Here is a 55,161-nt window from a genome sequence, read left to right on the forward strand (position 1 = left end):
TCAAGCCTTGGATGATTTGGCTGGCGGTGTTGGCGGATTGCGGCTTTCTGCTTTTGAATACCTTTCTGTCGCTGGTGAATACCGGAGTCCCCGGCGGCGCGGTCTTTGCGATGCCAGCTGTGTGGATGGCCCCGGTCGTGCTTGCCTTTGGAGTGCTGAGACTCAGCCCCTTGCGGCTTGCAGTGATGCTGGTGCTGATTGCAGCCGGGTTTGGCTGGATGATCCTGTGGCAGCCGCCTGACGCCGCGCCGGATCTGGTTGAACGGATCAGGCTGACCATGGATTCACCTCCGAATTTCATGCGGCTGGTGATGCTGTGCCTGGCCGGCGTCGTTCTGCTGGTGGCGGCGGTCCGGATGCGCGGCCTGTTGCACCGCTCCCTGGAAGAGGCGCGCCAAAAGGCAAACCTGACCCGCTACCTGCCGGCCCAGCTGGCGGGACGCCTGGCGGGAGGCGGGCTGGAAACGCTGCAGGAAGGCCGCCAGCAGCAGATGGCCATTTTGTTCATCGACATCCGCGGCTTTACGAGCTGGTGCGAAGGCCGTGAGCCGCAGGAGGTCAGCAGCCTGATTACGGAATTCCGCGCCCGCGTGGAGGAAGTGGCAGGCCGGAACAGCGGATTGATCGACAAGTATATCGGTGACGCGGCGATGATCCTGTTCGAGGGAGAGCGGGCGGCGGTGCGGGCGCTGGACTGCGCCGAAGGTCTGCTGGCGGAAGTGGCCGCATGGTGCCGGCTGCGGGAGCAGGCGGGCGACGCTGGGCTGGCAGCAGGGATCGGAGTGCATTGGGGCGAGGTGTTTTCCGGCGTGACCGGCACGCCGCAGCGGCTGGAATACTCCGTCTTTGGTGATACCGTGAACACCGCGGCGCGGCTTGAGCAGCTGACCAAGGTACATGACGTGGCGCTGATTGCCTCTGAAACGCTTTTGCAAGAGGCCGGGGCCGAGCCCGCGCGCAACGGCTGGTCTGCGCTGCCGACGGAGGTCTTGCGCGGGCGCAGCGAGGGGCTCGCGCTCTTCGGCAAGGCGCAGGGCTGACCGCGGGTCCGTTTGCCCCAGATCAAAGACTTAGGCGTTTCGCCCGCTGTTTGATATGCTGAGGCAGCGAACAGAAGGAGTGAAGCAATGCTGGAGATCTCAGTCCGCAAGGTGGCACAGGTGGCGATGATGGCCCGGGAACTGGGCCGCGCGGAGGGCGAGCTGCGCGCCTTCATAGACCGGATGAGTGAAGACCAGCAGGCGGAGCTGGTCGGCATCATGTGGGTCGGCCGCGGCAGTTTTGAACCCGAAGAACTCGGTGATGCGATCTATACCGCCCGGCAGGAAGCGACCACGCCAACCGCGGATTACCTGCTCGGCACTCCGCATCTGGCTGACAATCTGGAAGCTGGTCTGGAGGCGCTGGGCATTGATGTGCATGACGTCGAGGACGACGTAATCGGCCGTTAAGGCCGGGATGCCACGCTGTCAGGCTTCTCTTGTGTTCGCACAGCAGAAGGGCGCCGCAGTCACGGCGCCCATTTCCTTTGAAGCGGGGTCCGGGGCGCTGCCCCGGACCCCTGGATATTTGAGGCCAGGTTAATGAAGGACCTTGGAGGTCGCCCGCAGGTTTTCGCTTGCGGGCACTCAGGGCTTTTAGCCCTTGCTGTCAACAATTTCGAGGTGCTGAGCCAGCCTGCCGATTTCACCCATCCATTTCTCCACCAAAGCCGGATCGCTGGGCGCGGCGTGTACCCCGGCGGCGATCTTGCCGTTCATGGCGGCTTCGATGGCGAAGGAGACCGGATAGGACACCAGACGCGCCATCGCTGATCCGCGCTCGTCGCCCCAGGCATCCATCACATAGGTCTTGTGCCAGACCTCGGCGCCGCCTTTCTCGGCCTTCAGGCCCACGCATAGGACAACCCGGTCCGGCTCGCCCTCGTCATAGGCGTTCTCGGCCCAGAATTGGTCCGACATTTCCTTGAGGCGGGCGTCGCCCTCGGGGCCGGACAGGGTCTCGACCTCCTTGAACACGTCCGCCCAGGCGTCTGCCCAACCGTTGAGGCGCAGGGTGCCGCGGACGAACTCCTTCACCTTCCAGTCCTCGCCGAACTCATACTGCGCCATGAAGGGGATCGAGTCGCGGTTCGGGTAGACTTCGAAGCTTTCCGGGGAGGGCAGCGGCGCCTCGTAGGAGGAGATCGCATCCCAGGGGCGGGCAACGTCCAGCTCTTTGAAATCGCGGATCGATTTGGAGGGCGACCGCAGCGCTTTCAGCACGCCCAGCGGCGACCAGCTGAACTTGTAGCGGAACGGGTTCGGGGTCTTGGGGATGCCGCCGCAGTAGGAGATGAAGCTGATCTCGTTTTCGGGGTCAAAGGCATCGGAGGCCTTGTAGTCCGCCACCAGAGCATGCGCCATCAGGTGGTCGATGCCGGGATCCAAACCAACCTCGTTGATCAGGCAGACGCCGGCGTCCTTGGCCTTCTGGTCCAGCGCGCGCATTTCCTGCGCGATGTAGGAAGAGGATACGAAATGCGCGCCGTGCTCAATCGCCAGCTCCGCCAGCGGAACGTGCCAGTCCCCGGGCAGCATGGAGACGATCACGTCCTTGGGGCTCAGCATCTGGCCCAGGTTGGCGATGCTGAAGGCGTGGATATTGGTGGTCAGATCGCCGACCGCCTCGCGCGCCTTGTCGGTGGTCCGGTTCCAGACCGCCACGTCGTGGCCCGCTTCCAGCAGGCGGCGCAGGCCGGGGATTGCCGACAGGCCGGTGCCGCACCAGTGAATAGTCATGAGAGTTCTCCCTTATCCGAATTTCAGTTTGGCCGCGACGATCACCAGAACGGCACTCACGGCGCAGATATTTGCCAGGATCAAAGGCCAGTCGCCGACCATCACCCCATAAGCCAGCCACAGCGAGACGGTCGCCAGGAACATCAGGTTCGACGGCAGCGACAGGCCGGAGGTGTCGCGGGAGGCCCAGGCCTTCCAGGCCTGGGGGATCCAGCAGACGGTGCCCAGAAAGGCTGCCAGATAGCCGACGTAAGGCGCCATCATTCGGGCAGATGCTCCAGGAAGGTGGCCTTGGCCCGGCCCCAGACACCGCTCTCCAGATCCGTCAGCGCCTGCAGCGAGGGCAGCAGCTGGGCGGCATAATCCTCAGAGCTTTCCACCGGCAGCATCGACGGCAGGTTGTCGATCGCCATCACGTCAAGGACCGGGTTTTCGGCGACGCGCAGCGCAGGGGCCTCCCAAGTAGTGGCCTGGGTATAGACCGGCACCGGGTTGTAGTCGCTGTCCGGGTCGCAGGCGACATCGCCGATGGCAGTCAGCTTGCGGCCCGCGCTCAATGCTTCACGGGGAACAAAGACCGGAGTGCCGGGCCGCGCGAATATGCAGTTCAGGAACAGGTCATGGTCCAGGATCTCCGGGAAGGGGCCGCCGCTGGCGGTCTCGGCCATGTCCCATTTGGTGACCTGCACGCCTATTGCCTCGCAAAGGTCGGCAGCGCCGGTGCCGACACGGCCAAGCGCGCCGATCACGATTGCGGTGGGGCGGTCCTTGTTCAGCGCGTCAAGCTCTGCGCCTAGATCTGACAGCAGCGCGTCCTTGCCGCCATAGACGCCAACCGGCCCGCACAGTTCGCCGCGCTGCTGGGCGGCCCAGGCTTTCAGTGTCACCGCCGCGCCGGCGTAGCCCGCCCAATAGCCAAAGGCGGCAACCCGGCGGCCGGTCTCATCGACCAGATATTCCAGATCATAAAGTGTGCCGCCGCCGGCCTTGAACCGCTCCAGAAGTGCCTTGCCGGAATGCTGGCCCTTGAAGGCATGGCCGAACATGATGTGGCGGTGCGGCAGCGGGGTGCCGTCTTCGGGCAGTTCCTTGAGGCCGAAGATAATCGCATCCGCAGGCGCCTGGGGCCAGGAGTTCTCAGACACAATCTCGCAGCCCGCGTCAATGTAGCCCTGTAGCGGGATCGCGCGTACCGAGCTCTCCTCCACCGTGACCTTGATGCCGCCCGCCAGCAGTGCCTTGGCGCCTTCAGGGGTCAGGCCGACCCGCTCTTCGTTGGGGCGCTGTTCGGCCCGTACCCACAGATGCGTCATTGTCATGTCCTTCAAAGCATTCCCTTGGCATACACTGCGCGAACGGACTCGCGCTGTTCCATTGCCGTCATGAAGTTCCGGATTTTGGGGAAGTCCGCCACGTTCACCCCGTCGCCTTCCAGCCAGGTGCAGACCACATAGAGGTAGCAATCGGCGAGGCTGATTTCCTCCCCTAGCACAAAGGGCCCGCGCAGCCCGGCCTGGCTGATGTACTCGCAGGAGGCCGCCATGGTCTGGGGCACCATCTTCTGCATGTCTTTCCAGCTGGAGCGTTCCTTGGCCCAGCGGGCGCCCCGCAGCCTGTGGGCGTGGTTCACATGCATGGTGGAAGCCAGGTAGAACATCACTTCGCGCATCCGGGCCAGCTGCACCGGTTCTTGCGGGCGCAGACCTGCGTCCGGCGCCATATCGGCGATGTATTCCAGGAGCGCTCCGGTCTCGGTCAGGATGCCGCCCTCGACCGCCAGCGCGGGCACCCGGCCCTTGGGATTGACCTGGGCATAGGCCGCGCCGGTTTGTTCCTTGGCGGCAAAGTCGATTTTCACCGTCTCATAGTCGATCCCGGCCTCTTCCAATGCGATGGCCACGGCCACCGAAATTGTGTTGGGCGCGTAATAGAGCTGCATGGTCTTCCTCCCCTTCGGACGTCACAGATGTGTCTGGGCAAAGTGCCGGTCCGGCGCTTCCAGGTGCGGCACCGCGTTGAACAGAACCGGGCTCCAGTGGCCGCCGATGGGGAACAGCCGGTGCATGGATGTGTTCATGACCGCAAGCGCAATGCGTGCCATCCCCGCGGTATCCAGCCCCATCGCCTGCCGCAGCGCCATCGAGATCAGCCCGCCCGAGGTGACCACAAGCGCCGGGCCGTCACCTGCGGAGATTTCCTCCAGTGCCTGCCGGGTGCGGGTCTCGAATTGCGACCAGCTTTCGTAGGGCTCGGAAATCTCCCCGCCGGCCCAAGCGGCAAAGACCCTGGGAAGGTGTTCGACAAAACCCTCGCGTTCTTCCGGTATCGGCAGCCCGTGTTGATCACGCATCGCCTCGGCCAGGGTAAAATACTCCATCTCGTTGAGGCGGGCGTCCTGCACTGCATCCGCATATCCCATCGAGGCGGCGGTTTCGATATGCCGGGTCAGGGTGCCGCAGTAGACGCGCGGATGATGATTACCGCTGTTGCGCAGATGCTCCCCCAGCCAGACCGCCTGCTGGTGGCCCAGGTCGCTCAACCGGTCATAACTTGCCTCGTCACGGGCGCTGGTATTGGCCTGGCCGTGGCGGATCAGCGTGATGTGGGACATAGGCGGGCGGCTCCGTTGTTACCGGGGAAGTCTTAGGGGAGGTTCCGGGCAGAGGGAAGAGAGGGTTTGGGCGCAGGTCCCTTCAATTCCGTTGAGAGCGCCAAGATATTGGAGCACAGTGGGCCTGTCAGCCTGGAGACCTATCATGCCTCTCGACCCTCAGCGATTTCTCGATGATCTGCATACCCTGCGCAGCTTTGGCGCCTCGGGCGCGGGCAAGGGGGTGGTGCGGCAGGCCTATTCCGGGGCCGACATTGCCGCGCGGAAATGGCTGGCGGAACGGATAAAAGAGGCTAGCTTAGAGCCGCATTTCGATCCGCTCGGCAACTTGTTCGGGCTGGCTGGGGAAAGGAGCCTGCTGCTGGGATCGCACAGTGACACCCAGCCCGAAGGCGGCTGGCTGGACGGGGCGCTCGGGGTGTTGGCCGGGCTGGAGGTTGCCCGGGCGGCCAGGGAAGCAGGCGGGCCGCCCATCTCCTGCGTCAGCTTCCAGGATGAGGAGGGGCGGTTCGGGGTGCTGACCGGCTCAGATGTCTGGACCGGCAAGCTGGCGCTGGAGGCGGCGGACGGGTTCACCGACAATGCTGGCAATTCCCTGGCGGACATGCGGGCGCAGATGGCGGATCTGGCAGGGGATTTCCTGCCGCATGGCCGGTTCAGCGGCTTTCTGGAAATGCATATCGAACAGGGTCCTTATCTGGAGGAAACCGGGCTTGGTATTGGAGTGGTGACGGATATCGTCGGCATCCGCGACATGCGGATCAGTTTCGAGGGCCGCCAGAACCACGCAGGCACCACGCCGATGCACCTGCGACGGGACGCGTTTCAGGCGCTGTCTGCCTTCAATGCGGCTCTAAACAGCCGGCTTGCCGATGTGGTGACACCTGCCACGGTCTGGACCATCGGCCATGTGGCGCTGCATCCCAATGCCGCCTCGGTGGTGCCGGGGCGGGTGGAGTTCTCGATGCAATGGCGTGATGCGGATGCCGGCCGGCTGGCGCGGATGGAAACGGTTATCAAGGAGACCGCGCAGGAAATTTCTGCCGGCCACGGCGTCGCGGTGGCGCTTGGCCCGGTCATGGGGATCGAACCGGCAGCGATGGATGCACGGTTTCAGGCAGAGCTGGCAGCCGCGGCGGAGGGGCTGGCGCCCGGGAAGTGGCAGAAGATGCCCTCTGGCGCGCTGCATGATGCGGCCAATCTCGCCACGGTGATGCCCGCGGGGATGCTGTTCGTGCCCTCCATCGGCGGCATCAGCCATGCCTTTGACGAGGATACGGACGAGGCGGATCTGGTGCTGGGCTTGCAGGTGCTGGACCGGGCAGCCCGGGCGCTGGCGGTTTGAACCTGGCGGCGCGTAAGAGGGGCAGGGCGCTCCCGCCTGTTCCCGGACATTCAAAGAATACCCGTCACAGTTGGGCCTGGCGCCGCTAGCGCGGCGCGGGTCAGGCCCGGCCGTAGCCGCGTTTGAGCATCCGCTTGCGGTGCTTGTCGGCGGCCAGGGATGCCTCGCGCAGGTTGCCGTAGATGTTGATGACGCTTTGCCCGTTGCTGCCGGCCACACCCCATTCGCGCAGCACGGAGACCTCGGAAAACAGGTTCATCGCCAGCTCGATGCGGTAGAACCGCGACGGGCGCGAGGGGGCTTGGCGGTAGAGCAGACAGGTGGCCATAGAACGATTCTACGCGCAGCGATTCGGCCGGGCAAGAGGCCAGTACCAGACTGCGCTAGGCCGCGCCCAGAAGTGTCAGCCCCAAGAGGAGTGACGAGAGCGCGGCGACCGCAAAGGCGGCGGTGCGCAGGACCGGGAGGCCAACGGAATAGATCACGTAATGCGCTACCATGCCGAAAAAGAATGTAACACCCAAGGTGCCGGGCTGGTCTTCGGCGGGTATCACCAGCGTGGCGATGATGGCGAGCGGCGCAAAGGCGGCAAACAGCTCCACTCCGACAATATGCGCCCGGTGCGCGCGCTGGGCCCAGGGCGACTGAGGTTTGTCGTCGGGGCTGGGGTTGGCGAGCGCCCCCATCAGGCCGCGGACAAAGATCCGGTCGAGGATATAGGGCACCCAGGCCACCGCCACCCATAGCCCGGACAGGGCGGTGAAATACTGCAGCTGCGTCATTGCGCGTTCCTCCATCTGACAAGAGGAAGCGTAGTGTTTTCAGGCTGCTTTTCTACTTTTGCGCGGTCAAACCCAGTCCACATCGCCCAAGAAGATATAACCCGCGCCATAGATCGTCTTGATCAGCCGCGGGTTCTTGGGGTCCTCGCGCAGCTTGGTGCGCAGACGCGAGATGCGCACATCCATCGCCCGGTCGAAGCTTTCCCCGGCTGCACCGCCAAGCGCCTCCTGCATCTGGGCGCGGGAGATCAGCCGCTTGGGACTGTCCAGGAACAGCCGCAGAACCTCGCCTTCGGCATGGGAGAAGGGGGTCTCGGCGCCTGTGTCATCCTCCAGCACGTAGCGGTCGAAATGTGCGGTCCAGCCGGAAAACCGGGCGGTCTCGCTGGCTGGGGCCGCAGTGCGCGGGCCGCTGCGCAACCTGGCCCGGACCCGCGCCACGACCTCGGCCGGGTCAAAAGGTTTGGTGATATAGTCGTCCGCGCCGAGCTCCAGCCCGGTCACCCGGTCCTGCACCTGGGCCCGGCCGGAGATGATGATGACCGCCGCCCCCTGCTCCAGCGCCAGCCTATGCACCAGCGCCAGCCCATCGGTGTCGGGCAGCGACAGATCCACCAGGCAGACATCAGGCGTCACGCGGTTCAGCGCCGCCTCGAATTCGCGTGCGCGGGCGAAGCTTTGAGTGCGGAAGCCCGCGTCCTCCAGCGTTTCGGTCAGGATCCGGCGGATTTCCGGCTCGTCATCCAGTATGGTGACCAGGGGGGATGTCATACGGCGGGCTCCGGTGCGATCAATTCGGACAGCTGGTGAGTGGTGAAAGGTTTGCGCAAAACCGGCCCGCATTTCAATGCCTTGCGGAACAGCGGGTCGCTGGTCGGCAGCGAGGTCATCAGAATGCAGGGCAGGCCGGAACCGTCGAGCCGGGCGGCCAGGTCGATGCCGGTGGCGCTGCCTTCCAGCTTGATGTCGGACAGCACCAGCGCGATGTCCGGCAGGTCGGCGGTGAGCGCGCTGGCCTCGTCCACGCTGGCCGCTTCGATGACCGAATAGCCAAGGTCGATCAGCATGTCGCGGAAGGCAGCGCGCAATTCCTCGCTGTCCTCGACCAGCAGCGCCATGCCACCCTTGGCATCGGGGGCCTGGCGGTAGGGCAGCCGCAGGGTGACCGAGGCGCCGGTCTGGGTGTTGCCAAGCCGCATGTCGCCGCCTGCAAGCTTGGCCATGTCATAGACCATCGGCAGGCCCAGGCCGGAGCCTTCGCTGCCCTTGGTGGTGAAGAACGGGTTCAGGGCCTTTTCCAGTGCCTCGGCAGAGAAGCCGGGGCCGGTGTCGGTGACGGTGATCTCCACCCAGGTCTGCCCGACCGCATGGGCGCTGACGGTGATCTGGCCGAAGGTGCCGCAGGCGTCGCGGGCATTCAGGATCAGGTTCAGCAGCGCATCCTGCAGTTTGCCGCTGTCCAGCAGCAGCACTTGATCCGGCATATTGTCGAGGATGCTGAGGCCTACCCCCTGCGGCAGCGACGGAGAGGCGAGGATCTTCAGCTCGCTCAGCAGGTCGTGCATGTTGGTGGCCTGCGGGCGCAGGGTGCGCTGGCCGGTCATTTCAGCTATCCGGTTTAGCAGCCGTCCGCCGCGCCGTGCAGCGGACAGTGTGCCCTGGACCATTTCCGCGGCCTCACCGCCCAATCCCATCTTTTCCAGCTTGCCCTGCATCCCCAGGATGATGGTCAGCAGGTTGGAGAAATCATGCGCCAGGCCGCTGGTCATCTGAGCCGCCATTTCGCGGCGGCGGGCCTGCTGCAGGGCAACACGTGCCTGGGTTTCCTCGGTTACGTCCATCGAAAGGATATAGACGCCGCCCTGCTGGTCGGGGGTAAAGGCCACCCTGATCCGGCGGCTGCCGTGGCTTTCGGTGAACTCGAACACCGGGCTGCCGCCCTTGTAGGCGGCCAGCAGATGCGGCTCGATCCGGTCAAAGGCGTCAGGCCCCAGCGCGTCCGAGATATGCATGCCCAGAATGTCCGAAGGGCGGCTGGGAAAGACCGAGCTGAGGCGGCGGTTGGTGTAGGTGTAATAGCCGTCCGCATCCACATGGGCGATATGGGCAGGCATCATCTCGGTCGTCAGCCGGGTGCGGCCTTCGATCTCGGTCAGTTGCCGCTTGGCCTCTTCCAGAGCGGTATTGGTGGCCTCCAGCTGACGGTTGGCGGCAGAGAGCTCCTCGGTATAGGCGATCAGCTTTTCGGAAAGCTCCTCCGAGCGCGCCCGCAATAGCTGCTCCGCCCGCTTGGTGCGGGTAATATCTGTATAGACGGTGACCCATCCGCCTTGCGGCAGCGGCGAGCCTTCGATTGAAATCATTTGCCCGTTGGGGCGTTCGCGCTCCAAATAATGGGCCACGAAGTCCAGCGCCTGCTCGACCCGGGTCCGCACGATCTCTTCGATGTCTGTTTCCGGGGCATATTCTCCGTTTTCCGCAAGAAACCGGATGGTCTCGGCAAAGGACGCGCCCGGCTGCGTCAGGCGGTCCGGCAGATTGAACATTTCCTGAAAGCGGCGGTTGCACACGGCCAGCCGCAAATCGTTGTCATAGATCGACAGCGCCTGGGCGATCAGGTTCAGCCCGGCGGTGGTCATGGCGGCGTGCTGCTTATTCGTACGGTTCATGGCTCTCCCCGGCCCACGGCTAGCACCGCTGCCCAACGGGGGCAAATTGCCATTCGGCCGCGGGGGGGGGATGGTGCCGCCTCCGAAAGGCTCAATCGTCTCCTGGTTGCCGTGGGGGTAGGAGCGGCTGGCGTCCCTTTAGATTCGCATTTGAGAAAGAATCATCTGGCGGTCAATTCGGTCATTTGCCGATCCGTGCGCATCCCGCGCAGTTTCGGCCGCGGCCTCCGCGCGGTAAGAAACGTTCGCCCCGATTGGAGTTGGCTTGCCTTGCGTAACAATCTGTAAAACAAAGGGAAGATGCCTGTTACAATTCGTAAGAATTAGGAAAACTTCAGGAAAAAGTTGACGGGCTAATCTGTCGCTGTCCCTAATCGGGGCCAGAACCGCGGACGGCGGTCGGTCCGGCAGCAACGCCGGAAAGGGAGGAAAGAAAGTTGGCTCAGATGCAGATGGGCGCCGAAGGGATGAAATCCCTGCCGGCGCTGCTTCAACGCAATGCGGCGCAATTCGCAGACGCGCCGGCCTACCGGGAAAAGGAATTCGGCATTTGGCAATGCTGGACCTGGTCCGAGGCGGCAAAGGAAATAGAAGCTTTGGCGCTGGGTTTGATCAACCTTGGCGTGAACGAGGGTGATTTTGTTGCCATTATCGGCCGCAACCGCCCCTATCTCTACTGGTCGATGGTCGCCGCGCAGGCGGTGGGTGCCGTGCCGGTGCCGCTGTACCAGGATGCGGTCGCCGAGGAGATGGCCTATGTGCTGGGTCACTGCGGCGCGCGCTTCGTGATCGTTGGCGATCAGGAGCAGGCTGACAAGGTGATCGAGATCCAGGATCAGCTGCATCAGTTCGAGCACATGATCTATCTCGACCCGCGCGGCATGCGGAAATACGACCACACTCAGCTGCACCAGTTCAGCCATATCCAGGATCAGGGGCGGGCGGCCCATGACGAGCTGATCGGGGAGCTGAACAAGCGGCAGGGCAAGCTGGATTATGACAGCACCTGCGTGATGCTCTACACCTCCGGCACCACCGGCAAGCCCAAGGGCGTGGTGCTGTCGAACCGCAACGTAATCGAAAGCGCCAAGAACTCTGCTGAGTTCGACAAGCTGACCCAGAACGAGAATATCCTCTCCTACTTGCCGATGGCCTGGGTTGGCGACTTCATCTTCTCGGTCGGACAGGCCTACTGGTGCGGCTTCTGTGTGAACTGCCCGGAAAGCGCCGACACCATGATGACCGACCTGCGCGAGATCGGTCCGACGTATTTCTTTGCGCCGCCGCGGGTGTTCGAGGGTCAACTGACCAACGTCATGATCCGGATGGAGGATGCAGGCGCCCTGAAGCGAAAGATGTTCCATCATTTCCTGGCACACGCCAAGAAGGTCGGGGGCGACATTCTGGACGGCAAGCCCGTCGGCGTGATGGACCGCCTGAAATACGCGCTGGGCAACCTTCTGGTCTATGGCCCGCTGAAGGATACGCTGGGTTATGGCCGCATTCGCGTCGGTTACACCGCGGGCGAGGCGATCGGGCCGGAGATCTTTGATTTCTACCGCTCGCTGGGCATCAACCTGAAACAGCTCTATGGCCAGACCGAAGCCACCGTGTTCATCACCGTGCAGCCGGATGGCGAAGTGCGTGCTGATACCGTTGGTGTGCCGGCGCCGGAGGTCGAGATCAAGATCGGCGACAACGGCGAGATCTATTACCGTTCGCCAGGCACCTTCGTCGAGTATTTCAACAACCCGGAATCCACTGCTTCTACCAAGGACCCCGAAGGCTGGGTAGCCACCGGCGATGCTGGCTTCTTCGAGGAAGGCTCAGGCCATCTGCGGATCATCGACCGTGCCAAGGACGTGGGCAAGATGGCCGACGGCAGCATGTTTGCGCCCAAGTATGTGGAAAACAAGCTGAAATTCTACCCGGACATCTTGGAAGCGGTTCTGTTCGGCAATGGCCGCGACCGCTGTGTTGCCTTCATCAACATCGACCTGACGGCAGTGGGCAACTGGGCGGAACGCAACAATATCGCCTACGCCTCCTACCAGGAACTGGCGGGCCATCCGAAGGTTCTGGAAACCATCCGCTCGCATGTGACGGCAGTCAACAAGTCGGTCGCGGAAGACCCGATGCTGTCAGGCTGCCAGATCCATCGCTTTGTGGTTCTGCACAAGGAACTGGATGCGGATGATGGCGAGATGACCCGTACCCGCAAGGTGCGCCGCCGTATCGTGGAAGAGAAGTTCGACGATATTATCACCGCGCTTTACGACGGCTCGGAGAAGGTCTCGACCGTCACGGAGGTGACCTATGAGGACGGCCGCAAGGGTTCAATCAAAGCGACATTGACCATCGTTGATGCCGAAGTGAAACCGGCAGCGCCGCACAAGGTGGCCGCGGAATGATGCAGGTATCGCCGGAAATGACCCCGCCCCGTGCCGGGCAGGCCGGACCGGTCTCAGATCAGGTCGGGGTTCAGGCCAGGATTGAAGGCCGTGTTGACCACCTGCTGGATCTTGAAGCGGGAGCTGAACCCGTGTGTCTGCTCGATAATCGAGGCCAGGCTTTCGGATTGGCTGAGGCCCATCTGCTTGCATTCGATGGCCATCTTCAGAAGGCAGGAATGCTCAAGTTCGCCGAACATAACGTCGATCTCCTTGCTGCTCGTTACCCACAAGTATCGCACGGAAATCTTAAAATTTCTATGCGGCAAAATAATGGAGGCCGTTGTTATGCTTGACAATTCCTTAAGCTATGTGACTGACGACGGCCGCACCATTGGCGGCGTGGTGATGGAAATGAAGAACATCACCCTGCGGTTCGGCGGCGTGGTGGCGATCAAGGATATCTCCTTTGACATCCGCGAAGGCGAGATCCGCGCGATCATCGGCCCCAACGGTGCCGGCAAGTCGTCGATGCTGAACGTGATCTCCGGCTTCTATGTGCCGCAGGAAGGCGAAGTCCTGTTCCACGGCAAGAAACGCCCGCCGATGCGCCCCTACGAGGTGGCGCGCCAGGGCATCGCCCGGACCTTCCAGAACATCGCACTGTTCGAAGGCATGAGCGTGTTGGACAACGTAATGACCGGGCGGCTCAACTATATGAAAACAGGCCTGTTTTCGCAGGCCCTGTGGAAGGGGAAGGCGGAGGCCGAAGAGACCGAGAACCGTGAGGTTGTGGAGCGGATCATCGACTTCCTGGAGATCCAGCACATTCGCAAGACACCTGTTGCGCGGCTGCCTTACGGCCTAAAGAAACGGGTCGAACTGGCGCGGGCGCTGGCGGCGGAACCGAAGCTGTTGCTGCTGGACGAACCGATGGCCGGCATGAACGTCGAGGAGAAGGAGGACATGTCCCGCTTCATCCTGGATGTGAACGACGAATTCGGCACCACCATTGCCCTGATCGAGCACGACATGGGCGTTGTGATGGACCTCAGCGACCGGGTCGTGGTGATGGACTACGGCAAAAAGATCGGTGACGGCACCCCGGATGAGGTGCGCAATAACCAGGATGTGATCGACGCATATCTGGGGGTCAGCCATGACTGAGTTGCAACACAGCAACACCCGGCCCCGGCGGGGTGACTTCCGTACACCCCCTGTGCACCCCCTGTGCACCGCCGCAGTGCAGAATTCCGAGGAGAGCCTCTAATGCCCGAACAACTCGTCTTTGCGATGGAAGTGACGCTGAACGGCCTGATGGCGGGCGTGCTTTATGCGCTGGTCGCGCTGGGGTTCGTTCTAATCTACAAGGCGTCCGGCATCTTCAACTATGCCCAAGGCGTGATGGCGCTGTTTGCGGCGATGACGCTGGTGGGGATCATGCAGGGGCAGGTGCCCTTCTCGCATGTGATCAACGCGGTCTTTGGCGGCCATGTCACTCATTTCGGCTGGAACGTGCCCGGGGTGCTGGCGATTGCCCTGACGGTGGCGGTGATGGTGCTGCTGGCCTGGCTGGTGCAGGTGCTGGTGATGAAGCATCTGGTGGGCCAGGAGCCGATCATCCTGTTCATGGCCACCATTGGTCTGGCCTACTTCCTGGAAGGCGTCGCCGACCTGATGTGGGGCTCCGAAATCAAGACGTTGGACGTGGGCCTGCCGCAGGGCATCAACCTGTGGATCGACGAAACCACCTTCAACATTTTCGGCTACGGCTTCTTTATCGACAACCTGGATATCGTGGCGACGGTGATTGCGGCGCTGCTGGTGGCGGGGCTGGTCTGCTTTGCCCAGTACACCAAGCAGGGCCGGGCCATGCGTGCGGTGGCGGATGATCACCAGGCGGCCCTGTCGGTCGGCATCTCGCTGAACTTCATCTGGGTTCTGGTCTGGTCGGTCGCAGGCTTTGTGGCGCTGGTTGCCGGCATCGTCTGGGGCACCAAGTCCGGCGTGCAGTTCTCGCTGTCGCTGATCGCGCTGAAAGCGCTGCCGGTGCTGATGCTGGGCGGCTTCACCTCGATCCCCGGCGCCATCGTTGGCGGCCTGATCATCGGCGTGGGCGAGAAACTGTTTGAGTTCGCCATTGGCCCGATGGTCGGCGGCGCCACCGAGAACTGGTTTGCCTATGTGCTGGCGCTGCTGTTCCTGGTGTTCCGTCCGCAGGGGCTGTTCGGGGAGAAGATCATTGAACGGGTCTGACGCTCATATGATCTGCTCCCTGCATCCTCAGCCCTCAAGCCGGCGGAAAGCAGCGATGACGACGGCGGCAAAGACGCTGGCCACCAGGGTGAAGGCGATTGTCAGATCGCCGATCACCTGCCCGGCGAGGAAGGTCAGCAACCCCGCCCCGCACAGCCCGATCAGCATCAGCCCCCAGGGGCCGGGCGCGTCTCTCGAAACCACACGCCGCTGCGGCTGTGCCTCGAAAGATGGCAGCACGGTTGCGTCCTCGACAGTTTCCAGCAGCCGGCCCTTGGCCACTGCATATTCGGATGCTGATATCCAACCCTTCTTCCGCGCGGCCTCCAGCCGCCGGATTTCCTCGAAAATCGCGGTCATTGATCCCACTCACTTTACCCGCAAACAGGGTGGCAAAGAGATTTGGGCGAAATGTGGCGAAGTCCGGATTTCTGAAGAAGTGGTTAACGGCGGAGCCGCGGCATGAACAAGATGATTGCCATCGTCAACGTGATCGCCTGGGCTGGTTTCTGGGCCTTCGGCTACCTGGCGCTGACGGCGGAAAGCTACAGCGAAACCCAGGTGGTGACCGCAGCGCTGCTGGCTTCTGCGGGGCTGATTACCGGCATCATCGCCTATCTGCGGCTGGTGCGCGGCAGCGAGCGCAGCGGCTATGCCAGACCTTCGGCGCGGATGACCCGCGAACAGCGTGACGCCGCACAGGCGCAGTGGGGGCAGGTCAAATGAGTGCCGCCGCTGAAACAATCAAGACAGACACCCGGACCGGGTCCCGTTTGCAAGAGAAAGGGAGCATCTGAGACATGTTCTACCGTGAAGCCGGGGATTTCAAAGTCTCCTATGCAGATGACAGCCAGACCTTCCCGATCAAGTTCGACCGCATCCGCTATTACGTGGTGCTGGCGGTGGCTTTCGGGATCATCCCCTTCCTGATCAACGACTATTGGGCGAACGCGATCCTGCTGCCGTTCCTGATCTATTCGATCGCGGCCATCGGGCTGAACATCCTGGTCGGCTATTGCGGCCAGGTGTCCCTGGGCACCGGCGGTTTCATGGCGGTGGGGGCCTATGCCTGCTACAAGCTGATGACGGCTTTCCCAGAAGTCAGCATGTTCATCCATGTGCTGCTGGCGGGCGGTATCACCGCGCTGGTTTGCGTGCTGTTCGGCCTTCCCAGCTTGCGCATCAAGGGCTTCTACCTCGCGGTGGCGACGCTGGCGGCGCAGTTCTTCCTGGTGTGGTTGTTCAACCGGGTTCCGTGGTTCTACAACTACTCGGCCTCGGGCCAGATCAACGCGCCGGAGCGCGATACCTTCGGCATCGTCATCACCGGCCCCAACGCATCGGCCTGGGCGACCTACCTGTTCTGCCTGATCTTCCTGACCGTCTGCGCCCTGGTTGCCCGCAACCTGACCCGCGGCACCGTGGGCCGCAGCTGGATGGCGATCCGTGACATGGACATCGCGGCCGAGATCATCGGGGTGAACCCGCTGAAGGCCAAGCTGACGGCCTTTGCGGTCTCCGGCTTCTTCATCGGCATCTCAGGCGCGCTGTTCTTTGCGGTCTATCTGGGCGCGGTCGAGGTCGGCGAAGCCTTTGGCATCCAGAAGTCGTTCCTGGTGCTGTTCATGGTGATCCTCGGCGGGTTGGGCTCGATCTTCGGCTCCTTTGCCGGCGCTGCCTTCCTGGTGCTGCTGCCGGTGGTGCTGAAGGTGGTGGGCGTCGACTTGCTGGGCTGGCCGACGGACATCGTGGCGCATTTCCAGCTGGTGATTGTCGGCGCGCTGATCATCGTCTTCCTGATCGCGGAGCCGCACGGCATGGCGCAGCTGTGGCGCGTTGCCAAGGAAAAACTGAGACTCTGGCCCTTCCCGCACTGACGCGGGGCGGCAGACACGCTGGCGGGGAGAAGACCAAGACCACCCCCGTCGTAAGAAACCATCGGATAAGACCAAAGGGAGGATTTAAGCCGATGAAAAAGACACTGACCACACTGGCGCTTGGCGCCGCGATGGCAGCCGGTCCGGCAATGGCGGATCTGGTGTTCCCGGACCTCAGCTACCGGACCGGGCCTTATGCGGCGGGCGGCATTCCCTTCTCGGACGGCTACAACGACTATTTCACCCTGCTGAACGAGCGCGATGGCGGCATCGGCGGTGTTCCGGCCCGGGTGATCGAATGCGAGACCGGCTATAACACCGAGAAGGGTGTAGAGTGCTATGAGGCCACCAAGGGCGAAGGCGCGCTGGTGTATCAGCCGCTGTCCACCGGCATCACCTATCAGCTGATCCCCAAAGTGACCGCCGACGGCATCCCGCTGCACACCATGGGCTATGGCCGCACCTCGGCGGCAAACGGCAAAGTGTTCAGCAACGTCTTCAACTACCCGGCCAACTATTGGAACGGTGCCTCTGGTGCGGTGAACCATCTGCTGGAAATCAACGACGGCGACATCAACGGCAAGAAGGTTGCGCTGGTCTATCACAACTCTGCCTATGGCAAGGAACCGATCCGCACTCTGGAAGAGCTTTCGGCCAAGCATGGCTTTGAGCTGACGCTTCTGCCGGTGGACCACCCGGGCCAGGAGCAGAAATCGCAGTGGCTGCAGATCCGCCGTGAGAAGCCTGACTACGTTGTGATGTGGGGCTGGGGCGTGATGAACCAGGTTGCAATTCAGGAAGCCGCCAACATCCGGTTCCCGATGGAAAACTTCATCGGTGTCTGGTGGTCCGGTGCCGAATTTGACGTGGAGCCTGCAGGTGCCAAAGCCACGGGCTACAAGGCGCTGACGTTCACCGGGCTTGGCATGGATTACCCGGTTTACGACGACCTGAAGAAATATGTCGTGGACTCGGGCAAGGCAGCCGGTGCCGGCGATCAGCTGGGGTCGGTGCAGTACAACCGCGGCCTTTATGCAGCGATGCTGGCAGCCGAGGCCGCCAAGACCGCGCAGGAAATGCATGGCACCGGTGATATCACCGCGGCGATGATGCGCGATGGCATGGAAGCGCTGGAAATAACCAACGCCAAAATGGAAGCGCTGGGCATGGCGGGCTTCGGTCCTGAGTTCAAAGTCAGCTGCGAAAACCATGGCGGCCCCGGCTTGGTCGGTGTGGTGCAGTGGGATGCCGGCGCCAAGACCTGGAACGCTATCTCCGACTTCAAAGCGACCGACGGTGAAGTGATCGGCAAGCTGATCGACGAAGACTCGGCTGCTTACGCGGCTGAAAACAACATCGAGCCTGGCTGCAAGTAACGCGCACCACGGCCCCCGCGTCAGGGGGCCGGAACCAAACCGGCGCGGCGGGGAGCTGCCGCGCCACTCAACGGGATCCCGGCTCTGGTCCGGGACAGGCATGAGGACACGCTTTGATGCTGGATGCAGCAAACACCGCCGCCGACACTGCAGATGTGCAGGCCGAGACCTTGCTGGAGGTCAACAATATCGAGGTGATCTACAATCACGTGATCCTCGTCCTTAAGGGCGTGAGCCTGAATGTGCCCAAGGGCGGCATAACTGCGCTGCTGGGCGGCAACGGGGCCGGTAAGACCACCACGCTGAAGGCTGTGTCGAACCTGCTGCACTCGGAACGCGGCGAGGTCACCAAGGGGTCGATCAAATACCGCGGCGAGCATGTGCATGAGCAGGACCCGGCGGAGCTGGTCAAGAAGGGCGTCATCCAGGTGATGGAAGGCCGCCACTGCTTTGAGCACCTGACGGTGGAAGAGAACCTGCTGACCGGCGCCTATACACGCTCGGACGGCGGCGCAAATATCCAGAAAGACCTGGAGATGGTCTACAGCTATTTCCCGCGCCTGAAGGAGCGCCGCAAGTCGCAGGCGGGCTATACCTCGGGCGGCGAGCAGCAGATGGTGGCAATGGGCCGCGCGCTGATGTCGCGGCCGGAGACGATCCTTCTGGACGAGCCGTCGATGGGCCTGGCGCCGCAGCTGGTGGAGCAGATCTTCGAGATCGTGAAGTCGATCAATGAAAACGAGGGTGTGACCTTCCTGCTGGCCGAGCAGAACACCAACGTTGCCCTGCGGTATGCCCACTATGGCTACATTCTTGAATCTGGCCGGGTGGTGATGGACGGGCCTGCGGCAGAGCTGCGGGAGAACCCGGACGTGAAGGAATTCTACCTCGGGATGTCGGATGAGGGGCGCAAGAGCTTCCGCGACGTGCGGTCCTACCGCCGCCGCAAGAGGTGGCTGAGCTGATGCGGGGAGATGACGTGATGAGCTTTTTTGACACGCTTGAAACCCGCAGCGCAGACGAACGCGCCGCAGACCTGGCCCAGGCGCTGCCGGAGCAGATCGCCCGCGCCAAGGGCGCGGCGGGCTACGCCAGGCTGCTGGACGGGGTGGACCCGGCGGCGGTGACCTCGGCCGAGGCATTGGCCAAGCTGCCGGTGCTGCGCAAATCGGAGTTGAGCCGGGCGCAGGCGGAGAACCCGCCCTTTGGCGGCTTTACCGTGAAGCCCGCGCATGGCTTTGCCCATATCTTCCAGAGCCCCGGCCCGATTTACGAGCCGGGCGGGGTGGACGGCGACTGGTGGCGGATGGGGCGGTTCCTGAACGCCGCCGGGATCGGCCAGGGCGATGTGGTGCAGAACTGTTTCGGCTACCACCTGACGCCCGCCGGCATGATCTTTGAAAACGGCGCGCGGGCGGTTGGCGCCGCGGTGCTGCCGGCCGGCACTGGCCAGACCGAGCTGCAGGTGACTGCCGCACGCGACGTGGGCGCCACCGCCTATGCCGGCACGCCGGATTACCTGAAGGTGATCTTGGACAAGGCCGATGCGATGGGTGTGGAGCTGGCATTCTCCAAGGCGGCGGTGGGCGGCGGCGCGCTGTTCCCGTCCCTGCGCCAGGAATATGCCGACCGCGGGATCTCTTGCCTGCAGAGCTATGCCACTGCGGATTTGGGCAACATCGCCTATGAAAGCCCGGCGATGGAGGGGATGATCGTCGACGAGCATGTCATCGTCGAGATCGTCACCCCCGGCACAGGCACTCCGGTGGCGCCGGGCGAGGTGGGCGAGGTTGTGGTGACCACGCTGAACCCCGATTACCCGCTGATCCGCTTTGCCACTGGCGATCTGTCGGCGGTGATGCCGGGTGTCTCGCCCTGCGGCCGCACCAACATGCGGATCAAAGGCTGGATGGGCCGCGCCGATCAGACCACCAAGATCAAGGGCATGTTTGTGCGCCCCGAACAAGTGGCGGCGCTGGTCGACAAGCATGACGAGATCGTCAAGGCCCGCGTGATTGCAAGCCGCGAAGGCGAGATGGACGCGATGACCGTGCAGATCGAAGCCGCAGGCGGCGACGAGGCGGCCTATGCGCGGTCGGTGATCGAGGTGCTGAAGCTGAAGGGCAAGGTCGAGGTGGTCGCGCCCGGGGCGCTGCCCAAGGACGGGCTGGTGATCGAGGATCAGCGGACCTACGACTGAGGTCGGCTGACCTGATGAGACCAACGGGCGCCCGAAGCAGGCGCCCGTTTGCTGTTCTGGCGGCGGCTTGGCCCGGGCTGCGCTTTCCGGCTGGAATTTCTGACTGGAATGGTCGAAATAGGGCGGTGTAAACCTTCAGCCGGACTCTGACTGCTGCAAATGACTGCTGCCAATGATCCCATAGAGTATGCCCCGCATGGGCGCCGCCGTGGCGGCAAGGGCGGCGGCAGGCTGTTTGCCGTGATGGCCTGGGCGGTGGCGCTGTCTTGCCTGCTGCCAATGGTGGCGGTGGCGCTGGCCGCGTCGTTTGGGGGAACGGAGACGATCCGCCATCTGGCTGAAACCGTGCTTCCGGGCTATACGCTGACGACGCTGGCGCTGGTGGCGTTGGTCGGGCTTGGCACCTTTGCCATCGGCACCGGGGCTGCCTGGCTTGTGACAATGACGCGGTTCCCCGGGGCGCGCTTCCTTGAGGTTGCGCTGGTTCTGCCGCTGGCCTTCCCGGCCTATGTTCTTGCCTATGCCTATACCCATATCCTGGACCACCCCGGCATTGTGCAGGCCACCCTGCGCGAGGTGACGGGCTGGGGCCCGCGGGATTACTGGTTCCCCGAAATCCGCTCCACCGGCGGGGCGGCGGCGATGCTGGTGCTGGTGCTGTACCCCTATGTCTATCTGCTGGCGCGGGCGGCCTTCATGCAGCAGAGCGCCGGTGCCTTTCTGGCGGCACGCGCCCTGGGCAAGAATTCCTGGCAGGCATTCTGGATGGTCAGCCTGCCGATGGCGCGCCCGGCGATAGCCTCGGGCGTCTTGCTGGCGGTGATGGAGACGATCGCGGATTTCGGCACGGTGTCCTATTTCGGGGTGCAGACCTTTGCCACCGGGATCTACACCAGCTGGTTCTCGCTGGGCGACCGGGGCGGGGCGGCGCAACTGGCGCTGTGCCTTCTGGGTTTTGCCCTGACGCTGGCGGTGGTGGAACGCTCCACCCGCGGGCGGGCGAAGTACCACCATGCCGGCAAGCACCACACCCAGATGCCGCCGGCGGAGCTGGGCGGCGTCAAGGCGGCGGTGGCCGTGTTCTTCTGCGCGGTGCCGGTTGTGCTGGGCTTCCTGCTGCCGGTGGCGGTGCTGTTCCTGATGAGCTTCGACTCCGAGCAGAATTTTTTCAGCCGCCGCTACATCGGTTTCACCACCAATTCGATCACCCTGGCGGCTGCCGCGGCGGTGCTGACGGTGGCGGCCGCAGTCTGCCTCGGCTTTTACCAGCGCTTGCGTCCCGGGCGGCTGTCCTCTGCGGCGGCCTATTTCGCCCGGCTGGGCTATGCGGTGCCCGGCGGGGTGATCGCGGTGGGGCTGATCGTGCCCTTCGCGGCGTTCGACAATGCGCTGGATGCCTGGATGCGGGAGACCTTCGGCATCCGGACCGGGCTGTTGGTGACCGGCTCGATCTGGCTGCTGGTCGCCGCCTATGGTGTGCGCTTCATGGCGGCGGCGCTGGGGGCTTATGAGGGCGGACAGGCGACCATGCATTCCAACATGGATGCGGCAGCGCGCTCCTTGGGGCAGGGGCCGTTGGGAATGCTGCGCCGGGTGCATCTGCCGATCCTGACGCCCAGCCTGCTGACGGCGCTGCTGATCGTCTTTGTCGATGTGATGAAGGAACTGCCTGCTACCCTGATCATGCGGCCCTTCAATTTCGACACGCTGGCGGTGCAGGCGCACCGGCTGGCGGCGGATGAGCGGCTGGAGGGCGCTGCGGTGCCCTCGCTGGTGATCATGGCGGTGGGGTTGCTGCCGGTGATCCTGATCTGCCGCCAGGTGGGACGGCGGCGCTAGGCGCAAGAATCTTGGAAAATTCTTGCCAAGAAAATTTGAATTTTCTTGGACCAGGGTGCGGCTTATGCCGCCCACCAGGCCTCGATCTCGTCGCGGGAAATCCGGTCTGCCGGCCCCAAGCCCACCAGAAGGGTTTCCTCCGCCTCGCAGCGTTTGGCCTCGACATGGCGGCCCACCACATGCAGCTCATAGGCGCCGCCGGTGGTCAGCACGAACCCCTTCATCCGGTAAAGCCCGGCGGGCCGGTCTGCCAGCTTGTCCCCTAGCGCGCGGCGGTCCAGCGCGGTGCTGCTGCGGTGCTGCCAGGTGGTGTAGGCGGGATGCGCCGCCACCGCGCGGCCCTTGGGCAGCGGCACCACGTCAAACAGCAGCTCCGCCACGGGAGAGCCGTTCAGCACCGTCGGGGTGCGGGCGCCGGCCGATTTCAGGGTGGCGCCGAGCGCATCAGAGAGTTCATCGCATTTGGTCGCGATCACCAGATCTGCGGCGCGGATCTGCTGTTCTGCCTGCGGGGCAACCAGCGGGTCGCTCAGCAGCGTTTCCGCATTGCCGGCGTCCACCAGCGTGACGATGCCGCCGTAGCTGAGGCCGTTCTCATTGAGAACGGAATTAGCGATGGCAACCGGGTCGGAAATGCCGCTGGCCTCGATCACCACATGGTCCGGGTGTTCGGGGCGGTTCAGCACCTCCCGCAGCGCCGCGGCCAGGTCGTCGCCCATCGTGCAGCACACGCAGCCGTTGGTGAGGGCGATCTTGCCGCCGTCGGTGTCCTGGATCAGCGCATCGTCGATATTGACCGCGCCGAAGTCATTCACGATCACGGCCAGTTTCAGCCCGTGATCCTCGGCCAGCAAGCGGTTGATCAGGGTGGTTTTGCCCGCGCCCAGATAACCGCTGATAATCGTTACTGGCAACCGGTTCATAAGCGCTGGTCCCCCAGAGCGCGGCGTGCTCCCGACTGCATGTTTCCCCCCGAGAATAATGATGCGCGAACGTATAGGGATCTCGCGCAATCGGGTCTAGGAAAAGCTGGCGGTGCTTTAAAATTTCGGTGCTTGACGGGCTGGGGCAGGCACAGAAGCAAAAAAGCGCGGCCGGGGCCGCGCTTTTCCGGGTCTTTGCGGGCTGGGGTTACTTCCAGCCGGCGTCGTTGAAGATCTTCTGTGCCTCGGGCAGGTTCTTGGCGACCTCCGACAGGTTCACGTCATCCGGCTTGAAATGGCCAAGCGCGGCAATCGACGGGGCCAGGCCAACGCCCGGAACCGCCGGGTATTCGTCATTGCCGGCCGAGAAATAGGCTTGGGCGGAATCGCTGGCGAGGTACTCCAGGAACTTGACGGCGTTGTCCTTGTTCGGCGCGTGCAGCGCAACGCCGCCGCCGGACAGGTTCATATGCGCGCCTTCGGTGTTCTGCGAGGGGAACAGCCAGCCGATCTGGTCGCGGTTTTCCGACACGCCCTTTACATCCTTGCGGATCGAGCGGGCGAAGTAATAGCTGTTGGCCACCGAGATATCGCACTCGCCGGAGACCAGGCCGCGAATCTGGTCGGTGTCGCCGCCCTGCGGGTCGCGCGCCATGTTGGCGACCACGCCTTCGGCCCAGCTGCGGGCTGCGTCAGTGCCGTGATGGGTCACGATCGAGGCCAGCAGGGTCTGGTTGTAGGTGTTCTTGGAGGAGCGGATGCAGACCTTGCCCTTATAGGCGGGGTCGGCCAGGTCGAGGTAGGTCAGCGGCGGATTGGCGACCTCGTCCTTGTCGTAGAAGATAATGCGCGAGCGCTGGCTGAAGCCGAACCACTGGTTGTCCTCGTCTTGCAAATAGGCGGGCACGCGGGATTCCAGCACATCACTGTCAATGCTTTGCAGCACGCCTGCGTCCTTGGCCCGGGTCAGGCGGGAGGTGTCGACGGTGATCAGAATGTCGGCGGGGGAGTTCTCGCCTTCGGCCTTCATCCGGGCAATCAGCTCATCGGCGTTGCCTTCGATCCGGTTGATGGTGATGCCGGTGGCCTTTTCGAAGTCCGAATAGAGCTGCTCGTCGGTGTCATAGTGGCGCGAGGAGTAGATGTTCAGCTCGCCTTCGGCAGCAGCGGTGGTGGCAATGGCTGCGGTCAGCGCGCCGGCCAGTACGGTTGTGGCTTTCAGCATTGGATGTCCCGTTCTTGGTTAGATCAGATTTCCGACTGAAAGAGTCGATTAAAGCATCTGGCGGCAGATGCAATAAATTTCCGACTGAAACAGTCAGAAAGTCGCAGCCTGCTGTTGGCTGGCCAGACTGGGCAGGCGCCTCCCGCCCGTCGCTGGATCTTTGGAAAGGCCCGCTCCCTTTGGGCATGGCAGGTCTCATCCGGCCGCAGCCCGGAGAAACCGCGGGAGCGGGAGTGCCGCCTTGGCCTGGTTTAAAAAGAAAGCAGCCCCAAAACGCAAAAAAACCGCATCGGATGATGCGGTTTTCTGCATGTCGCTCTGGCGGATCTTAGCCCTGGCGCGCTTTGAACTTGCGCTGGGTCTTGTTGATCACGTACACGCGGCCTTTGCGGCGCACAACCCGGCAGTCGCGGTGCCGGTTCTTCAGCGAACGGAGCGAGTTCTTGACCTTCATGGTCTCTCTCCTTGTCTGCGGCGCGAACCAGCGCCTGGGTTAGCGGGTGCCTTGGCCGTGACCAGGGCAGTGAATTGAATGGTGGGCGATACAAGGATCGAACTTGTGACCCCTTCGATGTCAACGAAGTGCTCTACCGCTGAGCTAATCGCCCACTCTGGCCTGCGCTGCGTCCTGCCCCTCAGAAGTGAAAGGGGCGCGGGGTGCCGCGCCGGTGAGGGGGTCTATAAATAGAGTCGCGCAGAGGTGCAAGAGCTTTTGACCGCAGAAATTTCCGCGATATGCTGTTTCTTGCACAAGAAGCACCGGAGCAAGGATGCCTGATACAGCGTTTTCCGTGATTTCCCCGCAGAAACTGGCCTCTGCGGTGGTTTTTGCCTCTCCCCACAGCGGTACCGATTACAGCGATTCCTTTCTGGAGCAGTCAATTCTGGGGCGGAAAACCATCCGCAGTTCGGAGGACGCCTTTGTCGACCTGCTGTTTCAGGCGGCGCCGGAGTTCGGTGCGCCGCTGCTGACCGCGGTCAAGCCGCGGGCCTATCTGGACCTGAACCGCTCGCCCGAAGAGCTGGACCCGGCGGTGATCGACGGGGCGCAGCGGCGCGGGCAGAACCCGCGCGTGGCCTCGGGCCTGGGGGTAATTCCTCGGGTTGTGGCCAATGGCCGGGCGATTTATCGCGGCAAGCTGCCTATGTCTGAGGCCGAGGAGCGGATCCGGTGTTACTGGCATCCCTATCACCAGGCGCTGAAGGGGCTGCTGGAGCAGGCGCACAAGTGTTTCGGGCAGGCGATTCTGGTGGATTGCCACTCCATGCCGCACGAGGCGATCGACACCATGGCACCGCAGAGCGGCCGCAAGCCGGAAGTGGTTCTGGGCGACAGGTTCGGCGCTGCGGCGGACAGCAGCGTGGTGGACCGGATCGAGGCGGCCTTTGCCGCGGCGGGACTGAAGGTGGCCCGCAACACGCCGTTTGCCGGGGCCTATATCGCCCAGACCTATGGCCGCCCGTCGCGGCGCCAGCATGCGGTCCAGATCGAGATCGACCGGGCGCTTTACATGGATGAGGCCAGCATCCGCCCGAATGCAAATTTCGAACCGTTGCAGAAACTGCTGCGCCGGGTGATTGCCGAGATTGCGGAGATCGGACAGGGTGAGATGCCGCTGGCTGCGGAATAGACTGCTGCCGCATATTCAGCGCAGGGCGCGGCCTTTCAGAATAGCGCTGTCCCCGAATCTTTTGCGAATAGCGTCGGTGGCGCGTTCGGCCTCTGCCCGCTTGCCAGCATTCGGATCCAGCAGGTCACCGCTGTCGTCCGCCTGTGATTCGGGCACAAGGTCTGAAATCCCGCAGCCTAAGAGCCGGTAGGGGCCCTCATTTCCCACCTGATCCAGCAGACTGCGGGCGGTGCGGTAGATCCGGTCAGCGATCTGGGTGGGGCTGCGCAAGGTGACCCGCCGGGTCAGCGCCGAATGATTGGCGCGTTTCAGCTTGAGCGTCACGACCCGGCCTGCCAGCTCCCGCGCCTTGGCCCGGTCCGAAACCTTTTCAGCCAGCCGCCACAGGTGGCCGTCGAGCACCTCCAGGCTGGCGGTATCCTCAAAGAATGTGGTTTCATTGGAGATCGACTTGATAGGCGCATGGGCCGAGACCCGCCGCCGGTCCTGGCCGCGGGCCAGGTGCCACAGCCGGTCGCCCATCGAGCCGAAACGGCTGTGCAGAGCCTCGCGGTCCCAGCGCAGGAGGTCCGAGAAGGTGCGGATGCCTGCCTTGTCAAGGCTGGCCTGGGCGGCGGGGCCGATGCCCCAGATCAGCCGCACCGGTTTTTCGCGCAGGAAGTCATCGGTCTCGGCCTTGCCGATCACCGAGAACCCGCGCGGCTTGTCGAAGTCGGAGGCGACCTTGGCCAGGAACTTGTTGTGGCTGAGGCCGATGGAGCCGGTGACGCCGAGCTCGTCCTTCATCCGCTTGACCAGCCGCGCCAGCATCACTGCGGGCGGGGCGCCATGCAGCTTTTCGGTGCCGGTCAGATCCATGAAGGCCTCGTCTAGCGACAGCGGTTCCACATCCGGGGTCAGCTCATTCATCATTTTGCGGATTTCGCGGCTGACCTCTACGTAGACGTTCATCCGCGGCTTGATCACCACCGCGTCCGGACAAAGTTTCAGCGCCTGGAACATAGGCATGGCGGAGCGCACCCCGCGGATTCGGGCGACGTAGCAGGCGGTGGAGACCACGCCGCGCTTGCCGCCGCCGATGATCACCGGCTTGGTTGCGAGTTCCGGATTGTCGCGTTTTTCGACGCTGGCATAAAAGGCGTCGCAATCCATATGGGCAATGGTGAGGGAGAACAGCTCCTCATGCGCCTTGATCCTCGGGCTGCCGCAATGGGGGCAGCGCCGGGCAGGTGCGATCTGGCTCAGGCAGTCTCGGCAAAGGGCGTGCATGGGCGGCGGCGGGCTGTGTTGTTGGAGCGGCAAGTCTAACGTGCGGCGGAGGGCTTGTCTTTAGCGCGGCTGGCGGGCAAGGGACAGATCATGGCATCAGCAGGCAGTGAATTTTCCGGCGCGAAGGTCGCGGTGTTTCTGGGGCAGGAATTGCTGGTCATCCTGCGGGATGACACACCGGATATTCCCTATCCCGGCCACTGGGACCTGCCGGGCGGCGGCCGCGAGGGGGACGAAAGCCCCGAGGCCTGCGTGCTGCGCGAGACCCGGGAGGAACTCGGGCTGGTGCTGCAGCCGGACGCGCTGGTCTGGCCGCAGTCCTATCTGCGCCCGCACGGGCGGGTCTGGTTCTTTGCCGCGCATCTGCCCTCCTCCTCCGCCGGGCTGATCCGGTTCGGCAATGAAGGGCAGGGCTGGGCGCTGATGGCGCCTGAGGCTTATTGCGTGCATCCTTTGGCGGTGCCGCATTTTGCCGGTCAGCTGCGGCTGTATCTGGAGGCAAGGGCCGGGTAGCAGAGGCTGAAAAGAAAGATCCCCCGCTGGAATGCGGGGGGAAGGTGACGGACCTCAGGAAGAAAAGCCCGTCTGGGGAGTGTCTCAAGCTCAGAATCGCCCACCCGCTGGTGTTTCGCAAAGAATGCAGCCTAGGCAGGGTGGCAGGGTGAGACCGGGTGTGCTTTTTCGGGCACAGGACGATTTGGCGCAGAATTTAGCGGCGCGGCGTGTTTCACCAGCAAAAAGAGAGGGTTGACGTAGCGTCACCCTATAACCTGTGCGCCGCGGAACAGGAAATGATGTATCCGCGGCACTTTTTTATTTCCGCCTAATTTTTGAGCAGGCAGCGTTTGCGCCGGGTGGAGAGCGCGCAAATCCGCCGCGAGTGGCTGCCTGTGCGGCGGCTGGGCCTTTACGCGTTTGCGCTGGCCAGTTCTGCCAGAATGGCCTCGGCTGCGGCACGGGGGCTGTCCGCTTTCCAGATCGGGCGGCCCACGACGATATGGTCGGCGCCGTCTGCAATGGCGCTGGCCGGAGTAGCGACGCGCTTCTGGTCGCCAAGGTCTGCACCGGCGGGGCGCACGCCCGGGGTGACGATCAGCTTGCCTTCAGCCTCGGGCAGGGCGCGGATCAGCGCGGCCTCCTGCGGGCTGGCGATTACCCCGTCGGCGCCGGCGGCAAAGGCGTTGCCTGCGCGCTCCAGCACCAGGTCCTGCACCGCGCCCTCTTTGATCAGCGCCCCGTCCAGGTCCTGGCGGTCGAGCGAGGTTAGGATGGTGACGGCGAGGATCTTGAGGTCCTTGCCTGCCGCGCCTTCCTTGGCGGAGCGCACCACGTAAGGGTCGCCGTGCACGGTGAGGAAGTCGAGATCGAACTGCGCCAGGCCGCGCACCGCGCTTTCCACGGTGGCGCCGATATCAAAGAGTTTCATATCGAGGAAGATGCGCTTGCCGTGCTCCTGCTTCAGCTCATTGGCGAGCGCCAGCCCGCCGCCGGTGAGCATGCCAAGGCCGATCTTGTAGAAGGAGACCGCATCGCCCAGCTGTTCGGCGAGCTTCAGGCCCGCCAGTGCATTGGGGACATCCATGGCAACAATCAGGCGGTCGTCGGCGCGCGGGGCTTGGGTCATGGCAGGGTCCTTTGTGGCAGGTTCGGCGTGAAACTGGCGTTTCATACGCAAGGGGCGGCGGTTGGGCAAGGCGCAGCGGGGTGCTCCCGCATCTGAAGAGGTCCCTGGCGGGGCCTGTTGCAGATTTTGGGTCCGGCGCCGCGCTGCCGCGCGGCGCGGTTGCGCCCGGGACGGCGGGCAGGGCGCAAAGTTGACGCAGGTCAGGGATTTCCTCACCTTTTGCGGGCAAGATGATCTTGAAGCGGCGGCATCGCTTCCCACATCTAATGCCGAGGCCCGGACCGGGGCGTGCCGCAAAGCGGGCGCTGCCAGCAACGCGGGCGCTTGAAAAAGGAGAGCAAGATGGACTTGAACAAGTTCACGGAGCGTGCACGGGGGTTCGTGCAGGCGGCGCAGACCATTGCGATGCGCGAGGGGCACCAGCGGCTGGTGCCGGAGCATATTCTGAAAGCTTTGATGGACGACGATCAGGGGCTGGCAAGCAACCTGATCTCCCGCGCGGGCGGCGCACCGGCGCGCGTGGCGGAGGCCGTTGATGCGGCCGTTGCCAAGCAGCCCAAGGTGAGCGGCGATGCGGCACAGATCTATCTGGACGGGCAGACCGCCAAGGTGCTGGATGAGGCCGCCAAGATCGCCGAGAAGGCAGGCGACAGCTTTGTGCCAGTGGAGCGCCTTCTGATGGCGCTGTGCATGGTGAAGTCGAAGGCCAAGGAGGCGCTGGAGGCGGGCGAGGTTTCCGCTCAGAAGCTGAACGAGGCGATCAACGACATCCGCAAGGGGCGCACTGCCGACTCGGCCACGGCCGAGGAAGGCTATGACGCCCTGAAGAAATACGCCCGCGATCTGACCGAGGCGGCGCGCGAGGGCAAGATCGACCCGATCATCGGCCGCGATGAGGAAATCCGCCGCTCGATGCAGGTGCTGTCGCGCCGGACCAAGAACAACCCGGTGCTGATCGGTGAGCCGGGCGTGGGTAAGACCGCGATTGCCGAGGGCATGGCGCTGCGCATCATCAATGGCGATGTGCCGGAATCCCTGCGCGACAAGAAACTGCTGTCGCTGGACATGGGCGCGCTGATTGCCGGTGCGAAATACCGCGGCGAGTTCGAGGAGCGCCTGAAGGCGGTGCTGACCGAAGTGACCGAGGCTGCGGGTGAGATCATTCTGTTCATCGACGAGATGCACACCCTGGTGGGCGCGGGCAAATCCGATGGCGCCATGGATGCGGCGAACCTGATCAAGCCGGCGTTGGCGCGCGGTGAGCTGCACTGTGTGGGTGCCACAACCTTGGACGAATACCGCAAGTACGTGGAGAAGGACGCGGCCCTGGCCCGCCGGTTCCAGCCGGTGATGGTGACCGAGCCGACGGTGGAGGACACCGTCTCGATCCTGCGCGGCATCAAAGAGAAGTATGAGCTGCACCACGGCGTGCGCATTGCCGATGCGGCGCTGGTGGCGGCGGCGACGCTGTCGAACCGCTATATCACCGACCGGTTCCTGCCGGACAAGGCGATCGACCTGATGGACGAGGCGGCCTCCCGCCTGCGGATGCAGGTGGATTCGAAACCGGAGGAGCTGGATGCGCTGGACCGGCAGATCCTGCAGATGCAGATCGAGGAAGAGGCGCTGAAGCTGGAGGATGATGCCGCGTCCAAGGACCGGCTCGAGAAGCTGCAGAAGGAACTGGCCGAGCTGCAGGAGCAGTCCGCCCAGATGACAGCGCAGTGGCAGTCGGAGCGGGACAAGCTGGCCTCGGCCCGCGACCTGAAGGAGCAGCTTGACCGCGCCCGTGCGGAGCTCGACATCGCCAAGCGGGAGGGCAACCTGGCTAAAGCCGGTGAGCTGTCCTATGGCGTCATTCCGGGGCTGGAGAAACAGCTGGCGGATGCTGAACAGAAGGAAGAGCAGGGGCTGATGGTTGAGGAGGCCGTGCGCCCCGAGCAGATCGCCGCTGTTGTCGAGCGCTGGACCGGCATTCCGACCTCCAAGATGCTGGAGGGCGAGCGCGAGAAGCTGTTGCGCATGGAAGATGAGCTGCACCGCCGGGTGATCGGCCAGAACGCCGCCGTCACCGCTGTTGCCAATTCGGTGCGCCGGGCGCGTGCGGGTCTGAATGACGAGAACCGGCCGCTGGGGTCGTTCCTGTTCCTGGGCCCGACCGGCGTGGGTAAGACGGAGCTGACCAAGGCGGTTGCCGGGTTCCTATTCGATGATGAGCACGCGATGGTGCGTATCGACATGTCGGAGTACATGGAGAAGCACTCGGTCGCCCGCCTGATCGGCGCGCCTCCGGGCTATGTCGGGTATGACGAGGGCGGGGCGCTGACCGAGGCTGTCCGCCGCCGCCCCTATCAGGTGGTGCTGTTCGACGAGGTCGAGAAGGCGCATCCGGACGTGTTCAACGTGCTGCTGCAGGTGCTGGATGACGGTATGCTGACCGACGGCCAGGGCCGCACCGTCGATTTCAAGCAGACGCTGATCGTACTGACCTCGAACCTTGGCGCGCAGGCGCTGAGCCAGCTGCCGGACGGCGCCGATGCGTCGGAGGCCAAGCGCGACGTGATGGATGCGGTGCGGGCCCACTTCCGGCCCGAGTTCCTGAACCGTCTGGATGAGACCATCATCTTCGACCGCCTGAACCGCGGGGATATGGACGGGATCGTCGAGATCCAGCTGGCGCGGCTGCTCAAGCGGCTGGCAGGGCGCAAGATCACGCTGGAGCTGGACGAGGCGGCCAAGACCTGGCTGGCGGACGAGGGCTATGACCCGGTGTTCGGCGCCCGGCCGCTGAAGCGGGTGATCCAGCGCGCGCTGCAAAATCCGCTGGCCGAGGCCTTGCTGGGCGGCGAGATCAAGGATGGCGATACTGTCCCGGTCACGGCCGGCAGCGAGGGGCTGATCATCGGTGAGCGGCTGGGCACCAGCGGCAGGCCGCGCCCCGATGATGCCGTGGTGCATTAAGCCGTGCATGGAACGGCCGCGCATTAAGCGCAGGATGTGAACCGGAAAGACCCGCCCGTTGCGGCGGGTCTTTTCACGTCTTCCCGGCCGCGCGTTTTGCGGCGGTGGCGGAAAGCGTTAGACTAGCGGCTATCCCTAGCACAGGCGCCGGTTCCATGATCCGCATCAGGCGCAGAACGGCCTTTGCCGCATTTCTCCTCGTGCTGCTGTGCGGCGCGCTGGCGGCCTATGTGCTGGACGGGCAGGCGCGCCCGATGGAGGACATGGTTGCCTGGCTGCGCAGTACAGGGGCTTGGGCGCCGCTGGCGGTGATTGTTTTGATGGTGGTGCATTCATTCGTGCCGTTCCCGGCGGAAATCCTGGCGCTGTGTGCGGGGGCGGTCTTTGGCACGCTGCTGGGGGCTGCGCTGATCTGGACCGGTGCGATGCTTGGGGCGCTGGTCGCCTTTTGGCTGGCGCGCCGGCTGGGGCAGGAGACGGTGCGGGCCTGGATGAACGAGGCGCAGGCGCGGCAGCTGGATGTCTGGACCGATGAGCGGGGGGCGCTGGCGCTTCTGGCCGCGCGCCTGATCCCGGTGATCGCCTTTAACCTGATCAACTATGCCGCTGGGCTGACCCGGGTTCGGCTTTGGACCTTTGTGTGGACCACGGCGCTGGGCATCCTGCCGGCGACGCTTCTGTGCACCTGGTTTGGGGCGCGGATGCTGGGTATGGACTGGCCGGTGCTGGCCGCGGTTTCAGCCGTGTTGCTGATTGTCCTGTTGGTCATGCACAGGCTGGCGCGGCCCAGGATCTGATGCCGGACCGGGCGTTGCGGAAGAGCGCGGATTAACTGGCCGCCGCTGCTTCCTTGGCCATCCGGCGTTCCTGCTTCCGGCGCAGGACCTCCAGGCGCGGCTCCCAGTCATAACGGGGGTCCGCGGTGGTCTGCGACCAGTAGAGCTTGCCGCCGTAGCGCCAGGGGTCGAGCACGATCCCCTCGTAAATGCCGTCGCCCTTGGCGGCGATCACCGCGGTCGAGTGGTCGATGCGGAAATCGCTTTTCGGCTCGGCGATGGCGCGCAGCATCGAAAGCGTCCTGAAGTTCTCCTGATTGAGACGGGCCTGCATGTCCTCGGCGTAATGCACGCAAACGCCGCGCTCCTTGACGCCGCTGTTTACCAGCGTGTTGTGGATGATCGGTGAGGTGGTGACATTATACTGCTCGGCCAGCTGGGCGGAGTAGCTGTAGGCGATTTCCGCCGCCCGGCGCGCCTCGCCCGGGTCGACCTTCGGGTCCATCGACTGCAGAGCAAGGGAAAGCTCCTCGACGTTGTTCTTGGATGCTGTGGGAGCTGAGGCACAGCCTGCCAGCGTGGCGGCGGCCAGTGTCATCAGGGAAACAAGGAAGGATTTCATCAAGGTCTGCCCGTGCCGGAAAGTCTGTTTCGGGCCAGCATAATGAAATCCGGCAGCCTGTGCAGCGGGGAAAATGCCCGGCCGGCGGCTTATTCCTCGATCGCTTCCTGCACGATGCCGTCCAGCAGGTCCTGGATCACCTGCATCTCTCCTTCGGGGAAGGAGCGGAACCCGATGCTGACCTCTTCCGTGTCCGGGAGCTGCGCCACGAAGATGTTATAGGGGCAGTAGGAGATATTCATCGGGTCCGCCTCCATCACCTCGCGCGACAGCTGGGCGGAGCAGAAGGAAAACACCTGCGCGCTTTGAAACAGCACAACGTCAGAGCCGACATCGGCGCGGGTGCGCTCCAGCATATCGCCCACATGGCTGACATGATCAATCACCAGCCCGCGGTTGGTGATGGCGCTTTCAAGGCCAAACACCACATCATCATAGGCCAGCGATGTCGTGTAGAGCGCGGCCTCCTGCGCTGCGGCGGTCTGAGCGGCGAGGGCAAGGGCGGCTGCGGCGATGTGCTTTTTCACGGTTCGTCTCCCTGTACGGCCGCTGGGCTGGAACACCGGCCCGGACGGTTGCGTCAAACATATGTAGATGTTTGCATGGGAGAGGCCGCCTTGCCACCGGGAAAATTGCCGCGGGCCACGATTCCTGCGTTCCGCTTTCACACCCGGTGAAGGATTTGAGGTTACGTTACAACCCTCTCGCGCAGTCGTGACCGGATATGTTTTGGGTTTTGCGCACGGCGCCTTTACCTCTGATGTGACGCGTTAAACAGGAGACCTTGATGGCCCGCCGCTGGACCAATGATCTGACCTATGCTGATGCAACCCCGGAAGCTGTGTTCTTGAACCGCCGCCGGATCATGGCAGGGCTGGCGGGCACCGGCCTGGCGGCGGCCTTGGGCACACAGGCCCGGGCGGAAGCAGAACAGCTGGAAGCGGAGCTGAAGCCCAACACTTGGGAAGAGGTGACCAGTTATTGCAACTTCTATGAGTTCGGCACCGGTAAGGGCGATCCGTCCAAATATGCGGAGCGGATGACCATCGAACCCTGGAGCGTCACCATTGATGGCCTGGTGGACAAGCCGGGCGATTATTCGTTTGAGCAGATCCTGGGGGAGATGACGCTGGAGGAGCGCATCTACCGGTTCCGCTGTGTCGAGGCCTGGTCGATGGTGGTGCCCTGGCAGGGGTTTGAGCTGGCCGACCTGCTGAACCTGGCTGGCGTGCAGGAGGGCGCGAAATACGTTGCCTTCGAGACCCTCTACCGCCCGTCCGAGATGCCGGGCACCGTCTACAAGGTGCTGGACTGGCCCTACCGCGAGGGGCTGCGCCTGGATGAGGCGATGCACCCGCTGACGATCATGGCGACCGGCATCTTCGGCAAGCCGCTGCCCAATCAAAATGGCGCGCCGCTGCGGCTGGTGGTGCCGTGGAAATACGGCTTTAAGTCGATCAAATCGGTGGTGCGCATCACCCTGACCGAGGAGGAGCCGCCGGCCAGCTGGAACATGGCCAACCCGCGCGAATACGGTTTCTATAGTAATGTGAACCCGAATGTCTCGCATCCGCGCTGGAGCCAGGCCAGCGAGCGCCGCATCGGCGGCGGTCTGTTCGCGCGCCGCCAGCCGACGCTGATGTTCAATGGGTACGAGGCCGAGGTCGCCGCCCTGTATGACGACTTGGACCTGGGTAAGTACTTTTGAGGGGGCCGCGCATGGATATGGCAAATCAGCTTCTCCGGCGCCTGCCCGTCTGGACAGTCTATCTGCTTGGTGCCCTGCCGGCGCCCTGGCTGTTCTATCTTGGCTTGACGGGCGGCCTCGGCGTAGAGCCGATCAAGGCGCTGGAGCGTGAATATGGCGAACTGGCCTTGCAGCTTCTGATCCTGACGCTGGCCATCTCCCCGCTGCGCCGCCTGCTGGGCCTCAACCTTATGAAGTTCCGAAGGGCAATCGGGCTGCTGTGCTTCTTTTACGTCCTGTGCCATCTGCTGGTCTGGCTTGTGCTGGATGTCCAGATCCTGAGTCAGATCCTCACCGACATTGCCAAGCGTCCTTATATCACCATCGGCATGGGCGCCTTTTTCCTGATGCTGCCGCTGGCGCTGACATCCAACAATTTTTCGGTCCGCAAACTTGGCCGCGCCTGGTCCCGGCTGCACCGGCTGACCTATGCTGCTGCTGTGCTGGGCGCAGTGCACTTTGTGATGGTGGCAAAGGGCTTTCAGATCGAGCCGCTGATCTACCTGGGTCTGGTGCTATTCCTGCTGGCGCTGCGCATCGCTGGCTTCCGCTGGCTGAGACAGGCATCGGGGGCGCTGGTTTCGAGCAGGACCTAGAGCCGGAGCTATCGGAATGCGTCTGAAGGGCGGCCCTTTGGTCGTCCTTATTTCTTTTGTGGCTCTGCCCCCTTTGTCCTTTGGCCAAATTTCCCCCGGGGTATTTCGGGCAGGAGGAAGGGGGCGGTTTGCGATTCCTGTGCGGTTGAGTTTGTGGATAAGGTCGGTGAGTCTGGGGGTAAGCTGCCTGGGGCGCGGATTTGCGGTGTCCGGGGCGGTTTGCGGTGCGGGGAGGAGGGGTGAGACAGGTCAGGGGTGCTGACTTTGTTTTATCGTAAGCCATTGATTTTGTTGTGACTGTCATTTTTCTGAGCGGATTTTGGTGATTTTCTGAATTTTGGGGTTGCGGGTTCTGGGGGCTATCCGTAAAAGCCCCCTCACCGGCGGCGCTGAGGCGCTGACGGTCACCACCGAGGGTTAGCTGGAACGGCGGCGCAGCAAGAGATTGGAGCGCAGCCGGGATTGTTGTCTCTCAGAGGTGATGCTCTTTGACATTGATGGATGACTGAAGAGATATGCGGGCGGTCACGGTTCATTTCGATGGATCAGACCGATGCATATCGCGCTCTTAGGCTTTCGGGCCGATGATGGAGTGTCAGCTTCACTGTCTTGTACGGTACTTTGGTTTCTTTTGAAGCTGAAGCACATACAGACAGAGACTATTGCCGATCCTAGCCGGATCGGCAGTGATGTGCAGAGGTTCGAACGTCAAGGATAAGCTGGCAACAGCTTTTCAACTTGAGAGTTTGATCCTGGCTCAGAACGAACGCTGGCGGCAGGCCTAACACATGCAAGTCGAGCGCGCCCTTCGGGGTGAGCGGCGGACGGGTTAGTAACGCGTGGGAACGTGCCCTTCTCTAAGGAATAGCCACTGGAAACGGTGAGTAATACCTTATACGCCCTTCGGGGGAAAGATTTATCGGAGAAGGATCGGCCCGCGTTAGATTAGATAGTTGGTGGGGTAACGGCCTACCAAGTCTACGATCTATAGCTGGTTTTAGAGGATGATCAGCAACACTGGGACTGAGACACGGCCCAGACTCCTACGGGAGGCAGCAGTGGGGAATCTTGGACAATGGGGGCAACCCTGATCCAGCCATGCCGCGTGAGTGATGAAGGCCTTAGGGTCGTAAAGCTCTTTCGCCTGTGATGATAATGACAGTAGCAGGTAAAGAAACCCCGGCTAACTCCGTGCCAGCAGCCGCGGTAATACGGAGGGGGTTAGCGTTGTTCGGAATTACTGGGCGTAAAGCGCGCGTAGGCGGACCAGAAAGTTGGGGGTGAAATCCCGGGGCTCAACCCCGGAACTGCCTCCAAAACTCCTGGTCTTGAGTTCGAGAGAGGTGAGTGGAATTCCGAGTGTAGAGGTGAAATTCGTAGATATTCGGAGGAACACCAGTGGCGAAGGCGGCTCACTGGCTCGATACTGACGCTGAGGTGCGAAAGTGTGGGGAGCAAACAGGATTAGATACCCTGGTAGTCCACACCGTAAACGATGAATGCCAGACGTCGGCTAGCATGCTAGTCGGTGTCACACCTAACGGATTAAGCATTCCGCCTGGGGAGTACGGCCGCAAGGTTAAAACTCAAAGGAATTGACGGGGGCCCGCACAAGCGGTGGAGCATGTGGTTTAATTCGAAGCAACGCGCAGAACCTTACCAACCCTTGACATCCCAGGACCGGCCCAGAGATGGGTCTTCCACTTCGGTGGCCTGGTGACAGGTGCTGCATGGCTGTCGTCAGCTCGTGTCGTGAGATGTTCGGTTAAGTCCGGCAACGAGCGCAACCCACATCCTTAGTTGCCAGCAGTTCGGCTGGGCACTCTAAGGAAACTGCCCGTGATAAGCGGGAGGAAGGTGTGGATGACGTCAAGTCCTCATGGCCCTTACGGGTTGGGCTACACACGTGCTACAATGGCAGTGACAATGGGTTAATCCCAAAAAACTGTCTCAGTTCGGATTGTCGTCTGCAACTCGGCGGCATGAAGTCGGAATCGCTAGTAATCGCGTAACAGCATGACGCGGTGAATACGTTCCCGGGCCTTGTACACACCGCCCGTCACACCATGGGAGTTGGGTTTACCCGAAGGCCGTGCGCCAACCTTTTGGAGGCAGCGGACCACGGTGAGCTCAGCGACTGGGGTGAAGTCGTAACAAGGTAGCCGTAGGGGAACCTGCGGCTGGATCACCTCCTTTCTAAGGATGATGCTAGTCAGATAAGCTTGCTTATCTCGTGCATCACTTAGCAACGGACAGCAAACAAAGCTGTCCAACATCAGGACCGGACCGTCCTCATATCTCTTCAGAAAACATCGGATCCTGCCCCGGCAGGGTACAAAGCAAGGGGCCTTAGCTCAGCTGGGAGAGCGCCTGATTTGCATTCAGGAGGTCAGGAGTTCGATCCTCCTAGGCTCCACCACTCATGCAAACGGCCCGAACGGATACGGGTCGGTAGCTCAGGTGGTTAGAGCGCACGCCTGATAAGCGTGAGGTCGGAGGTTCAAGTCCTCCTCGACCCACCATCCCCCAAGGAAACAAGCCTGGGGATGGCCGTATCGATTAGATCGCTAAGCACTGTTTGAGTGTTTAGCCGTCCAATCGGACGACACATTGACATCGTTAAGAGAGATACAATCAACAATACTGTTGGCATCCCGAGTGTGGGACATGCCTCAGTCAGGTGCCCTTCCTTCGGGATCGGCGAGCCCTGGACCGCGTCACTTTCCTCAGACGCCCCTGGGTCTGCCTGGTTGAAAAGACAGTGTTGTCCAAGTCAAGTACACTAACCCGCGCGGTCGCAAGACTGCGCAACAAGTTCCTGGTCACCGACATGACCGGGAGCGGGATAGTTTGCTTTTTGGTCCGGAATAAGGATGCGGTTTCTTACCAGCTTCCGCATCGTGGCAGATACACTGTCTTTTTCTGGATCAAATCAAGCGCGAGAAGGGCGTTTGGCGGATGCCTTGGCAGTAAGAGGCGATGAAAGACGTGATACCCTGCGATAAGCTTGGGGGAGCCGGGAATAGGCTTTGATCCCAAGATCTCTGAATGGGGGAACCCACCTGACAGATCGTTATTGTTACCTTCGGTAATCAATAATGGTTTGAACCAGGTACTTAAGGACTGAATACATAGGTCTTTAAGAGCAAACCCGGGGAACTGAAACATCTAAGTACCCGGAGGAAAGGACATCAATAGAGACTCCGTTAGTAGCGGCGAGCGAACGCGGACCAGCCGAGCCTGATAAGTGACCAGAATGCGTTGGGAAACGCAGCCAGAGCGGGTGACAGCCCCGTATGGGAAGCTTTGAGGGACGTATTAAGTAGGGCGGGACACGTGAAATCCTGTTCGAAGACCGGAGGACCACCTCCGAAGGCTAAGTACTCCTTACTGACCGATAGCGAACCAGTACCGTGAGGGAAAGGTGAAAAGCACCCCGGCGAGGGGAGTGAAACAGTACCTGAAACCGAACGCCTACAATCAGTTGGAGGCCCCTTGAGGGCTGACAGCGTACCTTTTGTATAATGGGTCATCGACTTGGTCTCACGAGCAAGCTTAAGCCGTTAGGCGGAGGCGCAGCGAAAGCAAGTCTTAATAGGGCGCATGAGTTCGTGGGATCAGACCCGAAACCGAGTGATCTAGGCATGGCCAGGTTGAAGGTGCGGTAACACGCACTGGAGGACCGAACCCACATCCGTTGAAAAGGATCGGGATGAGCTGTGCCTAGGGGTGAAAGGCCAATCAAACTCGGAGATAGCTGGTTCTCTGCGAAATCTATTTAGGTAGAGCGTCATCCGAATACCCCGGGGGGTAGAGCACTGGATGGGTAATGGGGCCCCACAGGCTTACTGATCCTAACCAAACTCCGAATACCCGGGAGTACTGGATGGCAGACACACGGCGGATGCTAACGTCCGTCGTGGAGAGGGAAACAACCCTGACCTCCGGCTAAGGCCCCCAATTCATGGCTAAGTGGGAAAGCAGGTGAGACGTCCAAAACAACCAGGAGGTTGGCTTAGAAGCAGCCATCCTTTAAAGATAGCGTAACAGCTCACTGGTCTAATCAAGATGTCTTGCGGCGAAGATGTAACGGGGCTCAAGCCATGAGCCGAAGCCGAGGATGCACATAGTGCATGGTAGCAGAGCGTAGTGTGACATAGTCTCATTCCTCCTTAGTATCTTCGGATACATTGGAGGAGAGAGGCTTTCGATGAAGCCGGGGCGTGAGCCATCCGGTGGAGAGATCACTAGCGAGAATGATGACATGAGTAGCGACAAAGAGTGTGAGAGACACTCTCGCCGAAAGTCCAAGGGTTCCTGCTTAAAGCTAATCTGAGCAGGGTAAGCCGGCCCCTAAGCCGAGGCCGAAAGGCGTAGGCGATGGGAATCAGGTTAATATTCCTGAGCCAGGAGGATGTGACGGATCATGAAGGTTGTTCGCCCTTATCGGATTGGGCGGGCCGCTGATTGGTCCCTGGAAATAGCCCTCCATCAGACCGTACCCTAAACCGACACAGGTGGACTGGTAGAGCATACCAAGGCGCTTGAGAGAACGATGTTGAAGGAACTCGGCAAAATACCTCCGTAAGTTCGCGAGAAGGAGGCCCGGGTTCAAGGCAACTTGGATCCGGGGGCACAAACCAGGGGGTGGCGACTGTTTATTAAAAACACAGGGCTCTGCGAAGCCGCAAGGCGACGTATAGGGTCTGACGCCTGCCCGGTGCCTGAAGGTTAAAAGGAGGGGTGAGAGCTCCGAATTGAAGCCCAGGTAAACGGCGGCCGTAACTATAACGGTCCTAAGGTAGCGAAATTCCTTGTCGGGTAAGTTCCGACCTGCACGAATGGCGTAACGACTTCCCCGCTGTCTCCAACATCAACTCAGCGAAATTGAATTGCCTGTCAAGATGCAGGCTTCCCGCGGTTAGACGGAAAGACCCCGTGCACCTTTACTACAGCTTCGCACTGGCATCAGGATTGTGATGTGCAGGATAGGTGGTAGGCATCGAAGCCGGGACGCAAGTCCCGGTGGAGCCTCCCTTGAGATACCACCCTTCGCACTCTTGATGTCTAACCGCGGTCCGTTATCCGGATCCGGGACCCTGCGTGGCGGGTAGTTTGACTGGGGCGGTCGCCTCCTAAAGAGTAACGGAGGCGCGCGAAGGTTGGCTCAGAGCGGTCGGAAATCGCTCGTTGAGTGCAATGGCAGAAGCCAGCCTGACTGCAAGACTGACAAGTCGAGCAGAGACGAAAGTCGGCCATAGTGATCCGGTGGTCCCGCGTGGAAGGGCCATCGCTCAACGGATAAAAGGTACGCCGGGGATAACAGGCTGATACTGCCCAAGAGTCCATATCGACGGCAGTGTTTGGCACCTCGATGTCGGCTCATCTCATCCTGGGGCTGGAGCAGGTCCCAAGGGTACGGCTGTTCGCCGTTTAAAGAGGTACGTGAGCTGGGTTTAGAACGTCGTGAGACAGTTCGGTCCCTATCTGCCGTGGGTGCAGGATACTTGAGAGGAGTTGCCCCTAGTACGAGAGGACCGGGGTGAACGATCCACTGGTGGACCAGTTGTAATGCCAATTGCAGTGCTGGGTAGCTATGATCGGACAGGATAACCGCTGAAGGCATCTAAGCGGGAAGCCCCCCTCAAAACAAGGTATCCCTGAGGGCCGTGGAAGACCACCACGCCGATAGGCCGGAGGTGTAAGCGCAGCAATGCGTTCAGCTGACCGGTACTAATCGCCCGACAGGCTTGATTTGATCCAGTAACAGACAGTGTTACAAAACCAAACAAGCAAACCATCCCTTTGACTGGACATGTTGATTGTACGCCGGACGCATTTGGAAATGTCATCGTGACATAACTCAGCTGCGGTCTCTCGCGCATTTGCTTCGCAAACACGCTGCCGACCGCCAACCGAGAAAAGCCAACCGCCTCCGGCGCTTGGATTTTCCTCGGTTTGGTGGCCACAGCACAAGTGAAACACCCGGTCCCATCCCGAACCCGGAAGTTAAGCACTGTCGCGCCGATGGTACTTGGGCTCAAGCCCTGGGAGAGTAGGTCACCGCCAAACCTAGTAAAATCCAATATACTCTCTAAACGATGACACAAACAAAACCGCCGCTGCGATAGCCGCTAGCGGCGGTTTTGCGTTTCCAAGGCAAAAAGAACCGGCGCCACGCAACAAACCCGGACCGCTGAGACGCCGCAAGGGGGCAGCTGCTCAGTCGTTCTGATCCGGATTCGCGGCTGCAAACGCGGGGTGTTCGGAGCAGGCGGCCTCTACCGCGCAGATGCGCGGCAGGTCCGAAAAATCCGCCTCCCAGCGGCGCGCGTTGTAGAGCTGCGGCATCAGGCAGATGTCTGCGAGCCCCGGTGTATCTCCGGTGCAGAAAGGCGTCTGTTCGAAGCCGCAAAGAAGCGCCTCGAACGCTTGCAGGCCGGGGCGGATGAAATGCTGCATCCAGGCCTTGGGCATATCCGGCGCGCCGCCGCTGAGGGCAGTGGCGTGTTTGGCCACTTGCAGGTTGCAAACCGGATGCACGTCGATCGCCACGGAATGCGCCAGTGCCCGCGCAAGGGCGCGCTGCCCGGGATCGCGGGGCAGAAGGCCGAGATTCCGGGTTTCGTCCAGGTAGTCGAGGATCGCCAGCGACTGGGTCAGGCGCAGACCGTCGATGTCCAGCACAGGCACGAAGCCCTGCGGGTTGCGGGACAGATGTTCCGGGCTCTTGTGCTCACCTTTGACCAGATCAACCCGGACAGCGGTGTAGCTGATACCCGCGAGATTCAGCGCGATGCGCAGCCGGTAGCTGGCCGACGACCGCCAGTAATCATAAAGAACCGTGCCGCCCATCGGCATCCTCCCCGTATTGAGAAGGCAGCCCGGGGGCTGCCTTTGGCTGTTCCAACGGGATCAGCCTTTGTTCAGTTCCTTGGCGTGCAGCCAGTCCGCGTGTTTCGGCGCCTTCTTTGTCTTTGACCATTCCTCCAGCATCTCCCACTTCACCGCGTCCAGCTTTTCAAGCAGAGCCTCTTCTGCCGGATCAGGGCAGGCAAGCTCCACCCGGTGGCCGTTCGGGTCAAAGAAGTAGATCGAATGGAAGATCGAGTGGTCGGTAACGCCCAGCACCTCGACGCCATTGGCCTCCAGATGCTCCTTGAACTGGATCAGCGTATCGCGGTCTTTCACCTTGAAGGCGATGTGCTGCACCCAGACCGGCGTGTTGCGGTCGCGGTCCATCTCCGGCTTGGTCGGCAGCTCGAAGAAGGCCAGGACATTGCCGTTGCCCGCATCCATGAAGATATGCATGTAGGGGTCGGGCTCATGCGTTGATGGCACGTGGTCCTCGGCAATTGCCAGGACAAAGTCCATCTTCAGCATCTTGTTGTACCACTCCACCGTCTCTTTGGCGTCTTTGCAGCGGTAGGCGACGTGGTGAATCTGTTCGATTTTCAAGCGGTGTCCTCCCTAGGTTTCAGCGCGGCCGCGGCCAGCGCCTGTTTCAGGATCGCGCGTTTTCCAATGTGGTTGGCCAGCACCAGCACCAGGCGGGCATTCAGCGCATCGCTTTCGGACCTGCTGAGGCCCTCATGCGCGGCCAGGAGATCTGCATAGAAGTCGTCGGCGCGCTCGGTGTTGGCGGTCAGGATCAGCTGATCGGTCTCGGTCATGGCGGTTACTCCTTGCCGATGGCCCGGCGGATTGCGTGCCGGAACTGGTTTTCGTCAAAGCTGGGGCGGCGGGCGGCCACATGCTGGTCCGGGCGGATCAGGTAGACGCCGCTTTCAAGCTTGCCCAGGTAACGCTCATGCAGCGCCAGCGTCTTGTCATCCTTGATCGACAGGGCCATCCGGGTGACCTCGATGCCTTCCTCCTCGATCACATCGGGGGCGTCGGCGTCGATGGTCAGCAGCACGAACTTGCCGCCCAGCTTGTCCAGCAGGAAGCCGTCGCCCAGCGGGGCGTCGGGGCAGGAGGAGCCGGGGCGGGTGCGCTCCGGCCCGTCCAGCGCATCTGCCGAGTTCAGCGGCGAGCCGTCGTAGGTGCAGGGCACCGACAGGCGGCCGGAGTTCACTAGGGGACGCGCGAACTCATACTGTTCCGACAGGTCCAGAACCGCGTCACGCAGCACCCGGCTGATCTCCGATTTCGGGGTGATGAAATCGGTGGAGCGGGACGAGTTCAGGATGTTCTCATCGGCGCCGTGGATGCGTTCCACGTCATAGCTGTCGAGCAGGCTTTCCGGCGCCTTGCCGTCCATCACCAGCTTCAGCTTCCAGCACAAGTTATCGGTGTCCTGCAGGCCGGAGTTGGCACCGCGGGCACCGAAGGGAGAGACCTGATGCGCAGCGTCGCCTGCAAAGATCACCCGCCCGTGGCGGAATTGCTCCATCCGGCGGCACTGGAAGGTGTAGATCGACACCCACTCCAGCTCAAATTGCACGTCTTCGCCCAGCATTGCCTTAAGGCGCGGGATAACGTTCTCGGGGCGTTTCTCGCGCTCCTTGTCGATATCCCAGCCGAGCTGCAGGTCGATGCGCCAAACGCCATCGGGCTGCTTGTGCAGCAGCGCGGACTGACCCTTGTTGAAGGGCGGGTCGAACCAGAACCAGCGCTCGGTCGGAAAGTCTGCCTCCATGATCACATCGGCAATCAGGAAGTTGTCCTCAAATACCCGGCCGACGAAATCCAGGCCCAGCATCTGCCGGGTGGGGGAGCCGGCGCCGTCGCAGGCAATCAGCCAGTCCGCTTCTAGGTTGTAGGCGCCCTCAGGGGTGTCGATTTCCAGAACCACATGGGTGGGATGGGTGCCGATGGCGGAAACCTTGTTGCGGCCGCGGATTTCTATCGGTGCGCCCTGCTCCTGCAGTTCGCGGACCCGGTTCACCAGGTATTCCTCAAAATAGTACTGCTGCAGATTGATGAAGGCAGGGCGCTTGTGGCCCTCTTCGGGCAGCAGGTTGAACTCGTAGACCTGGCGGTCGTCAAAGAACACCTTGCCGGTGTTCCACTGCACGCCCTTGTCGACCATGGGCTGGCCGCAGCCCAGCCTGTCGAGGATTTCCAGCGGCCGCTTGGCAAAGCAAATCGCGCGGGAGCCAAAGCTCACCTTGTCGTTGTCGTCCAGCACCACCACTTCGGTGCCCTGCTGGGCCAGGTCGATGGCCGCAGCCAGGCCCACCGGGCCCGCCCCGATCACCACCACCTTGCGGCGCACGGGCGAAGAGGCATCTTGGTCCGCATGGCGCGTGTAGGGGTACAAAGGGACTTCAAAGATCTTGTTCATCAGGTCTCCTCCCAAATTCCGGGTGCCGTCAGGCACAGCACAACCCTTTCCCGGCGGGGGTCAGCCGGGAGCATGGTCTAGCGTCTCACAGGTTCTGCCGGGGCGACACGATCTGAATCAAACCGCCCCGGTTGTACATTCTGCCCGGGGCTCAGCCCTGCAGGGCCTCCCACATCTCCAGATCGCGCTGCGCGGTCCAGATACGCGGGGTGTCGATGCCGCGGGCCTCGTCAAAGGCGCGGGCGACGTTGAAGGGCAGGCAGTGCTCATAGATCGCGTAGTCTGCGAACTTCGGATCGCACTCGGCGCGCACCGCGTCCCAGGCTTCCTTCAGGGTGCCGTTGCGGGCAGCCACTTTGGCCGCCGGGCGGTAAGTGCTTTCGACGAAATCGCGGGTGTTTTCGATGGCGGCGTTGACCATCTCTTTGCCGACTAGCGCATCGCCGCGGCCCGGGGCAATGGCGTCAACGTCAAAGGCCTTGATGTTGTCGAGGGTGCTGCCCCAGTCGCCGAAATGGCCATCGCCGCAATAGCAGGCGGAGTGGTATTCGACGATGTCGCCAGTGAACATCACGTTCTGGTCCGGCACATGGATCACGATGTCGCCCGCGGTGTGGGCGCGGCCCAGGTGCATCAGATCGACCCGGCGGTTGCCGAGGTAGACGGTCATGTCTTCGGAGAAGGTGGTGGTCGGGTAGGTCAGGCCGGGGATGCTCTCATGGCCTTCGAACAGCCGCGGGAAGCGCTGAAATTCGCTGTCCCAGTCCTCCTGCCCGCGTTCCACCACCATGGCGCGGGCGGTGTCGCCCATGATGATCTGCTGCGCGCCAAAGGCAGAGGCGCCTAGCACGCGCACGGCGTGATAGTGGGTCAGCACCACATGGGTGATCGGCTTGTCGGTCACGGAACGGACGCATTCGATCACTTTGTTTGCCAGCCGCGGCGTTGCCTGCGCCTCGACGATCATCACGCTGTCGTCGCCGATGATCACGCCGGAGTTCGGATCGCCCTCGGCGGTGAAGGCATAAAGGCCTTCGCCCACTTCGGTGAAGGAGATTTTCTTTTCGCTCATGTCCCCTTGGGACGCGAATGCCTTGGCCATGTGTCTGTCCTTTCAACGGTGCGCCAGTGGCAAGTGCGGGAGCCTCCGGCGGGGGTATTTGGGGCAAGAGGAAAGCGCAGCTTACCTCTTGAACGGGTCGTCCAGCGCCGCCAGAACGGTGCCGGTGCAGTCGCCGAACCCGATGGTGTAACCGTCGCCCTTGGCTGCGCCTTTCAGCGTCAGCGTGTCGCCATCAGCGATAAAGGAGCGCTCCTCGCCGGTGTCCAGCGTCAGCGGCTCCTTGCCGCCCCAGCTGAGTTCCAGCAGCGAGCCGCGGCTTTCCTTGGTGGGGCCGGAGATGGTGCCGGAGCCCAGCAGGTCGCCTGAGTTCATCGGGCAGCCCGAAGTGGTATGGTGCGCCAGCTGCTGCGCGGCGGAGTAGTACATCTCCTTGTAGTTGGTCCGCGCGATGGTTGTGGCTTCTTTACCTTCCGGAGCCAGGGTCACTTCGAGGTCGATGTCATAGAGCATCGGACCGCAGTCCTTCAGATGGTCCAGCAGCTCCACCTCGCGCTCCGGCGTGTCGCAGCGGAACGGCTCCAGCGCCGGCTTGGTCACGATCCAGGGGGATATCGTGTTGGCAGTGGCCTTGGCCTGGAACGGGCCAAGCGGCTGGTATTCCCAGGCCTGGATGTCGCGCGCCGACCAGTCGTTCAGAAGCACGTAGCCAAAGATGTTGTCATCCGCTTCCTGCACTGTGATGGGCCCATCGGAGGGTGTGCCGACGATCGCGCCCATTTCCAGCTCGATATCGAACCGCGCGCAAGGCGCCCACCGCGGCTTGTCATCATTGGGGCCCTTCAGCTGGCCCCAGGGGCGGCGGACATCGGTGCCGGAAATCACGACAGAGGACGCGCGCCCGTTATAGCCGATCGGAATGTGCAGCCAGTTCGGCGGCAGCGCGTTTTCCGGGCCGCGGAACATGGTGCCGACGTTGAAGGCGTGGTTCTTGCCAGCATAGAAATCGGTGTATTCGCTGACCGCAAAGGGCATGTGCAGCTCGGCATCGGCAGCGGGAACCAGCAGCGGCTCCACCTTGTCCTGCTCCGCCGCCCCCTCGGACAGCAGCGCGGTCAGGCGGTCGCGCAGTGCGGCCCAGACCGCCGGGCCTTCCTCCATCAGATCGTTCCAATAGGGCACGTCGAACAGCGGCGCATCGCCGAGCTGGACCAGACCGGCCTCCTCGGCGGCCTGCATGTCCAGGATCATATCGCCGATCGCGACACCGCAGCGCGGGTCATCACCGTCGACGGAGAATACGCCATAAGGCAGGTTGTTCAGCGGGAACGGGTGGTCCGCATCATTGGCCGAGGCCACCCAGGATTTCAGCAGAGGCATAGTGTCTCCAGTTTCCGGATCCGAAGATCCTTTTCATCTTTCCGGAAATACTCCGGGGGTGAATGGGCCGATGAGGCCCAGAGGGGGCAGCGCCCCCTCACCATTTCATTTCAGGCCGGGCGTGCCGTCGAACTTCTTCTCGATGTCGCTCCAGCAGTCGATGTAGTCATCCTGCAGCGGCGCGTCCTTGGCTGCAAATGCGGTCAGATGCTGCGGGAAGCGGGTCTCGAACATGAAGGACATGGTGTTGTCCAGCTTCTCCGGGCCGAGGTTGGAGTTCGACGCGCCCTCAAAGGCGTTCTTGTCCGGCCCGTGCGGTAGCATCATGTTGTGGAGGGACATGCCGCCCGGCACAAAACCTTGAGGCTTGGCGTCATACTGGCCGTAGATATTGCCCATCAGCTCCGACATGATGTTCTTGTGGTACCATGGCGGGCGGAAGGTGTTCTCGGCCACCATCCAGCGCTCGCGGAACAGCACGAAATCAATATTCGCAGTACCCGGCACGCCGGACGGTGCGGTCAGCACAGTAAAGATCGACGGATCCGGGTGGTCGAACAGGATCGCGCCCACCGGGCAATAGGTGCGCAGGTCGTATTTGAAGGGCGCGTAGTTGCCGTGCCAGGCGACCACATCCAGCGGCGAGTGGCCGATCTTGGTCTCATGGAACTGGCCGCACCATTTGATGGTCACGGTCGAGGGCGTCTCGCGGTCCTCGAACGCGGCCACCGGCGCCTTGAAGTCGCGCGGGTTGGCCATGCAGTTGGCACCGATCGGGCCGCGGCCCGGCAGCTCGAATTTCTGGCCGTAGTTCTCGCAGACGAAACCGCGGCAGGGGCCTTCGAGCACTTCCACCCGGTAGACCAGTCCGCGCGGGATGATGGCGATCTCCTGTGGCGCCAGGTCGATGATGCCCAGTTCGGTCGCGAACCGCAGGCGCCCTTCCTGGGGAACCACCAGAAGCTCGGAGTCGGCGGAGAAGAAATAGCTGTCCACCATCGACTCGGTGACCAGATAGATATGGCTCGCCATGCCGACTTGGGTGTTCACATCGCCCGCGGTGGTCATGGTCCGCATGCCGGTGAGCCAGGTCAGGCCTTCCTCCGAATGCGGCACCGGGTCCCAGCGGTACTGGCCCAGCGAGACCACGTCCGGATCGACGAAAGGCGCCGATTTCCAATGCGGCAGGCCGATCTTCTCATAGCGGTGCGAATGCTTCACCGAGGGGCGGATCCGGTAGGTCCAGGTCCGTTCCGGCGGGTCGGCGGTAAAGGCGGTGCCGCTCAGCTGTTCGCCGTAAAGGCCATAGTTGCATTTTTGCGGGCTGTTCATGCCCTGCGGCAAGGCGCCGGGCAGCGCCTCGGTTTCAAAGTCGTTGGCAAAGCCGGGCATATAGCCCTCGTTCGGCCCCGCAATCGAGGGAGCCTGGATCATTTTATGGGGATCGGCTGGCCGATTCATCGCGCGTTCCTCCTGTCACTGCTTGCGGGATATTAGTTGTTTTTGTAACTAACAAGGGAGAGAGGACGCAAATGACCGAAAAAGATGACTTCACTCTGCAGGATTTCCTGCCATTTCTGCTGAACCGGGCAGCCGAGGAAAGCTCGCTGGGGTTTCAGCGGCACTACAAGGACCGCTATGGTATGCTGCGCACGGAATGGCGGGTGCTGTTCCACCTGGGCAACTACGGCCAGATGACGGCCAAGGAGATCGGTGAGCGGGCCAAGATCCACAAGACCAAGATCAGCCGCGCCGTGGCCAAGCTGGCTGAGAAACGGTTCGTGACCCGCACCCGGGATGAAAACGACCGCCGGGCGGAACATCTGACGCTGACCCCTGCGGGACAGGCTGCCTACCGCGAGCTGCGGGAGGTGGCGCAGGAGTTCGATGCCAGGCTGTGCCGGCAGTTCACAACCGGCGAGGTTGCGATTTTGCGGTATATGCTGCGCAAATTAGCAGGCTTGGAGCCGTAGACATCGCAGGGTGCAATGCCCAGATAAGACAGCGGAATTGAAGGTGAATGCATGATACAGATTGATGTCAATTCGGGACCGCTGATTGCCTGGCTGATGGAACAGGGGCTGCACGGGGCACAGCAGCAGGACCTGCTCCAGGGTTATTGCCAGCGGCTGTGCGACGCGGGTGTCCCGTTGTGGCGATTCCATGTGGCGCAGCGTGCCTTTCACCCGAAATTCGGCGGCATCGGTTTCAACTGGACCCGCGCAGAGGGCCTGTCGCACCAGCACTACGAATACCGCGAGTCCCCTCGCGAGGAATGGCTGCGCAGCCCGTTCTTCCACATTCTGGACAAGGAGCTGGACGAGTTCCGCGAACGGCTCGAAGACGGCGCGCCGGAGGAATTCCCGCTGCTGCCGGAGCTGCGGGAACGCGGGGCGACCGACTACTTTGCTAAGGGCGTGCGGTTTTCCCCGCCCGAGGCTGGGCCGAACGACCCCATTCACCCGCAAGAGGGCATGCTGGTCTCCTGGGCGACGGACCGTCCGGGCGGCTTCTCCAATCGCGAGCTGGACCTGATCCGCACCACCCTGCCGCATCTGGGCCTGGCGCTGAAATCCTCCTCCAACCGGCAGATGGCGAGCGACCTTTTGCAAGTCTACCTGGGCCGCGATGCCGGCCGCCGGGTGCTGTCGGGCGAGATCCAGCGCGGGTCCTCGCAGCAGATCAACGCGGTGATCTGCCTGTTCGACCTCAAGGGGTTCACCCAGCTGGCCGAGCGGCTGCCCGGCACCGAGCTGATCGAGATGCTGAACGGCTATTTCGGCCTGGCGGTGGAAACCATCCAGGCGCATGGCGGCAACATCCTAAAGTTTATGGGCGACGGGATGCTGACCATGTTCAACCTCGGCAGCATCGAGGAAGACGCTCACGCGGCGCTGGCCGCGGCCAATGAGCTGTGCGGCAAGGTCCGCGCGTATAACACCGAGCGCGAGGAGCAGGGCTTGCCGACCGCTGGTTTTACCCTGGCGCTGCACGCGGGCACCATCCTCTATGGCAATATCGGGGCGGAGAACCGGCTCGACTTCACCGTGATCGGCCAGGCGGTGAACCAGACTGCCCGGATCGCGGGCATGCACCGGTCTGTCGGCCAGAGCATCATCATGTCCGAAGACGTGAAGACAGCCGCCAGAGGCACCAACCATGACCTGGTGTCTCTGGGCCGCTATATGCTGCGCGGAGTGGCCGAGCCGATGGAGCTTTACACTATCTACCGCGGCAACTGCGGCTGCGACAGCTGAGGTGCCGCCGGGGCGGGGTCAGATGCTGACCTCGACCCCCGGCAGGTTCACTTCCTTCATCATGTCGCGCAGCTCCTGCCGTGCGGCGACGTTGGAAATGTTCAGCTGCTTGACGCCAATGTCCTTGAGGTCCAGCAGCGTCAGCCCGCGCGGGAACAGTTCGCGGAAGATCACGCGCTCGGAGAAGCCCGGTGCCACCCGGAAGCCGATCCGCTTGGACAGCATCTTGATGGCACGTTCCATCTTTTCCTTGTTGACCATGCGCTGGGTGCCGACCCGGTTGCGGATCACGATCCAGTCGATCGGCTTGAGCCCCGCCTGCGCCCGCAGCTGGCGTGCATTCCACACCATCTCGGAATAGACCGACGGCCCGGTGATGCTCTCGCCCTTTTGATCCACATGCGCCAGCAGATCGAAATCGACAAAACTGTCGTTCAGCGGCGTGATCAGCGTGTCCGCCAGCGAATGCGCCACCTGGCTCAGCCGCGTGTGCGAGCCGGGGCAGTCGATCAGGATGAAATCATGGCCCGGCTCCAGCGCCGAGACCGCGGCCGACAGCCGGTGGTCATAGATGTTTTCGCCCGGCTGCAAGCTGGCCGGGTCGATCTCCGGCAGCTCGTGCATGTCCACCATCGGCAGGTCCAGCCCCGCCTTGGCGCAGAAGTCCTTGCGGTTTTCCAGGTAGCGCCCCAAGGAGCGCTGCCGCAAGTCCAGGTCCAGCGCTGCCACCTTGTGGCCCAGCCGGGCCAGGGTGGTCGCCACATGCATGGAGACAGTCGATTTGCCCGCGCCGCCCTTCTCGTTGCCGACGACAATAATATGCGCCATGTACAGGTCCCTTCGCTCGTGCTTTGGTGCACGTCTTTAGCTTTGTGCCCCTGTATAGGCTCTGGTTCCGGCCAAGAAAAGCAGTGCGCGCGGGCTAGTAAACTTAGTGTATCACCTGTGTTTTGCAGGTCCCGCCGGCTTGCGTTTGGGGCGGGCGTCGCCGCCTTTTCCGCCCTTGGCGGCCCCGGCTGCCGCAGCGCGGGCCTTGTTCTTCTTGCTGTTGGGCTTGCCGACCGGCGGCTTGGGACCCTTGGCCTTGAACGGCTTGGCCGCAGGCGCGCCAGGTTTGGTCATCCGTTTGGATGGATCGGACGCCCCCTTCGGCTTGGCGGTCACCGCCGGTTTCGGTTTGCTGGGGCGGGTGTCTGCGCGCGGCTCCCGGCGCTCTTCCCGCGGCGGCTTGTCTTTCCATTCCTTTCGCGGCGGGCGGCTGTCTTCACCGCCTTCTGCCTTGTGGCGGTAGGGTTTCGGGCCGTCTTCCTTGCCCCGGTGCGGCTTGGGTTTGCGGTCACCCTTGAAGCCGCCTTTCGGCCCGCCGGGCCCGCGGCGCGGGGCGGGGGCCAGTTCCGGCGCCTCGGCCAGCTGGGTCAGCACGGTGCCCGGTTCCAATTCGGTCTTGCCGTCCAGTGCTTTCAGGAAGCCCTCGACCGCGCCTTCGCTGATTTCGGCAAAGGTCTCGTTGTCCTGCACCCGGATGGCGCCGATGGCATCGCGGTCGATATTGCCGGCCTTGCACAGCATCGGCAGTACCTTGCGCGGGTCGGCCCCGGCCTCGCGGCCGCCGGTCAGTGAGAACCAGACCGACGGGCCAAAGGGCTTGCGTTCTTTACGTTCCTTGCGCGGTTCCGGCGTGTCCGCCGGGCGCAGCTCTTCCGGTGCCGAGTGGCGGCTGCGGAACAGACGCAGATAGGTGGCGGCGACTTGCTCAGGCGTGAAGCTGTCCAGCAGGGTCTGGACGCCGGCTTGCTCGTTCTCCTCAACGGGCTGCTGCCAGACGGGGTCGGCCAGCATCCGCTCCTCATCCCGCGCCAGCACATCGTCGGCAGAAGGGGCTTCGCAGTGCTCTGCCGTCAGCTTGGCCCATTTCAGCAGGCGCAGAGCCTTGGACCGCGCCTTGGGCGGTGCGATCAGCGCGCTGACGCCCTTGCGGCCGGCGCGGCCGGTGCGGCCCGAACGGTGCAGCAGGGTTTCGTGGTTCGAGGGAAGCTCCGCATGGACCACCAGCTCCAGCCCCGGCAGGTCAATGCCGCGTGCTGCCACGTCGGTGGCCACGCAGACCCGGGCGCGCCCGTCGCGCATCGCCTGCAGCGCATGGCTGCGCTCGGTCTGGCTCAGCTCGCCCGACAGCGTCACCACCGGCAGGCCGCGGTTGGTCAGCCGCGCTGCCAGACGGTTCACCGCTGCACGGGTGTTGGCAAATACGATGGCGCTTGGCGCCTCATAGTAGCGCAGCACATTGATGATGGCGTTTTCCGCGTCCGCTTGCGCCACGCTCATCAGCCGGTATTCGATATCCGCGTGCTGCTTGGTTTCGCCAGCGGTCTTGATCCGCATCGCATCGCGCTGGAAGGTTTCGGCCAGGCTGGCAATCGCCGGCGGCACGGTGGCGGAGAACAGCAGGGTGCGGCGCTCTTCCGGTGCTTCGCTCAGGATGAATTCCAGATCCTCGCGGAAGCCGAGATCGAGCATCTCGTCCGCTTCATCCAGCACCACGCCGCGCACGTTGCTGAGGTCGATGGAGCCGCGCATGATGTGGTCGCGCAAACGGCCCGGCGTTGCCGCGACGATATGGGCTCCGCGCTCCAGCGCGCGGCGTTCGTCGCGCATGTCCATACCGCCCACACAGGAGGCAATCCGCGCGCCAGCGTCGCGGTACAGCCAGCCCAGCTCATGCTTTACCTGCAGCGCCAGCTCGCGGGTCGGGGCAATCACCAGCGCCAGCGGCGCGGCGGCCTCGCCGAAGGCCTCGTCCTCGCCCAGCAGGGTGGGGGCCAGCGCCAGGCCGAAGCCGACGGTCTTGCCCGATCCGGTCTGCGCGGACACTAGCAGGTCGCGCCCCTCGACGTCGGGCTGGGTCACAGCCTCCTGCACTTGGGTCAGGGTTTCATATCCGCGTTCTTGCAGGGCGTTTGCCAGGGCTTGTTTCACGAGTGGGGCTGTCTTTCCCGCGAGGCGCATCCGGCCTCAGCGTCAGGAGAAATGAAAGAAGGCTGCCCGTCCGGGGCAGCCTTCGGGAGTTCTGCAAAATACGGCAGGCGGCTTAGAAGCCCAGGCCTTCGTATTTCTTCTTGAACTTGGACACGCGGCCGCCGGCGTCCATCAGGCGCGAGGTGCCGCCGGTCCAGGCCGGGTGCACGGTCGGGTCGATGTCCAGTGCCAGCTGATCACCTTCAGCACCCCAGGTGGAGCGCATCTTGATGATGGTGCCGTCGGTCATTTTGACGTCGATGAAGTGGTAATCGGGATGGGTGTCTTTTTTCATGATACCGCTCCTCAGGCTTTCTTGGGCTTGTAGTTCGCATCTTCTGCGATACGGGCCGATTTACCGCGGCGCGAGCGCAGGTAGTACAGCTTGGCGCGGCGGACACGGCCGCGGCGCACCACTTCGATCGAGTCGATGTTGGTCGAGAACAGCGGGAACACACGCTCCACGCCTTCGCCGAACGAAATCTTGCGGACGGTGAACGAGCCGGCAATGCCCGAGCCGTTCTTGCGGCTGATGCAAACGCCTTCGTACATCTGCACGCGCGAACGCGAGCCTTCGGTCACCTTGTAGCCGACACGGATGGTGTCACCGGCTTTGAAGTCGGGGATCTCTTTCCCCAGGGCGGCGATCTGTTCCGCCTCCAGCTGTGCGATCAGGTCCATCGCAACTCTCCTAAATCTGCCTGCGGTTCATGCCGCAGAGGTTTGTGCCGTCATGAGAGCTCCTGGTCTTCACCGGGTCCCGCCAAATGGCAGCCCGCCAGAGATCACGCCGTCTGTTCCTTGCTGCTGGCGGCAGGGTCCAAAGCGAAAACCGAAGAAGATTTCCTGGGGAGTGATCCAACAGCCAGCGGCCCGGAGCCGCAAATGCGAATCCAGACCGGCGCTGTATACGTCCGCGGCCCCAACAAAACAAGTGCCTGGCTGCGCTGCAGGCAAGAGTTTTCACAAAACTCTTGCCAAATGTTTTCTCAAAAGATTTCGGGCTGATGGCCCCTCTTTCAGGCCTCAGCCCGTCTGGTCGTCGACCGTGGCGTCCGGGGCGTTCTTCTTGACCGACTCGATACCGCCGTCGCGGCTGGAGGCGCTGGCGTAGCTCTGCGAAGTGCCGATCACCTGGCCATTGGTGGCCTTGAGATTGAACATATGCTTGCCGGAGGAGGTCTCTTTGCGCTCATAGCGCGCATCGTCGCCTGCGTTTTTCTTGACCGACGCGATGCCGTTCTCGGCACTGGCCTTCTGCTTGTAGCCTTCGCTGGCCAGGATGTTCTCGCCGTTGCCTGCTTTCAGCCGGAACCGGAATTCACCTGCGTTGTCGGTATAAAGTTCAAATTTTGCAGCCACCCTGTTCACTCCTAATTCTTCATGAATATGAGCGGACTAAAGCACGGCTTGCGGCGCCCGGCAACGGTCAGCCGCAGCTGGCGCCGCCGGAGCGGCATGCCAGGACGGCCCTTCAGCCCCGGTTTTGTGTCTTGCGGCAATAGGCGTCCCACAGATCCGGGCGGCGGGCTTTGGTGATTTCTTCGCTCATGTCATGCCGCCATTCGGCAATCTTGCCATGGTGGCCGGACATCAGGATCTCGGGGATTTCCCGGCCTTTCCATTCGGCGGGGCGGGTATACTGCGGATGCTCCAGCAGA

At 62.6% G+C, this 55,161-nt stretch carries 51 protein-coding genes, 3 tRNA genes and 3 rRNA genes (2 of these 57 cut by a window edge); 25 read left to right on the plus strand and 32 right to left on the minus strand.

Annotated features, from left to right (window positions below):
- Positions 1–1,040 carry the 3' portion of an adenylate/guanylate cyclase domain-containing protein gene (locus tag ACXAED_RS09165; RefSeq protein WP_475049008.1) on the plus strand. It extends 256 nt beyond the left edge of the window, so only the last 1,040 of its 1,296 coding nucleotides appear in the window; the start codon falls outside the window, past its left edge; the stop codon is at positions 1,038–1,040.
- Between the two features lie 87 nt (positions 1,041–1,127).
- On the plus strand, positions 1,128–1,451 hold the full coding sequence (locus ACXAED_RS09170) for a DUF3775 domain-containing protein (RefSeq protein WP_475049011.1): 324 nt from the start codon (positions 1,128–1,130) through the stop codon (positions 1,449–1,451).
- A 186-nt stretch (positions 1,452–1,637) separates the two neighbouring features.
- Here the strand turns inward: ACXAED_RS09170 and ACXAED_RS09175 are convergent, their stop codons facing one another.
- From ACXAED_RS09175 to ACXAED_RS09195, 5 genes are read right to left on the minus strand one after another with little or no spacing between them, the layout of a single operon-like run.
- The gene (locus ACXAED_RS09175; RefSeq protein WP_475049014.1) at positions 1,638–2,780 is read right to left on the minus strand and encodes a saccharopine dehydrogenase family protein; all 1,143 of its coding nucleotides are present in this window, start codon (positions 2,778–2,780) and stop codon (positions 1,638–1,640) included.
- A gap of 12 nt (positions 2,781–2,792) precedes the next feature.
- Positions 2,793–3,041: a SemiSWEET family sugar transporter gene (locus ACXAED_RS09180; RefSeq protein ID WP_475053074.1), complete on the minus strand. Its 249-nt coding sequence runs from the start codon at positions 3,039–3,041 to the stop codon at positions 2,793–2,795.
- Positions 3,041–4,093: a saccharopine dehydrogenase gene (locus ACXAED_RS09185; protein ID WP_475049016.1), complete on the minus strand. Its 1,053-nt coding sequence runs from the start codon at positions 4,091–4,093 to the stop codon at positions 3,041–3,043. Before ACXAED_RS09185 ends, ACXAED_RS09180 begins: the two co-directional genes overlap by 1 nt.
- 11 nt (positions 4,094–4,104) lie before the next feature.
- A complete protein-coding gene (locus ACXAED_RS09190) occupies positions 4,105–4,719 on the minus strand; it encodes a glutathione S-transferase family protein (RefSeq protein WP_475049018.1) in 615 nt (204 codons plus the stop codon).
- Between the two features lie 21 nt (positions 4,720–4,740).
- Positions 4,741–5,391, minus strand: coding sequence for a histidine phosphatase family protein (locus ACXAED_RS09195; protein ID WP_475049021.1), 651 nt, complete (start codon positions 5,389–5,391; stop codon positions 4,741–4,743).
- Positions 5,392–5,536: 145 nt separating this feature from the next.
- Between ACXAED_RS09195 and ACXAED_RS09200 the strand changes: the two genes are divergently transcribed.
- Positions 5,537–6,736: a hydantoinase/carbamoylase family amidase gene (locus ACXAED_RS09200; RefSeq protein WP_475049024.1), complete on the plus strand. Its 1,200-nt coding sequence runs from the start codon at positions 5,537–5,539 to the stop codon at positions 6,734–6,736.
- A gap of 100 nt (positions 6,737–6,836) precedes the next feature.
- Here ACXAED_RS09200 and ACXAED_RS09205 read toward each other — a convergent pair whose 3' ends face one another.
- The 4 genes from ACXAED_RS09205 to ACXAED_RS09220 all read right to left on the minus strand — a co-directional run bounded on the left by ACXAED_RS09205 (position 6,837) and on the right by ACXAED_RS09220 (position 10,187).
- Positions 6,837–7,064, minus strand: a complete 228-nt coding sequence (locus ACXAED_RS09205) for a WGR domain-containing protein (protein WP_475049027.1) — start codon at positions 7,062–7,064, stop codon at positions 6,837–6,839.
- A gap of 55 nt (positions 7,065–7,119) precedes the next feature.
- Positions 7,120–7,518 carry an MAPEG family protein gene (locus tag ACXAED_RS09210; RefSeq protein WP_475049030.1) on the minus strand — a complete coding sequence of 133 codons (399 nt, stop codon included), beginning with the start codon at positions 7,516–7,518 and terminating at the stop codon, positions 7,120–7,122.
- Positions 7,519–7,584: 66 nt separating this feature from the next.
- On the minus strand, positions 7,585–8,289 hold the full coding sequence (locus ACXAED_RS09215; protein ID WP_027235691.1) for a response regulator transcription factor: 705 nt from the start codon (positions 8,287–8,289) through the stop codon (positions 7,585–7,587).
- Positions 8,286–10,187 carry a hybrid sensor histidine kinase/response regulator gene (locus ACXAED_RS09220; RefSeq protein WP_475049032.1) on the minus strand — a complete coding sequence of 634 codons (1,902 nt, stop codon included), beginning with the start codon at positions 10,185–10,187 and terminating at the stop codon, positions 8,286–8,288. Before ACXAED_RS09220 ends, ACXAED_RS09215 begins: the two co-directional genes overlap by 4 nt.
- A 446-nt stretch (positions 10,188–10,633) precedes the next feature.
- Between ACXAED_RS09220 and ACXAED_RS09225 the strand changes: the two genes are divergently transcribed.
- Entirely contained in the window at positions 10,634–12,598 is a 1,965-nt protein-coding gene (locus tag ACXAED_RS09225) for an AMP-binding protein (protein WP_475053076.1), read from the plus strand.
- Positions 12,599–12,651: 53 nt separating this feature from the next.
- On the opposite strand, the gene ACXAED_RS09230 is transcribed toward ACXAED_RS09225, so the two are convergent.
- Positions 12,652–12,837, minus strand: a complete 186-nt coding sequence (locus ACXAED_RS09230; RefSeq protein ID WP_475049035.1) for a hypothetical protein — start codon at positions 12,835–12,837, stop codon at positions 12,652–12,654.
- A gap of 88 nt (positions 12,838–12,925) precedes the next feature.
- On the opposite strand from ACXAED_RS09230, the gene ACXAED_RS09235 reads away from it, so the two are divergent.
- Positions 12,926–13,744: an ABC transporter ATP-binding protein gene (locus ACXAED_RS09235; protein WP_475049037.1), complete on the plus strand. Its 819-nt coding sequence runs from the start codon at positions 12,926–12,928 to the stop codon at positions 13,742–13,744.
- A 102-nt stretch (positions 13,745–13,846) separates the two neighbouring features.
- Complete coding sequence (locus ACXAED_RS09240; protein WP_027235686.1) at positions 13,847–14,833, plus strand: branched-chain amino acid ABC transporter permease; 987 nt, start codon at positions 13,847–13,849, stop codon at positions 14,831–14,833.
- Between the two features lie 27 nt (positions 14,834–14,860).
- On the opposite strand, the gene ACXAED_RS09245 is transcribed toward ACXAED_RS09240, so the two are convergent.
- Positions 14,861–15,193, minus strand: coding sequence for an SHOCT domain-containing protein (locus ACXAED_RS09245; RefSeq protein ID WP_475049041.1), 333 nt, complete (start codon positions 15,191–15,193; stop codon positions 14,861–14,863).
- A 102-nt stretch (positions 15,194–15,295) separates the two neighbouring features.
- Between ACXAED_RS09245 and ACXAED_RS09250 the strand changes: the two genes are divergently transcribed.
- From ACXAED_RS09250 to ACXAED_RS09275, 6 genes are all read left to right on the plus strand, one after another.
- Positions 15,296–15,559, plus strand: coding sequence for a hypothetical protein (locus tag ACXAED_RS09250; protein ID WP_475049043.1), 264 nt, complete (start codon positions 15,296–15,298; stop codon positions 15,557–15,559).
- 74 nt (positions 15,560–15,633) lie between these two features.
- Complete coding sequence (locus tag ACXAED_RS09255; protein ID WP_475049046.1) at positions 15,634–16,710, plus strand: branched-chain amino acid ABC transporter permease; 1,077 nt, start codon at positions 15,634–15,636, stop codon at positions 16,708–16,710.
- Positions 16,711–16,802: 92 nt separating this feature from the next.
- On the plus strand, positions 16,803–18,086 hold the full coding sequence (locus ACXAED_RS09260) for an ABC transporter substrate-binding protein (protein WP_475049049.1): 1,284 nt from the start codon (positions 16,803–16,805) through the stop codon (positions 18,084–18,086).
- 116 nt (positions 18,087–18,202) lie between these two features.
- The gene (locus tag ACXAED_RS09265) at positions 18,203–19,051 is read left to right on the plus strand and encodes an ABC transporter ATP-binding protein (RefSeq protein WP_475049052.1); all 849 of its coding nucleotides are present in this window, start codon (positions 18,203–18,205) and stop codon (positions 19,049–19,051) included.
- A gap of 17 nt (positions 19,052–19,068) precedes the next feature.
- Positions 19,069–20,286, plus strand: a complete 1,218-nt coding sequence (locus ACXAED_RS09270) for a phenylacetate--CoA ligase family protein (RefSeq protein WP_475049055.1) — start codon at positions 19,069–19,071, stop codon at positions 20,284–20,286.
- Positions 20,287–20,445: 159 nt separating this feature from the next.
- Complete coding sequence (locus ACXAED_RS09275; RefSeq protein WP_475049057.1) at positions 20,446–22,125, plus strand: ABC transporter permease; 1,680 nt, start codon at positions 20,446–20,448, stop codon at positions 22,123–22,125.
- 62 nt (positions 22,126–22,187) lie between these two features.
- On the opposite strand, the gene ACXAED_RS09280 is transcribed toward ACXAED_RS09275, so the two are convergent.
- The 4 genes from ACXAED_RS09280 to ACXAED_RS09295 all read right to left on the minus strand — a co-directional run bounded on the left by ACXAED_RS09280 (position 22,188) and on the right by ACXAED_RS09295 (position 24,881).
- Positions 22,188–23,048, minus strand: coding sequence for a CobW family GTP-binding protein (locus ACXAED_RS09280; protein ID WP_475049059.1), 861 nt, complete (start codon positions 23,046–23,048; stop codon positions 22,188–22,190).
- A gap of 208 nt (positions 23,049–23,256) precedes the next feature.
- Positions 23,257–24,273 (minus strand): Fe(3+) ABC transporter substrate-binding protein, encoded by a 1,017-nt coding sequence (locus ACXAED_RS09285; RefSeq protein ID WP_475049061.1) that lies wholly within the window; start codon positions 24,271–24,273, stop codon positions 23,257–23,259.
- Between the two features lie 328 nt (positions 24,274–24,601).
- On the minus strand, positions 24,602–24,727 hold the full coding sequence (gene ykgO, locus ACXAED_RS09290) for a type B 50S ribosomal protein L36 (RefSeq protein ID WP_005648635.1): 126 nt from the start codon (positions 24,725–24,727) through the stop codon (positions 24,602–24,604).
- A 79-nt stretch (positions 24,728–24,806) separates the two neighbouring features.
- Positions 24,807–24,881, minus strand: a tRNA-Val gene (locus ACXAED_RS09295).
- 162 nt (positions 24,882–25,043) lie between these two features.
- On the opposite strand from ACXAED_RS09295, the gene ACXAED_RS09300 reads away from it, so the two are divergent.
- On the plus strand, positions 25,044–25,904 hold the full coding sequence (locus ACXAED_RS09300) for an N-formylglutamate amidohydrolase (RefSeq protein WP_475049064.1): 861 nt from the start codon (positions 25,044–25,046) through the stop codon (positions 25,902–25,904).
- Between the two features lie 15 nt (positions 25,905–25,919).
- Here the strand turns inward: ACXAED_RS09300 and ACXAED_RS09305 are convergent, their stop codons facing one another.
- Positions 25,920–27,173 carry a DNA polymerase IV gene (locus ACXAED_RS09305; RefSeq protein WP_475049066.1) on the minus strand — a complete coding sequence of 418 codons (1,254 nt, stop codon included), beginning with the start codon at positions 27,171–27,173 and terminating at the stop codon, positions 25,920–25,922.
- 90 nt (positions 27,174–27,263) lie between these two features.
- On the opposite strand from ACXAED_RS09305, the gene ACXAED_RS09310 reads away from it, so the two are divergent.
- Entirely contained in the window at positions 27,264–27,686 is a 423-nt protein-coding gene (locus ACXAED_RS09310) for an NUDIX hydrolase (RefSeq protein ID WP_475049068.1), read from the plus strand.
- A gap of 394 nt (positions 27,687–28,080) precedes the next feature.
- Here ACXAED_RS09310 and pyrF read toward each other — a convergent pair whose 3' ends face one another.
- Entirely contained in the window at positions 28,081–28,797 is a 717-nt protein-coding gene (gene pyrF / locus ACXAED_RS09315; protein WP_475049070.1) for an orotidine-5'-phosphate decarboxylase, read from the minus strand.
- A gap of 342 nt (positions 28,798–29,139) precedes the next feature.
- Here pyrF and clpB point away from each other — a divergent pair, with 342 nt between their 5' ends.
- The gene (gene clpB / locus ACXAED_RS09320; protein ID WP_475049072.1) at positions 29,140–31,758 is read left to right on the plus strand and encodes an ATP-dependent chaperone ClpB; all 2,619 of its coding nucleotides are present in this window, start codon (positions 29,140–29,142) and stop codon (positions 31,756–31,758) included.
- A gap of 155 nt (positions 31,759–31,913) precedes the next feature.
- On the plus strand, positions 31,914–32,555 hold the full coding sequence (locus ACXAED_RS09325; RefSeq protein ID WP_475049075.1) for a TVP38/TMEM64 family protein: 642 nt from the start codon (positions 31,914–31,916) through the stop codon (positions 32,553–32,555).
- 31 nt (positions 32,556–32,586) lie between these two features.
- On the opposite strand, the gene ACXAED_RS09330 is transcribed toward ACXAED_RS09325, so the two are convergent.
- Together ACXAED_RS09330 and ACXAED_RS09335 are read right to left on the minus strand one after the other, a co-directional pair.
- Positions 32,587–33,156, minus strand: a complete 570-nt coding sequence (locus ACXAED_RS09330; RefSeq protein WP_475049078.1) for a hypothetical protein — start codon at positions 33,154–33,156, stop codon at positions 32,587–32,589.
- A gap of 89 nt (positions 33,157–33,245) precedes the next feature.
- The gene (locus ACXAED_RS09335; RefSeq protein ID WP_475049080.1) at positions 33,246–33,683 is read right to left on the minus strand and encodes a DUF302 domain-containing protein; all 438 of its coding nucleotides are present in this window, start codon (positions 33,681–33,683) and stop codon (positions 33,246–33,248) included.
- A gap of 260 nt (positions 33,684–33,943) precedes the next feature.
- Between ACXAED_RS09335 and msrP the strand changes: the two genes are divergently transcribed.
- The 7 genes from msrP (at position 33,944) to rrf (ending at position 41,571) form a co-directional block, all read left to right on the plus strand.
- Positions 33,944–34,864 (plus strand): protein-methionine-sulfoxide reductase catalytic subunit MsrP, encoded by a 921-nt coding sequence (gene msrP, locus ACXAED_RS09340; protein ID WP_475049083.1) that lies wholly within the window; start codon positions 33,944–33,946, stop codon positions 34,862–34,864.
- An 11-nt stretch (positions 34,865–34,875) separates the two neighbouring features.
- Complete coding sequence (gene msrQ / locus ACXAED_RS09345) at positions 34,876–35,499, plus strand: protein-methionine-sulfoxide reductase heme-binding subunit MsrQ (RefSeq protein WP_475049085.1); 624 nt, start codon at positions 34,876–34,878, stop codon at positions 35,497–35,499.
- A 734-nt stretch (positions 35,500–36,233) separates the two neighbouring features.
- Positions 36,234–37,695: ribosomal RNA gene (locus ACXAED_RS09350) — 16S ribosomal RNA — on the plus strand.
- A gap of 147 nt (positions 37,696–37,842) precedes the next feature.
- A tRNA-Ala gene (locus tag ACXAED_RS09355) sits at positions 37,843–37,918 on the plus strand.
- 26 nt (positions 37,919–37,944) lie between these two features.
- A tRNA-Ile gene (locus tag ACXAED_RS09360) sits at positions 37,945–38,021 on the plus strand.
- 408 nt (positions 38,022–38,429) lie between these two features.
- Positions 38,430–41,257 (plus strand): 23S ribosomal RNA (locus ACXAED_RS09365).
- 199 nt (positions 41,258–41,456) lie between these two features.
- A 5S ribosomal RNA gene (gene rrf, locus ACXAED_RS09370) occupies positions 41,457–41,571 on the plus strand.
- Together the 16S, 23S and 5S rRNA genes with 2 tRNA genes alongside form the textbook arrangement of a ribosomal RNA operon.
- A 150-nt stretch (positions 41,572–41,721) precedes the next feature.
- On the opposite strand, the gene maiA is transcribed toward rrf, so the two are convergent.
- The 7 genes from maiA to hmgA form a co-directional block, all read right to left on the minus strand.
- Positions 41,722–42,354, minus strand: coding sequence for a maleylacetoacetate isomerase (gene maiA / locus ACXAED_RS09375; RefSeq protein WP_475049088.1), 633 nt, complete (start codon positions 42,352–42,354; stop codon positions 41,722–41,724).
- Between the two features lie 60 nt (positions 42,355–42,414).
- Positions 42,415–42,957: a VOC family protein gene (locus ACXAED_RS09380; protein ID WP_475049090.1), complete on the minus strand. Its 543-nt coding sequence runs from the start codon at positions 42,955–42,957 to the stop codon at positions 42,415–42,417.
- Positions 42,954–43,172 (minus strand): DUF2783 domain-containing protein, encoded by a 219-nt coding sequence (locus tag ACXAED_RS09385; RefSeq protein WP_475049092.1) that lies wholly within the window; start codon positions 43,170–43,172, stop codon positions 42,954–42,956. Before ACXAED_RS09385 ends, ACXAED_RS09380 begins: the two co-directional genes overlap by 4 nt.
- 5 nt (positions 43,173–43,177) lie before the next feature.
- A complete protein-coding gene (locus ACXAED_RS09390; protein WP_475049095.1) occupies positions 43,178–44,788 on the minus strand; it encodes an FAD-dependent oxidoreductase in 1,611 nt (536 codons plus the stop codon).
- Positions 44,789–44,939: 151 nt separating this feature from the next.
- On the minus strand, positions 44,940–45,890 hold the full coding sequence (locus ACXAED_RS09395) for an MBL fold metallo-hydrolase (protein ID WP_475049098.1): 951 nt from the start codon (positions 45,888–45,890) through the stop codon (positions 44,940–44,942).
- An 81-nt stretch (positions 45,891–45,971) separates the two neighbouring features.
- Entirely contained in the window at positions 45,972–47,228 is a 1,257-nt protein-coding gene (gene fahA / locus ACXAED_RS09400; RefSeq protein ID WP_475049100.1) for a fumarylacetoacetase, read from the minus strand.
- 105 nt (positions 47,229–47,333) lie between these two features.
- On the minus strand, positions 47,334–48,689 hold the full coding sequence (gene hmgA / locus ACXAED_RS09405) for a homogentisate 1,2-dioxygenase (protein ID WP_475049102.1): 1,356 nt from the start codon (positions 48,687–48,689) through the stop codon (positions 47,334–47,336).
- A gap of 71 nt (positions 48,690–48,760) precedes the next feature.
- Between hmgA and ACXAED_RS09410 the strand changes: the two genes are divergently transcribed.
- Together ACXAED_RS09410 and ACXAED_RS09415 are read left to right on the plus strand one after the other, a co-directional pair.
- Positions 48,761–49,201 (plus strand): MarR family winged helix-turn-helix transcriptional regulator, encoded by a 441-nt coding sequence (locus ACXAED_RS09410; protein WP_475049105.1) that lies wholly within the window; start codon positions 48,761–48,763, stop codon positions 49,199–49,201.
- A 51-nt stretch (positions 49,202–49,252) separates the two neighbouring features.
- Positions 49,253–50,485, plus strand: a complete 1,233-nt coding sequence (locus ACXAED_RS09415) for an adenylate/guanylate cyclase domain-containing protein (protein WP_475049108.1) — start codon at positions 49,253–49,255, stop codon at positions 50,483–50,485.
- 18 nt (positions 50,486–50,503) lie between these two features.
- On the opposite strand, the gene ACXAED_RS09420 is transcribed toward ACXAED_RS09415, so the two are convergent.
- The 6 genes from ACXAED_RS09420 to trmD all read right to left on the minus strand — a co-directional run.
- The gene (locus tag ACXAED_RS09420) at positions 50,504–51,313 is read right to left on the minus strand and encodes a division plane positioning ATPase MipZ (protein ID WP_475049111.1); all 810 of its coding nucleotides are present in this window, start codon (positions 51,311–51,313) and stop codon (positions 50,504–50,506) included.
- A 111-nt stretch (positions 51,314–51,424) separates the two neighbouring features.
- Positions 51,425–53,461: a DEAD/DEAH box helicase gene (locus ACXAED_RS09425; protein WP_475049113.1), complete on the minus strand. Its 2,037-nt coding sequence runs from the start codon at positions 53,459–53,461 to the stop codon at positions 51,425–51,427.
- 112 nt (positions 53,462–53,573) lie between these two features.
- Positions 53,574–53,795: a 50S ribosomal protein L31 gene (gene rpmE / locus ACXAED_RS09430; protein WP_475049115.1), complete on the minus strand. Its 222-nt coding sequence runs from the start codon at positions 53,793–53,795 to the stop codon at positions 53,574–53,576.
- Between the two features lie 11 nt (positions 53,796–53,806).
- Positions 53,807–54,181, minus strand: coding sequence for a 50S ribosomal protein L19 (gene rplS, locus ACXAED_RS09435; RefSeq protein ID WP_174147948.1), 375 nt, complete (start codon positions 54,179–54,181; stop codon positions 53,807–53,809).
- 345 nt (positions 54,182–54,526) lie between these two features.
- A complete protein-coding gene (locus ACXAED_RS09440) occupies positions 54,527–54,862 on the minus strand; it encodes a YegP family protein (protein WP_475049118.1) in 336 nt (111 codons plus the stop codon).
- A 112-nt stretch (positions 54,863–54,974) separates the two neighbouring features.
- Positions 54,975–55,161, minus strand: partial view of a tRNA (guanosine(37)-N1)-methyltransferase TrmD gene (gene trmD, locus ACXAED_RS09445; protein ID WP_475049121.1) — the 3' end only. 617 nt of this gene lie beyond the right edge of the window; only the last 187 of its 804 coding nucleotides appear in the window; its start codon lies off the right edge, out of view — the gene reads right to left on this strand; it ends in the stop codon at positions 54,975–54,977.

It is taken from the genome of Leisingera sp. ABM4_103 (assembly GCF_056158685.1).

Excerpts from the sequence above, each read along its gene's own strand:
- rpmE (WP_475049115.1), bottom strand. The coding sequence starts at position 53,795 with ATGAAAAAAGACACCCATCCCGATTACCACTTCATCGACGTCAAAATG.
- ACXAED_RS09300 (WP_475049064.1), top strand. The coding sequence starts at position 25,044 with ATGCCTGATACAGCGTTTTCCGTGATTTCCCCGCAGAAACTGGCCTCT.
- ACXAED_RS09210 (WP_475049030.1), bottom strand. The coding sequence starts at position 7,518 with ATGACGCAGCTGCAGTATTTCACCGCCCTGTCCGGGCTATGGGTGGCG.
- ACXAED_RS09280 (WP_475049059.1), bottom strand. The coding sequence starts at position 23,048 with ATGAACCGGTTGCCAGTAACGATTATCAGCGGTTATCTGGGCGCGGGC.
- ACXAED_RS09230 (WP_475049035.1), bottom strand. The coding sequence starts at position 12,837 with ATGTTCGGCGAACTTGAGCATTCCTGCCTTCTGAAGATGGCCATCGAA.
- ACXAED_RS09255 (WP_475049046.1), top strand. The coding sequence starts at position 15,634 with ATGTTCTACCGTGAAGCCGGGGATTTCAAAGTCTCCTATGCAGATGAC.
- ACXAED_RS09275 (WP_475049057.1), top strand. The coding sequence starts at position 20,446 with ATGACTGCTGCCAATGATCCCATAGAGTATGCCCCGCATGGGCGCCGC.
- ACXAED_RS09265 (WP_475049052.1), top strand. The coding sequence starts at position 18,203 with ATGCTGGATGCAGCAAACACCGCCGCCGACACTGCAGATGTGCAGGCC.
- ACXAED_RS09180 (WP_475053074.1), bottom strand. The coding sequence starts at position 3,041 with ATGGCGCCTTACGTCGGCTATCTGGCAGCCTTTCTGGGCACCGTCTGC.
- ACXAED_RS09415 (WP_475049108.1), top strand. The coding sequence starts at position 49,253 with ATGATACAGATTGATGTCAATTCGGGACCGCTGATTGCCTGGCTGATG.
- ACXAED_RS09205 (WP_475049027.1), bottom strand. The coding sequence starts at position 7,064 with ATGGCCACCTGTCTGCTCTACCGCCAAGCCCCCTCGCGCCCGTCGCGG.
- ACXAED_RS09185 (WP_475049016.1), bottom strand. The coding sequence starts at position 4,093 with ATGACGCATCTGTGGGTACGGGCCGAACAGCGCCCCAACGAAGAGCGG.
- hmgA (WP_475049102.1), bottom strand. The coding sequence starts at position 48,689 with ATGAATCGGCCAGCCGATCCCCATAAAATGATCCAGGCTCCCTCGATT.
- ACXAED_RS09310 (WP_475049068.1), top strand. The coding sequence starts at position 27,264 with ATGGCATCAGCAGGCAGTGAATTTTCCGGCGCGAAGGTCGCGGTGTTT.
- ACXAED_RS09195 (WP_475049021.1), bottom strand. The coding sequence starts at position 5,391 with ATGTCCCACATCACGCTGATCCGCCACGGCCAGGCCAATACCAGCGCC.
- pyrF (WP_475049070.1), bottom strand. The coding sequence starts at position 28,797 with ATGACCCAAGCCCCGCGCGCCGACGACCGCCTGATTGTTGCCATGGAT.
- ACXAED_RS09285 (WP_475049061.1), bottom strand. The coding sequence starts at position 24,273 with ATGCTGAAAGCCACAACCGTACTGGCCGGCGCGCTGACCGCAGCCATT.
- ACXAED_RS09170 (WP_475049011.1), top strand. The coding sequence starts at position 1,128 with ATGCTGGAGATCTCAGTCCGCAAGGTGGCACAGGTGGCGATGATGGCC.
- ACXAED_RS09330 (WP_475049078.1), bottom strand. The coding sequence starts at position 33,156 with ATGAAATCCTTCCTTGTTTCCCTGATGACACTGGCCGCCGCCACGCTG.
- ACXAED_RS09260 (WP_475049049.1), top strand. The coding sequence starts at position 16,803 with ATGAAAAAGACACTGACCACACTGGCGCTTGGCGCCGCGATGGCAGCC.
- ACXAED_RS09240 (WP_027235686.1), top strand. The coding sequence starts at position 13,847 with ATGCCCGAACAACTCGTCTTTGCGATGGAAGTGACGCTGAACGGCCTG.
- ACXAED_RS09190 (WP_475049018.1), bottom strand. The coding sequence starts at position 4,719 with ATGCAGCTCTATTACGCGCCCAACACAATTTCGGTGGCCGTGGCCATC.
- msrP (WP_475049083.1), top strand. The coding sequence starts at position 33,944 with ATGGCCCGCCGCTGGACCAATGATCTGACCTATGCTGATGCAACCCCG.
- ACXAED_RS09235 (WP_475049037.1), top strand. The coding sequence starts at position 12,926 with ATGCTTGACAATTCCTTAAGCTATGTGACTGACGACGGCCGCACCATT.
- ACXAED_RS09410 (WP_475049105.1), top strand. The coding sequence starts at position 48,761 with ATGACCGAAAAAGATGACTTCACTCTGCAGGATTTCCTGCCATTTCTG.
- ACXAED_RS09175 (WP_475049014.1), bottom strand. The coding sequence starts at position 2,780 with ATGACTATTCACTGGTGCGGCACCGGCCTGTCGGCAATCCCCGGCCTG.
- ACXAED_RS09385 (WP_475049092.1), bottom strand. The coding sequence starts at position 43,172 with ATGACCGAGACCGATCAGCTGATCCTGACCGCCAACACCGAGCGCGCC.
- ACXAED_RS09270 (WP_475049055.1), top strand. The coding sequence starts at position 19,069 with ATGAGCTTTTTTGACACGCTTGAAACCCGCAGCGCAGACGAACGCGCC.
- ACXAED_RS09395 (WP_475049098.1), bottom strand. The coding sequence starts at position 45,890 with ATGGCCAAGGCATTCGCGTCCCAAGGGGACATGAGCGAAAAGAAAATC.
- ACXAED_RS09215 (WP_027235691.1), bottom strand. The coding sequence starts at position 8,289 with ATGACATCCCCCCTGGTCACCATACTGGATGACGAGCCGGAAATCCGC.
- ACXAED_RS09220 (WP_475049032.1), bottom strand. The coding sequence starts at position 10,187 with ATGAACCGTACGAATAAGCAGCACGCCGCCATGACCACCGCCGGGCTG.
- ACXAED_RS09420 (WP_475049111.1), bottom strand. The coding sequence starts at position 51,313 with ATGGCGCATATTATTGTCGTCGGCAACGAGAAGGGCGGCGCGGGCAAA.
- ACXAED_RS09390 (WP_475049095.1), bottom strand. The coding sequence starts at position 44,788 with ATGAACAAGATCTTTGAAGTCCCTTTGTACCCCTACACGCGCCATGCG.
- fahA (WP_475049100.1), bottom strand. The coding sequence starts at position 47,228 with ATGCCTCTGCTGAAATCCTGGGTGGCCTCGGCCAATGATGCGGACCAC.
- ykgO (WP_005648635.1), bottom strand. The coding sequence starts at position 24,727 with ATGAAGGTCAAGAACTCGCTCCGTTCGCTGAAGAACCGGCACCGCGAC.
- ACXAED_RS09200 (WP_475049024.1), top strand. The coding sequence starts at position 5,537 with ATGCCTCTCGACCCTCAGCGATTTCTCGATGATCTGCATACCCTGCGC.
- ACXAED_RS09245 (WP_475049041.1), bottom strand. The coding sequence starts at position 15,193 with ATGACCGCGATTTTCGAGGAAATCCGGCGGCTGGAGGCCGCGCGGAAG.
- msrQ (WP_475049085.1), top strand. The coding sequence starts at position 34,876 with ATGGATATGGCAAATCAGCTTCTCCGGCGCCTGCCCGTCTGGACAGTC.
- clpB (WP_475049072.1), top strand. The coding sequence starts at position 29,140 with ATGGACTTGAACAAGTTCACGGAGCGTGCACGGGGGTTCGTGCAGGCG.
- ACXAED_RS09305 (WP_475049066.1), bottom strand. The coding sequence starts at position 27,173 with ATGCACGCCCTTTGCCGAGACTGCCTGAGCCAGATCGCACCTGCCCGG.
- maiA (WP_475049088.1), bottom strand. The coding sequence starts at position 42,354 with ATGGGCGGCACGGTTCTTTATGATTACTGGCGGTCGTCGGCCAGCTAC.
- rplS (WP_174147948.1), bottom strand. The coding sequence starts at position 54,181 with ATGGACCTGATCGCACAGCTGGAGGCGGAACAGATCGCCGCCCTGGGG.
- ACXAED_RS09325 (WP_475049075.1), top strand. The coding sequence starts at position 31,914 with ATGATCCGCATCAGGCGCAGAACGGCCTTTGCCGCATTTCTCCTCGTG.
- ACXAED_RS09250 (WP_475049043.1), top strand. The coding sequence starts at position 15,296 with ATGAACAAGATGATTGCCATCGTCAACGTGATCGCCTGGGCTGGTTTC.
- ACXAED_RS09225 (WP_475053076.1), top strand. The coding sequence starts at position 10,634 with ATGCAGATGGGCGCCGAAGGGATGAAATCCCTGCCGGCGCTGCTTCAA.